The following is a 47,672-nucleotide window of genomic DNA, read 5'->3' as shown; positions in this document are numbered from 1 at the left end:
AGTCGAGCCATGCTCGACTGCGGCGTGAAGGCAGTCGAGCATGGCTCGACTCTACAATGGGCCATGCATTCCAAGAGCCCGCCCATGCGCATCGTCCACCACCTGGAAAACTCCCGTTCGCTGCGCGTGCTGTGGATGCTTGAAGAGCTGGGGCTGGACTACGAACTGCGCCGCTATCCGCGCGATCCGAAGACGCTGCTGGCGCCGCAGGCGTTGCGCCAGGTACATCCGCTCGGCAAGTCGCCGGTGTTGCAGGACGGAGAGCTGGTGCTGGCCGAGTCCGGCGCCATCCTCGATTACCTTGCTGACCGCTACGACACCCAGCGCCAGCTGTCGCCGTCACCGATTCCGTCCGACGGCGCTGAACGCATTGCCTACCGCTATTGGCTGCACTACGCCGAAGGTTCGGCGATGCCGCCGCTGCTGCTGACGCTGGTGATGGGCCGCATCCGCAACGCGCCGATGCCGTTCTTCGCGCGCCCGATCGCACGCAGCATCGCCGACAAGGCCGAGCGCGGATTCATCGGCCCGCAGCGACGCCTGCATCTGGACTGGATGGAGCGTCGCCTGGCCGAAAGCCCGTGGTTCGCGGGTGAGCGGTTCAGCGCCGCCGACATCCAGATGAGCTTCCCGATCCAGGCCGCGGCCGCACGCGGAGGCGGGCTGGATGACAGGCCGGCGCTGCGCGGTTTCCTCGCGCGCATCGGTGAACGCCCGGCCTACCAGCGCGCCGAGGCCCACGGCGGCCATCTGCAGGCGCTCAGCGGCAATTGAGGCGGGCGGCGGTCGCCCCCATCTTCAAGACCATGGATACCGACACGCCCCGCTTTGACAACCGCCTGCTGCATACCCTGCCGGGCGACACCGAATCCGGCCCGCGCCGCCGCGAAGTGCGCGGTGCAGCCTGGTCGATGGTGATGCCGACGCCGGTCGCGTCCCCCAGCCTGCTGGCCTGGTCGCCGGAGGTAGCCGCCATGCTGGGTTTCGACACCGCCGAAGTGGAGGACGAAGGCTTCGCGCAGGTGTTTGCTGGCAATGCGCTGTATGCCGGCATGCAGCCGTGGGCGGCCAACTATGGCGGCCATCAGTTCGGCCATTGGGCCGGGCAGCTGGGCGACGGCCGGGCGATCTCGCTGGGTGAACTGGTCGCACCGGATGGTCGCCACTGGGAGCTGCAGTTGAAGGGTGCGGGACCGACGCCGTACTCGCGCGGCGCCGATGGTCGCGCGGTACTGCGCTCGTCGATCCGCGAGTTCCTGTGCAGTGAAGCGATGCACCACCTTGGCGTTCCGACTACGCGTGCGCTGTCGCTGGTCGGCACCGGCGAAGACGTCGTGCGCGACATGTTCTATGACGGCCATCCGCGTGCAGAGCCCGGTGCCATCGTGTGCCGCGTATCGCCGTCGTTCCTGCGTTTCGGTTCGTTCGAACTGCCGGCGTCGCGCGGTGAAACCGCGCTGCTGCAGCAGCTGGTCGACGCCTGCATCGCCCGTGACTTTCCCGAACTGGAAGGGCAGGGCGAGCTGCTGTATGGCGACTGGTACGCGCAGATCGCGGTGCGCACCGCCGAGATGATCGCGCACTGGATGCGCGTGGGCTTTGTGCACGGCGTGATGAACACCGACAACCTGTCCGTGCTCGGCCTTACGCTCGATTACGGCCCCTACGGCTGGGTCGAGGATTTCGATCCGGACTGGACACCGAACACCACCGACGCGCAGGGCCGCCGCTATCGTTTCGGCACCCAGCCGCAGGTCGCCTATTGGAACCTGAGCCGGCTGGCGCAGGCGCTGTCGCCGTTGTTCGCCGATGTAGCACCGCTGCAGGCGGGGCTGGCGGCGTATCAGTCCACGTTTGCCGCGTGCACCCGTCGCGATGCAGCGGCCAAGCTCGGCCTGGCTGCGGCCGATGATGAGGACCTGCAGCTTTATCTGCGCTGGCAGCAGCTGATGCAGGACGGCGCGATGGACATGACCTTGGCCTGGCGCGCACTGATGCGCATCGATCCGGCGGCGCCGGACGCAACGGTGCTGGAGGCGGTGTACTACGACGAGGCGCGAGAACAGGCGGTGCAGGCACCGTTGCAGCACTGGCTGCAGGATTACGCGGTGCGTTTGCAGGCCGATCCGTTGTCGGCCAGCGAACGCATGGCGAAAATGGGTGCGGCCAATCCGCTGTACGTTCTGCGCAACTGGCTGGCACAGGAGGCCATCGACCGCGCCGAGCAGGGCGACCTGGGTGGCGTGCACGCGCTGCAGGAGGTGCTGCGCGATCCGTATACGCAGCGGCCGGGGTTGGAACACTACGCGGGCAAGCGCCCGGCCTGGGCCGAGCACCGCGCGGGCTGCTCGATGCTGTCCTGCAGTTCGTAGGGGGGGTGTTTTGCAGGGCTTGCAGCCCTGCACCTGCTTCGAGCCACGGCAACGTCAACTTCAAAACCCGGCATTCCGTGGGTTGGCGGGGTGGGTCCGGTTGAGGGGGACGCCGTAAACCCATCCATGGGGGCTTGGTCGCGGCATCCATGCCGCTCACCCCCCACAACCGGACCCACCCCGCCTTCGACAGACTTCCGCGATCTTTCGGAACGGTACGGGGTCGGATCCCGTTGCTACGCAACGGGCTCTGACCCCAGATGGATTTCGATATCTGATGGAAAAATCGTGTCGACCAAGGTCGACGCCTACCAATAGCCGCACGTCCCAGTAGATCCACGCCATGCGTGGATGAATTCATTCGATCTCTGACAGATGTGCCGACCAACGGTCGGCACCCACCAACAGCGCACGGAATCTGTCAGAGGTGGAGCGGTGTGGGTGGGCAGGACCGTTGGCGCCATGGATGGCGCCATCGAGCCCCCACGGATGGGTTTACGGCGTGTCCTGCCCACCCACACCTCCCCGCCCAACCAGCAGAGTCCCAGAGCCGCTCTGGCCTTTGACGTTGCCGTAGCCGTTGCCGTTGCCGTTGCACTGAGCAGGTGCAGGGCGGCAGCCCTGCCGACACCCCCATACAACGATGGTATTACCCATTCAGTGCGGTATTCGCACGCTTAGTCGATTACCGCACTTGAATGGTGCAGTGCGATAAATCTAATTTCACTTCCGCAGTTTCATAGCAGTCCAAGCGATCCACCCCTGGCGGGGCGAGGGCAGCAGCCGGTGCGGTGCTGAAGCCAGGTGCAGGGGAAGACCGCCGGATTTCCCATCTTCTGTGCGGAGTGATCGCATGCGCCGTCGTCTGTCCGTTGTTTCCCTGTCCCTGCTTGCCTTGCTGCCGTCGCTGGCGCTGGCCTACCAGGCCGAACCTCCGCGCGACGCGCTGCAGGTGCTGCGTGTTGATCGCTACGCCGACGACAGCAACGCCGGCTCGCTGCGCTGGGCCATCAACACCGCCAACACGCAGCCGGGCCGCTACCGCATTGAAATCGCTGCGGTGGGCGACGCGCCGTATGTGATCAAGCCCGCTTCGCCGCTGCCGGACATCAAGGGCCCGGTGCAGATCATCGGCACGTCGTGGGCACGCGATGGCCAGTACGTCGCCATCGACGGCTCGGCCTATGTCACCGGCACCGGCACCGATGCCTGCCCGGGCGCAGAGCCGGGACAGTCCGGCACCAACGTGCGCACCACCACGCTGCCGGGCCTGGTCCTGCGCGATACGCAGGGTGTGGAGCTGGCCGGCCTGGAGATCCGCAACTTCTGCATCGGCGTGCTGGTCAACCGTTCCAGCCGCAACGAGATCCATGACAACCGCATCGTCGCCAACAAGGGCGGTGCCGGCATCATGCTCACCGGCGACGACGGCAAGGGCCAGTCCACCGCTACCACCACCGTGCACAACCGCATCGTGCGCAACGTGTTCCTGGACAACGGCGATGGCCTGGAGCTGACCCGCGGCGCGGCCTGGAACCTGGTGGCCGACAACCTGTTCCAGTCCACCCGCGCCAATCCGGAACCCTCGCAGGGCATCGAGATCCTGTGGGGCAACGACAACAGCGTGGTCCGCAACCGCTTCGTCGATTATTCCGATGGCCTGCAGATCAACTGGGGCAACCGCAACTACATCGCTGCCAACACCTTCACCGGCAATTCGATCGGGCTCAGCATCACCGGCAGCGGCAACGTGGTCGATGGCAACACCATCACCGGCAATGGCATCGGCATCGGCGTGCGCCCGCAGCCGGTCAGTGCGCCGAACCGCTTCACCGCCAACCGGATCTTCGGCAACGGCCTGCCGATCGAGCGCTGCGAAGCTGGCGGCGCGTGCGTGAAGGGCCAGCCGCGCGGCGCCATCGTATTCGGCGTGCCGGGCCTGGAACACGCCAGCTTCGTCGGCTCGCGGGGCCGCGGCGTCGACAACGATCCGTCCAAGCGTGCACGCATCTGCACCACTGCCGGCCAGGCCGACTGTCAGCCGCCGCCGAACCTGGGCCAGGCAGCGCCGCAGCTGACCGCCGTGCAGGGAAAGGGCGCGCAGCGCCAGCTGACCGGCCGTTTCCAGGGCGTGCCCGACAGCCGCTACCAGGTGGAAGTGTTCGGCAACCGCGCAGCCAGTGGCAGCGAGGCCGAGCGGGTGCTGGGCAGCGTCGAGGCCCGCACCGATGCGCAGGGGCAGGGCAGCTTCACCTTCGCGCTCGGTGCCGGGGCAGATGCTGCCGCTGCCGGCAGCCTGACCGCCACGGTCACCTCGGCGCAGGGCGCTACCTCCCCGCTGAGCGCGCCGCTGTCGCTGCGCTGATCACCTCCACGAGACCGCGACCATGAATCCTGCGAAATCCCCATCACCGGGCCTGTCCCTGGGCATCCTCGTTACTGCGCTGCTGCCGGTCCTGGCCAGCGCGCAGTCCAGCAACCGCTATGAAGGCAAGACGCTCACCGGCGACTGGGGCGGCACCCGCACCGACCTGTACGAGCGCGGCATCGCCTTCCGCGGCGATTACGTGGGCGAGGCCATGGGCGTGGTCGAGGGTGGCTACGGCGAGACCGGCGCGCGCTATGCACAGCAGGTCCGCGTGGGCATGGACCTGGACATGGGCAAGCTGGCCGGCTGGGACGGCGGTGCGTTCCACTTCACCCTCAACGACCGTCGCGGCCGCAGCACCTCGGTGGACTTCGTCGGCAACCGCTTCCCGATCCAGGAAGCGTACGGCGGCCAGTACACGCGCCTGACCGAGCTGAGCTACGACCAGACCTTCAACGCAGGCCAGTCGTACTACAAGCTGGGCTACTACGCGATGGGCAACCAGTTCGGCCTGCACAGCCTGCTGACCCATTTCGTCAACGCCGCCTTCTGCGCGCACCCGCTGGCGATGTCCGGCAACAGCGGCTGGTACAACTACCCGATGGCGCGCTGGGGCGGCGAGTTCGCGCAGCAGATCAGCCCGGCGGTGAATGTGCGCACCGGCTGGTTCCAGGTCAACCCGAACCTGGGCGGCAACATCGAGCGCAACGCGTTCCGTCCGTTCGTCTCGGGCACCACCGGTTCGCTGTTCCCGGTGGAAGTGACCTGGACCCCGGCCAAGGGCAGCCGTTACGCCGGCGTCTACAAGTTCGGCGGTTACTACGACACCTCGCGCGTGGACAAGCGCGGCCTGGATACCTCGCCGACCACCGGCCGCCACGGCGCCTACGTGCTGGCCGAGCAGCGCCTGACCCAGGAGTCGGCCGACCCGAGCCGCGGCCTGACTGCGTTCGCGCAGTACATGGTGTCCGACAGCGATACCGCGCAGATCAAGCGCTGGTATGCGCTGGGTGGTGTCTACGAAGGCATCGGCTCGCGCCCGCAGGACAGCATCGCGCTGGGCTACGTCGGCGCCGACATCAACAACCGCCTGGTCAATGCGCGCCGGGCCACGCTGATGGCCGGGGGCGTGCCCACCGATTCGCCGCTGTACAACCTCAGCCAGGCCGAGGAACTGTTCGAACTGTCCTACAGCGTCCAGGTGAACCCGTGGCTGATGATCCGCCCGGACGTGCAGTACATCGTCAACCCGGGCACGTTCAATTACAGCGGTACCGACAACGCCTGGGCCGTCGGTGTCCAGGCCAAGGTGATCTTCTGATGGCCGCGCGCTCCATCTACGCTCTGGTGAATGCCATGAAGTTCCCGTTCGCTTCCGTTGTCCTCGCCGGTGCGCTCAGTGCCTCCCCCCTGCCGGCCCTGGCCGCACCGCCGCCGGCGGTGCTGCAGGTCGGCCAGCTGCGCATCGGCGAGGGCAGCCCCCGCACCATCGTGCCGATCACGGGCGCCACCGCTGAGGTCGCCCTGCGGCAGGCTGCTGCGATTGCCGACAGCAAGTCCACCGACATCGCCGAGTGGCGCATCGACTACCTGGATATCGCCACCGATGGCAAGGCCCTGGTTGCGTTGGGCAAGCGCATCCAGGGCACGCTGGGCGGCAAGCCCGTCATCGTCACTTTCCGCACCAAGGCCGAAGGCGGTGCCAAGCCGATCAGCGATGCCGACTACGGCGCGCTGTACGCCACCCTGCTGCGCGGTGGCGTTGCCCAGTTGATCGACGTGGAGATGTTCCGCGACCCAAAGGTGGTGCAGTCGCTGGTGGCACAGGCGCACAAAGCCGGCGTCAAGGTGGTGATGTCCAACCATGACTTCCATGCCACGCCGCCGCGCGAGGAAATCGTCGCGCGCCTGCTGAAGCAGCAGTCACTGGGCGCGGACGTGCTGAAGATCGCGGTGACGCCGCGGGATGCCGGTGATGTGCTGGCACTGCTCGATGCCACCTGGCAGGTGCGCCAGCAGAGCGACAAGCCGCTGCTGACGATGTCGATGGGCGGCACCGGCGTGGTATCCCGGCTCGCGGGCGAAACCTTCGGCCAGGCCTTGACCTTCGGCATGATCGGCACCCCATCGGCGCCGGGTCAGGTCGAGGTCGATCGCCTGCAGGACGTCCTGCAGGTCATCCATGCATCCAGCCAGGCCGGTCGCTGAGACCTTCCCCGCCGGACGTTCCATCGCACCACGCTGTTGCAGGAAACCGCCCCATGAGCCACGCCTCCGCCGCTGCACCGCCGCTCGTCGTTGAACGGATGAGCCCCTTCCAGTGGACCGCCATCGCCATCTGCGTGCTGTTGAACATGCTCGATGGCTTCGATGTGATGGTCATGGCCTTCACTGCGCCGCATGTGTCGGCGGACTGGGAACTGTCGGGCAAGGTGCTGGGGCTGATGCTCAGTGCCGGGCTGGTCGGCATGGCGCTGGGTTCGTTCCTGCTGGCGCCGTTGGCGGATCGCTGGGGCCGGCGGCCGATGATCGTCTGCTGCCTGCTGATCCTCACCAGCGGCATGGCGCTGTCGGCGCTGGCCGCCAACGCCTGGCAGCTGGGCGCGCTGCGCGCCTACACCGGCATCGGCATCGGCGGCATGCTCGCCGGTGTCGGCGTGATCACCGCCGAGTACGCCAACGCCAAGTGGCGCAGCACAGCGGTCGCGCTGCAGGCCACCGGCTATCCGATCGGTGCCACCGCCGGCGGCGTGCTGGCGGCGTGGATGCTGCAGCACTCGTCCTGGCACAGCGTGTTCCTGATCGGTGCGGCGGCCTCGCTGCTGTGCATTCCGCTGGTGCTGAAGTGCTTGCCGGAATCGCTGGATTTCCTGGTCGCGCGGCGCCCGGCCGATGCGCTGCCGCGACTCAATGCGCTGCTGTCGCGCATGCGCATGCCGGAACGGCAGGCACTGCCGCCGGCACCGGTACGCAATGGCCAGCGCCAGGGCTATGCGGCGCTGTTCGTGGGTGACCTGCGCCGCGTCGCGCTACTGATTGCGCTGGCTTTCTTCCTGCACATGTTCGCCTTCTATTTCGTGCTGAGCTGGACGCCGAAGCTGCTGGTGTCGGCCGGCGTGTCGGCGCAGCAGGGCATCACCGGCGGCGTGCTGCTCAACCTGGGCGGCATCGTCGGCGGCAGCCTGTTCGGCTGGCTGGCCTCGCGCTGGTCGCTGTCGAAGCTGACCGCGGGTGCGCTGCTGCTGGCGATGGTGTCGATGCTGGGCTTTGCGGCCTTCAACACGCAGCTGGGCGTGGCCTTCCCGTTGGCCTTCGTGATCGGCGCGGCCCTGTTCGCTGCGATGGCCGGACTGTATGCAGCGGCCCCGGTGGTGTTCGCCGCCGAGGTACGTGCCACCGGCCTCGGCTGGGCCATCGGCATCGGCCGCATCGGCGCGATTCTCTCGCCGCTCACTGTGGGCGTGCTGGTCGATGGCCACTGGCAGCCGCCGGCGTTGTACGTGCTGTGCGCCCTGCCGCTGCTGCTGGCGGCGTGGGCGTGCCTGGGCCTGCGCGTGGGCGTCGGCCAGAACCGGCCTTGAACCGATGGCCGGCGCAGTTCACTCAATGTGCGATTATCGAATAAAAGGGCCGAATATCGCATTGACCGGGCGGGGCGCCGTGACGACCATGTCCGGGTCGTGTTTTCCCTTCGCAGTGGCCCTGCAGCGTGGCGGCGATGACCGCCGGCAGACGGGGCAAGGAGCAATGCAGTGATCGACAAGACCGTGGCCAGCGTGGAAGCAGCGGTGGCCGATATCCATGATGGCGCCACCGTGATGATCGGTGGCTTTGGTACCGCCGGCATGCCCGATGAGCTGATCGATGCGCTGATCGCGCAGGGCGCGCGCGAACTGGCGATCATCAACAACAATGCCGGCAACGGCGATACCGGCCTGGCTGCGCTGATCAAGCACAAGCGCGTGCGCCGCATCGTCTGCTCGTTCCCGCGCCAGGCCGATTCGCAGCACTTCGATGCCGCCTACCGCGCTGGCCAGATCGAACTGGAGCTGGTGCCGCAGGGCAATCTGGCCGCGCGCATCCACGCCGCTGGCTCCGGCCTGGGCGCCATCTTCACTCCTACCGGCTACGGCACCGAGCTGGCGCAGGGCAAGGAAACGCGCGAGATCGATGGCCGCCACTACGTGCTCGAATACCCGCTGCATGCCGACTTCGCACTGATCAAGGCCGACCGCGGCGACCGTTGGGGCAATCTGGTCTACCGCAAGACCGCGCGCAACTTCGGCCCGCTGATGGCGATGGCCGCACGCTGCGCCATCGTGCAGGTGCGTGAGGTGGTGGCGCTGGGCGAACTGGACCCGGAGGCCGTGGTGACCCCGGGCATCTTCGTGCAGCGCGTGGTGCCGGTGGCCGCAGAAGGAGTGCAGGCATGAACAAGCTCAGCCGCGAACAGATGGCTGCGCGCGTGGCGCGCGACATTCCCGAAGGGGCCTACGTCAACCTGGGCATCGGCCTGCCGACCACGGTGGCGAACTTCCTGCCGGCCGACAAGGAGATCTTCCTGCAGTCGGAGAACGGCCTGCTCGGCATGGGCCCGGCGCCAGCCCCCGGCCAAGAGGACCTGGACCTGATCAATGCCGGCAAGCAGCCGGTCACCCTGCTCACCGGCGGCTGCTACTTCCACCATGCCGATTCGTTCGCGATGATGCGTGGCGGCCACCTCGACATCTGCGTGCTGGGCGCGTTCCAGGTGTCGGAACACGGCGATCTGGCCAACTGGAGCACCGGTTCGGCCGACGTGATTCCCGCCGTGGGCGGCGCGATGGACCTGGCCATCGGTGCCAAGCAGGTCTTCGTGATGATGGACCTGTTCACCAAGAAGGGTGAGAGCAAGCTGGTGGCCGAATGCAGCTACCCGCTGACCGGCCTGCGCTGCGTGTCGCGGGTGTATACCGATGTGGCGGTGTTCGACCTCGGCGCCGACGGCGCGACCGTGCTGGAAATGGTCGAGGGCATGGAGATCGAACAACTGCGTGAACTGACCGGCCTGCCGCTGGCACTGGCCAAGGGAGCCTGAGATGAGCCTGCACGAGACCTACATCGTCGATGGCGTCCGTACCCCGATCGGCCGTTACGGCGGCGCGCTGTCCGGCGTGCGCGCCGACGACCTCGGCGCGATCCCGCTGAAGGCGCTGCTGGCGCGCCATCCGCAGCTGGACCCGGCGCTGGTGGACGATGTCTACCTGGGCTGCGCCAACCAGGCCGGCGAAGACAACCGCAACGTCGCCCGCATGAGCCTGCTGCTGGCCGGCCTGCCGGTGACGGTGCCGGGCAGCACGATCAACCGCCTGTGTGGGTCGGGCCTGGATGCGATCGGCACCGTGGCCCGTGGCATCGCCGCCGGCGAGCTCGGCCTGGCCATCGCCGGTGGCGTTGAATCGATGTCGCGCGCGCCGTTCGTGATGGGCAAGGCGACTTCGCCATTCGCCCGCGACCAGCAGATGGAAGACACCACCATGGGCTGGCGCTTCATCAACCCGCGCCTGCGTGAGCTGCACGGCGTGGAGACCATGGGGCAGACCGCCGAGAACGTGGCCGAGCGCTACCGCATCAACCGCGAGGACCAGGATGCGTTCGCCCTGCGCAGCCAGCAGCGCACCGCCGCTGCGCAGGCGCGTGGCTTCTTCGACGGCGAGATCGTGGCGGTGGACGTACCGGGCCGCAAGCGCGGCGAGACCATCACCGTCGACCGCGATGAACACCCGCGCGGCGACACCACCGCCGAGGCGCTGGCCAAGCTGAAGCCGCTGTTCCGCCAGCCGGGCACGGTCACCGCCGGCAACGCTTCGGGCATCAACGATGGTGCCGCCGCGCTGCTGCTCGCTTCGGGCGCGCAAGTGAAGGCGCTGGGGCTGACCCCGCGCGCGCGCATCCTCGGCTTCGCCAGCGCGGGCGTCGAGCCGGCCATCATGGGGATGGGCCCGGTGCCGGCCAGCCAGAAACTGATGGCGCGGCTGGGCCTGTCGATCAGCGATTTCGATGCCATCGAACTGAATGAAGCGTTCGCCTCGCAGGGCCTGGCCTGCATGCGCCAGCTCGGCCTGGCCGACGATGCCGCGCACGTAAACCCCAATGGTGGTGCCATCGCCCTGGGCCATCCGTTGGGCATGAGCGGTGCGCGGCTGGCGTTGACCCTGCTGCGCCAGCTGGAAGCCAGCGGTGGCCGCCGTGGCCTGGCGACGATGTGCATCGGCGTGGGGCAGGGCGTGGCGCTGGCGATCGAACGCGTGTGAGCCTTCCCCCGTATCCATGATCTGCAAGACAGCCGCGGCCCCCGGGCCGCTCGCCAAAAGGAGTACGCCATGAGCGATCCCACCGAACTGCGCGGCTACCGCAAGCCGTACCCCGGCAGCCAGCCGCCGCGCATCCACCTGCCGTATGCCTCCACCGCGCTGCGTGGCCCGGGTACCGACCCGATCGCCATCCCGGTGACGCTCTCGGAAGTGACCGGCCCGAGCATCAACCGCATCACCCTGGGCGAGCATGCCGCCGACCTGACTGCCGGTTTTCCCGGCCAGCCGCAGGGCGAGCGCATCATCGTCAGCGGCCGCGTGCTCGACGAGAACGGCCGCCCGGTGCGCAACACCGTGGTCGAGGTGTGGCAGTGCAACGCCGCCGGCCGCTACCTGCACAAGGGCGACCAGCACGATGCGCCGCTGGACCCGAACTTCAAGGGCACCGGCCAGGTGCTGACCGACAGCGAAGGCCGCTACCGGTTCACCACCATCAAGCCGGGTGCGTACCCGTGGCGCAACCATTACAACGCCTGGCGCCCGGCGCACATCCATTTCTCGCTGCATGGTGATGGCATCGGCCAGCGCCTGGTCACGCAGATGTATTTCCCGAATGATCCGCTGCTGGCGTTCGATCCGATCTACAACTGCGTGGACGATGCCAAGGCGCGCGAGCGCATGGTGTCCTCGTTCGACTGGGAGAACACCGCCAACGAATTCGCACTCGGCTACCGTTTCGACATCGTGCTGCGCGGTCGCAAGATGACCGTCTGGGAGTAAGACCATGAGTTTCCAATCCACTCCGTGGCAGACCGTGGGCCCGTACTACCGCTTGGGCCTGGAGCCGCTGTACCGCACCGAAATCGCCCCGGCCACCGCGCAGGGCGAGCGCATCGAAGTGCAGGGCCAGGTGCTCGATGGCAACGGCGTACCGGTATCCGATGCCGTGCTGGAAATCTGGCAGGCCGACGCGCAGGGCATCTACGCCCATGGCGAGGATCCGCGCCGTGATGACCACGATCCGGCCTTCGATGGCTGGGGCCGCGTGCCCACCGACGACCAGGGCCGCTTCGCCTTCAGCACCGTCAAGCCAGGCCGCGTGCCGGGCCTGCGTGGCGAGCCGCAGGCACCGCACCTGGTGGTGCTGGTGTTCATGCGCGGCCTGCTGCAGGCCACCCGTGGCCGCATCTATTTCAGTGATGAAGCCAGCAACGGCGGGGACGGCATCCTCGCGCTGGTGCCCGCCGAGCGCCGCCACACCCTGGTCGCACAGGCGCAGGGCAAAGGCCTGTACCACTGGGACGTGCGCATGCAGGGCCCCGATGAGACGGTGTTCTTCGCCTATTGATCGCGGCGCGGCCAACGCGCCTTCCGGCCACTCCACGCCTGCGTGCAGCGGGCGCGGGTAAGCTGTGGCCACCCAGGATGGACTGCACTGATGAGCCACTCCCCAACGCTGCTGGGCGGTCTGTTCGGCGACCCTGTCGTCGATTCCGTGTTCAGTGATGAAGCACGCCTGCAGGCGATGCTGGATGTCGAACGCGCCCTGGCGCGCGCGCAGGTGCAGTGCGGGGTGGTCCCCGCCGCTGCGCTGGCCCCGATCGAAGCGGCGTGCAGCGCCGATCTGTACGCGATCCCCGCGTTGTCGGCGGCCACCGCGCTGGCCGGCAATCCAGCCATTCCGCTGGTCAAGGCCCTTACCGCGCGGGTCAAGGCGAGCGATACCGAGGCCGCGCGCTGGGTGCACTGGGGCGCCACCAGCCAGGACATCATCGACAGCGGCGCGGTGCTGCAGTTGCGCGCGGCGGTCAGCCACGTGCGGGCGCGCCTGCAGCTGCTGTGTACCGCCCTGGCGCGGCTGGCCGAGGCCGAGCGCGGCACCGGCCTGCCCGGGCGCACGCTACTGCAGCAGGCCGTGCCGGTCACCTTCGGGTTGAAGGCGGCCGGTTGGCTGGATGCCCTGCAGCGCAGCCAGCGGCGTCTGGATGCGCTGGCCGACGACATCCTGGTCCTGCAGTTCGGTGGCGCCGCTGGCACCCTGGCTTCGCTGCAGACACGTGGGCTGGATGTGGCCGAAGCGCTGGCCGCCGAGCTGCAGCTGCCGTTGCCGGCGCTGCCCTGGCATACCGCGCGTGACCGCATCGCCGAGTTCGGCAGCGTGTTCGCACTGCTGACCGGCAGCCTGGGCAAGATCGCCACCGACATCGTGCTGCTGATGCAGTCCGAGGTAGCTGAAGCCTTCGAGCCGGCGGGCGAGGGCAAGGGTGGTTCCTCGGCGATGCCGCACAAGCGCAACCCGGTCGGCTGCGTGGCCGCCATTGCTGCCGCAACGCGGGTGCCGGGCCTGCTGTCGACGCTGTTCAGCGCGATGCCGCAGCCGCACGAGCGCGCAGCCGGGCAGTGGCATGCCGAGTGGGATACGGTGCCGGAGATCGTGCGCCTGTGCGCCGGCAGCCTGGCCCAGGTGACCGTGGTGGTGCAGGGCCTGCAGCTGGACCGCGAGCGCATGCGCCAGCACCTGGACAGCCATGGCGGCCTGCTCTACGCCGAAGCCGTGGCGATCACCCTGGGTGAGCGCATCGGCAAGCCGGCCGCGCATGCGCTGGTGGAACAGGCGGCCAAGCAGGCGCTGGCGCAGTCGCTGCACCTGCGCGAGGTGCTGGCGCAGACGCCGGAGGTCACCGCGCAGCTGTCGGCTGCACAACTGGATGCCCTGTTCGCCGCCGACAGCTGGCGCGGCATGGCCGATACCTGGATCGACCGCGTGCTCGCGCGCGTCTGATCCCCACGTTCATCGCTGGAGCACGCATGCCCTTCCTCGACCTTCCGCAGCATCGCCTGCATTACCAGACCGAGGGCTGCGCCGATGCTCCGTGGCTGACCTTCTGCAATTCGCTGGGCACCGACCTGGGCATGTGGCAGCCGCAGGTGGATGCACTGGCCTCGCAATACCGCATCCTGCGCTATGACCGTCGTGGTCATGGCCAGTCCAGCGCGCCGCCGGGGCTGTACACGGTGGCCGAGCTGGGCGCCGATGTACTGGCCCTGTGGGATCACCTGGGCGTCGAGCGCAGCCACTTCTGCGGCTTGTCCATCGGGGGCCTGACCGGTCAGTGGCTGGGCGTGCATGCCGGCAACCGCCTGCGCACGCTCACCGTGGCCGCCACCGCCGCGAAGATCGGCACGCTGGATGGCTGGCAGGCGCGCATCGCCCAGGTCCAGCACGATGGCCTGCTGCCGTTGGTGGATGGCACCCGCGAGCGCTGGTTCACCGCCGGATTCGCACAGGCCCATGCCAGCCAGGTGGAAGACATCCTGCAGCGTTTCCTCGCCACCAGCGTCGAAGGCTACGCTGGCTGCTGCAATGCCGTGGGCACGGCCGACTTCCGGGATGTGCTGGGACGCATCGGCGTGCCGCTGCTGGCCATTGCCGGTGATGACGATCCGGTCTGCGTGCCGGCCGAGCTGCAGGCGATCGCCGATGGCGTGGCGCAGGGGCGCTATGCCGCCGTTGCGGGCCGCCACATCTGCAACCTGGAATCCCCGCAGGCGTTCACTGCCGCACTGGCCGCGCACCTTTCCGCGCAGCACTGAATCACTCAACAGGGTTAAGACGATGGACGAACAGGAACGCTACGAAGCCGGGCTGGCGGTGCGCCGTGAGGTGCTGGGCGACGCGCATGTGGAACGTTCGCTGCAGGCACGCACCGAATTCACCACCGAATTCCAGGAGTTCATCACCCGCACCGCATGGGGCACGGTGTGGACACGCGACGGACTGCCGCGGCATACACGCTCGCTGCTGACCATCGTGATGATGGTGGCGCTGGGCCATGACGAGGAGTTCAAGCTGCACATCCGCGCGGCCCGCAACAACGGGGTGACGCCGGAGGAGATCAAGGAAGTGCTGCTGCAGGCGGCCATCTACTGCGGCGTACCGGCGGCCAACCACGCGTTCGCCCTGGCCAAACCGATCCTGGAAGAGCAGGCGTCCGAGCGCTGATATGGAATCCGCCGGGCCATGCCCGGCGGCGTTGCCTCAATTCAACAACGTGCCCAACCGCTGCGCGGCATCGCGCAGGCGCGGCAGCAGCTGGGTCTGCATCACCCCCAGGCCGATGCGGCCTGCCTGGGTGCCGATGTTCAACGCGCCGACCACATCGCCGCTGCGCGAGCGCACCGGCACGGCGATCGAACGCAGGCCGATTTCCAGTTCCTGGTCGACCAGCGAGACGCCTTCGCGTCGCACCTTCTCCAGCAGGTCGAGGAAGTCCTCCATGCGCGTGACCGTGCGTTCGGTGCGCGGCCGCAAGGGATTGCGTTCCAGATAGCCTTCGAGCGTGTCGCGCGGCAGTGCGGCCAGCAGCACCCGGCCCATCGAGGTGCAATACGCGGGCAGGCGGCTGCCCGCACGCAGGCCGATGGACATGATGCGCACCGTTTCCGCGCGGGCAACATACAGGATGTCATCGCCATCGAGCACGCCCAGCGAGCACGATTCGTGCACGTCATCGCGCAGGGCATCCAGCACCGGCTGCGCGGCCGCCGTCATCGACGACGAGGCGACATAGGCGCCGCCCATACCCAGCACGCGCGGCAGCAGCACGAAGCCACGGCCCTGTTCGCCGACGTAACCGAGCTTTTCCAGCGTATACAGCACGCGCCGTACCGCTGCGCGCGAGATGCCGGTGTCACTGCTGATCTGCGACATGGTTACTTCGCGCGGATGCTGCGAAAACACGCTCAGCACGGCCAGGCCGCGGCCGAGCGAGGTCATGAAATCCGGATCCCCCTGATTATCCTGGATCTGCTGCATCAGCTCATGGGCCAGGCCGCGGTCCTGCGGTGGCGCAGGCGGGCGCTTGGGACGACGGCTGGGAGGAACGGCAGGCATGGCAGCAGCTTTCATCAGGTTCGACCTTGCATGGTAAGCGCTGGAACCGGTAACCGGTACCCACGCGGCGCAGCCTGGCAGGCTGCACCGCGTGGCATGGGTCACTTGCGCTCGGGCAGCGCGTAGGCGATCACGTAGTCGCCACGGTCTGGCGACTGGCGTGCGCCACCGGCGGAAATCACCACGTACTGGCGGCCGGTTTTCGGCGAGATGTAGGTCATCGGCGTGCCCTGGCTGCCGACCGGCATGCGGGCCTTCCACACTTCCTCACCGGTGCGGCTGTCGTAAGCGCGCAGGTAGTAATCCTGCGTACCGGCGAAGAACAGCAGGCCGGACTGCGTGGCCAGCGAACCGCCCAGGGTCGGCATGCCGATCGGAATCGGCAGGCCCATCTTGATGCCCATCGGCCCGGTATCCTTCACCGTACCCACCGGCACCTGCCAGACCAGCTGGCGGGTAGCCAGGTTGATCGCCGACATCGTTCCGAACGGCGGCTTCTGGCAGGGGATGCCCAGCTTGGACAGGAAGCGGTCGCGCAGCGAGCCGTACGGTGTACCAGTCTGCGACGCCGCACCCATTTCCACGCCACCGGCGCCGCTGGTCATCTGCGCACGCGGGATCAGCTTGGTCCACAGGCCCAGGCGCATGTCATTGACGAACAGGTAGCCGGTGGTCGGGTCGACCGAGGCGCTGCCCCAGTTCATGCCGCCCAGCGAACCCGGCCACTGCAGCGCGAGATCTTCGCCCGGCGGGGTGTACATGCCGTCGTAGCGGAACTGCTTGAACTGGATGCGGCACAGCATCTGGTCGATCGGGGTCGCACCCCACATGTCCGACTCGGTCAGCGTCTGCGCGCCGATCTGCGGCAGGCCCACCGACAGCGGCTGGGTCGCGGCATAACGTTCGCCTTCGGCATTGCCCTGCGGTGCCGGGATATTGCGCACTTCGCTGATCGGCACGCCGGTCTCGCGGTTGAGCATGAAGATCTGCCCGGCCTTGGTGATCTGCAGCAGGGCGGGCAGGGTGCCGCCCTTGCCGTCTGGCACGTCGGTCAGGGTCGGCTGCGCCGGCAGATCGTAATCCCACAGATCGTGATGCACGGTCTGGTAGACCCAGCGCTCCTTGCCTGTGGCGACGTCCAGCGCGACCACGGCCGAGCTGTACTTGTCATCCTGCGGGGTGCGCTCGCCGGCCCACTGGTCCGGCGTGGTGTTGCCGGTGGGCAGGTAGACCAGGCCCAGCTGCGGGTCGTAGGCCATCGAGGTCCACACGTTCGGGGTGGCACGGGTGTAATGGATCGACGGATCCAGCGGCACGTCCGGGGTTTCCTTGGACAGATCCCAGACCCAGGCCAGCGCGCCAGTACGCACGTTGTAGGCACGCACCACGCCGGACGGTTCACCCACTTCGATGTTGTCGGCCACGCGGCCGCCCACCACGATCAGCTCGCCCGCCACCAGCGGCGCGGCGGTGAGGGTGTAGAAGCCGGGCTTGATCTCGCCCATGCCGGTCTTCAGGTCGACCACGCCGTTGCTGCCGAAGTCCGGGCACAGCGCGCCGGTCTTGGCATCCAGCGCGAACAGGCGCGCATCGATGGAGGTCATCAGGATGCGCTTTTCGCACAGGGCCGGGCCGGCGCTGGCGGTCTCGGTGGCCGGCTGCGGCGCGGGTGCCGGCGCAGCCGTCGTTGCGGCTTCCGATGCCGTGGTCGCATCGAAGTAGCCCAAGCCACGGCAACGCTGCCAGTTCGGTGCGGTGGCCTTGGGATCGAAGGCCCAGCGCTGCTTGCCGGAGTCGGCGTCGATGGCGATCACCTGGTTGTGCGGGGTGCACAGGTACAGGGTGTCGCCGATCTGCAGCGGGGTGTTCTGGTCCTCGGCACCGAAGCCGTTGCTTTCCGGCACGTCGCCGGTGCGCGCGGTCCAAGCGACCTGCAGTTCCTTCACGTTGGCCGGGGTGATCTGGTCCAGCGCGGCGAAGCGGGTGCCGGCGGTGGTGTTGCCCCAGTGCATCCAGTCGCGCTGTTCAGCGCCCTTGGCCACCGGCACCACCGGCGGCGTCGTGCCCTGTGCGGTCTGCACCGGGCGCGGTTGGAAGGCGGAGAAGGCCGTGCCCAGCAGGCCGACCAGCAGCACCGTGGCCACGCCGTAGGCGCCACGGCCGGCGACCTGGCCACGGCTGCGGCGCAATACCGGCCAGGCCAGCGCGACCAGCAGGGCCAGCACAGCCGGCATCACCAAGCGCGAGACCAGCGGCCAGAACTCCCAGCCTGCATCTGCCTGCGCCCACACCAGCGTGGCCACGAAGGCCATGCCGTACAGCAGCGCACCGGTCGGCCGGCGCATCATCAGCAGTACGCCGGCGACGGCCGACACCGCACCCATCAGCAGGAAATACCAACTGCCCCCCAGCTGTACCAGGCGAACACCACCGACCAGCAGAGCCAGGCCGAACAGGGTCACCAGGATGCCGAGCAGGACCACCAGCACACGGCACAGGGCCGGAACTTTCGTCGTCTCGTCCACGTTGCATGAACCTCATTGCGAAAAACCCGCGCGGAGGCGGGAAAGCCCCGCGCGCGCCAGGCGTGGCGGGGGCCGTCGGCATCCCGGGCGGCTGCGGCGGGCAGGCGTCTGCCTGCTTATGACGCAGGCGGGGTGAATGACCGGTTAGGGCGATTATCGCACGGGTGTGCGATTTTGGTGTGATGCTGCGAGGCCATGGGTGGAACGCAGCGGCGCGGTGGTGCCGGGAACGGGCAGGGCCGGGGCGAACCGGTTACCCTATGCCGCCATACAAGCTGGTAGCTGCAATGACCGACGCCACCGTGGCCGTCCCCGCCTGGGCCTCGCGCCTGCGCGATATCGCCGATTTCCCGAAGCCCGGCATCCTGTTCAAGGACATCATGCCGCTGCTCGCCCACGGTGAAGACTTCCGCGGCGCGATCACGGCCATGGCCGACCGCTGGCGCGGGCAGCAGCTGGACGCCATCGTCGGCATCGAATCGCGTGGTTTCATCCTGGGCGCCGCCATGGCGCTGGAACTGGGCGTGGGCTTCGTGCCGGTGCGCAAGCCGGGCAAGCTGCCGGGCAAGGTGCTGCGCGAGGAATACACGCTGGAGTACCGCAGCGACTGCATCGAGGTGCATGCCGATGCACTGTCGGCCGGCGCGCGCGTGGCGATCATCGATGACGTGCTGGCCACCGGCGGTACGCTGGTCGCGGCGCTGTCGCTGGTGCGCCGCCTCGGCGTTGACGTGGTCGGCGCCGGTGTACTGGTCGAGCTGGACGGCCTCGGTGGCCGTGCGCGCTGGGAAGCGGACCTGCCGCTGCACACCGAACTGGTGTTCTGAGTCTGTCGCCGGGCGTGGCCCGGCGCTACACACGGCATGCAGGTAGCGCCGGGCCAAGGCCCGGCGCCCACCTTGCCGATCACATCATCCGCACGCGGAAACGACGGCCCTTGATCTTGCCGGCTTCCAGCTTGGCCACGGCCTTGTTGGCCTGCTCACGGGCGATCGCCACGTAGGAGCGGGTCGGGAAGATCGCAATCTTGCCGATGAACTTGCTCGACAGGCCGGCGTCGCCGGTCAGTGCACCGAGGATGTCACCTGGGCGCAGCTTGTCGGTCTTGCCACCATCGATGCGCAGCGTACGCATCGCCGCCTGCGGCAGCTCGGCCGGGCGCGCGGTCGCCAGCGGCGTCTTCTGCCAATCCAGCGGTTGCCCCATCTGTGCTTCGATCGCTTCGGCGCGGGTCTTCTCGCGGCCGGCCACCAGGCTGATCGCCAGGCCACTGGCACCGGCACGACCGGTGCGGCCCACGCGGTGCTGGTAGCTCTCCACGTCGGTCGGCAGTTCGTAGTTGATCACCGCTGCCAGTTCTTCCACGTCCAGGCCACGCGCGGCTACGTCGCTGGCGACCAGCACGTTGCAGCTGCGGTTGGCCAGCAACAGCAGCACTTCCTCGCGGTCGCGCTGCTCCATGTCGCCATGCAGGGCCAGCGCCGAGAAACCGAACTGCTGCAGCGAATTCGCAACCTCGTCCACGTCCTTGCGGGTGTTGCAGAACACCACCGCCGATTCGGGCGTGTATTTCAGCAGCAGGCCGGCCAGCGCCTTCTGCCGGTGCGCCGGTTCCACCTCGCAGAACATATGGCGGATGGCCGGTGCCTGGTCGGCGCCTTCCACGGTCACTTCCACCGCGTCGCGCAGCAGGTCGCGTGCCATGGCACGGATGCTGTCGGGGAAGGTGGCCGAGAACAGCAGGCTCTGTCGATCCTTGTGGGTACGGCCGGCGATCTCGCGGATCGGTTCCTCGAAGCCCATGTCGAGCATGCGGTCGGCTTCGTCCAGCACCAGCGTGCGCACCGCGCCAAGATTCAGCGCGCGCTTGCGCGCCAGCTCCTGCACGCGGCCGGGCGTGCCGACCACCACGTGCGGGTCGTGGCCTTCCAGCGACGCCAGCTGCGGGCCCAGCGGCACGCCGCCCACCAGCAGCAACAGCTTCAGGTTGGGGATGCCGGTGGCCAGCTTGCGGATCTGCTTGCCGACCTGGTCGGCCAGTTCGCGGGTCGGGCACAGCACCAGCGCCTGCACACGGATCAGGCTGGGATCGATGGACTGCAGCAGGCCCAGGCCGAAGGCGGCGGTCTTGCCGCTGCCGGTCGGCGCCTGTGCGATCACATCGCGGCCATCGAGGATGGCCGGCAGGCTCTGCGCCTGCACAGGGGTGAGAGTGGTGTAGCCGAGAGCATCCAGGCCGGGCTGCAGGGCCGGGCTCAGTGGCAGGGTCGAAAAGTCGGTCATGGCGCATTGTACCTGCACGCGCGGCCGGTCCCGCCTAATGGAGGTGGGGTCGGATCCCTCCTCCACGCATGGCGGGGGTCCATGGGGGACCGACCTTGGTCGGCTCGCTCTTGCTCAGCCCAGCACCGCCAGCACGCCCTGATGAATCGCCAGGCCACCAAACAGCAGCCAGGCAAACAGGATCAAGGCCAGCAGCAGCGGCTTCAGGCCTGCCTGGCGCAGCGCCGAGACGTGGGTGGTCAGGCCCAGCGCGGCCATTGCCATCGCCAGCAGCACGGTATCCAGCTGCACCAGTCCGGCCTGAAGTCCGGCCGGTACCAGGTGCAGCGAGTTGAAGCCGGCCACTGCCACGAAACCGAACGCGAACCACGGCACGACGATGCGCGCCTTGCTGCCGTCGGTGCTGGCCTTGCCGCCACGCGCCAGCCATAGCGACAGCGCGACCAGGAACGGCGCCAGCAGCATCACCCGCACCATCTTGGTGATCACCGCGGTATCAGCCGCCGCTTCATTGACCGCCCTGCCAGCGGCCACCACCTGCGCGACTTCATGCACCGTCGCGCCGGTGAACAGCCCGTACTGGCGCGCGTCCATCGCCAGCCATCCGTGTGACTGCACCAGCGTGTACAGCACCGGGTACAGGAACATCGCCAGCGTTCCGAACACGACCACCGTAGAGACTGCGACGGTGACCTGCGCTGTGCGCCCGCGTACCACCGGTTCGGCGGCCATCACCGCTGCCGCGCCGCAGATCGCGCTGCCGGCGCCGATCAGCATCGCCGCCTCGCGTTCCATCTTGAACACGCGCATGCCCAGCCAGCAGGCCAAGCCGAAGGTGCTGGCGACCACCAGCACGTCCATCAGCACACCGGCGACGCCGACATGTCCGATGTCCTGGAACGTCAGGCGCAGGCCATACAGCACGATGCCGGCGCGCAGCAACCAGTGCTTGGAGAACCCGACGCCGGCCGCGCTGTTCGGCGCCAGGCGCGGATAGAAGGTGTTGCCGACCATGATGCCGGCCACGATCGCCACGGTCAGCGCGCTCAGGCCATGTGCCTGCAGCCAGGGCAGCTCGGCCAGGTACAGCGACGCGGCCGAGATCAGGCCGACCAGCAGCAGGCCGGGCAGGCGCGGCTGCCAGCGCTGGCGCAGGGCGGACAGGGACCAGGAGGAAAGGGCGAGGGCATTCATGGCGACGGCAGGGCTGAAGTGACAATACGAGCGTGCGCCTGCGCGATCGACCTGTAAAACAAATAATATGGGTGAAACCTACCTATCAAGCGGGTAATCGCCATGCGTCTGACCTTGCGCCAGCTGCAGGTGTTCGTCGCCATCGCCGACCACGGCAGCACCACCGCCGCGGGCCAGGCCATCGCGCTCTCGCAGTCGGCCAGCAGCGCCGCCCTGCAGGAACTGGAGGCACACTTCGGCACCCCACTGTTCGACCGCATCGGCCGCCGCCTGGCCCTGAACGGCCACGGCCGGGCGTTGCTGGAGCCGGCGCGCACGCTGCTGGTCAACGCCGCTGACCTGGAGCGGCACCTGGCCGCGGGCGGCGACCCGGCGCAGGGCGCTCCGCTGAGGCTGGTGCTGGCGGCCAGTACCACCATCGGCAACTATCTGCTGCCGCGGCGCATCGCCGAGCTGCTGCGCCAGGCACCGCAGGCCGAGGTCGACCTGCGCATCGACAACAGCGCAGGCGTGGTGGCCGCCGTGCAACGCCTGGACGTCGACGCCGGCCTGATCGAAGGCCCGTGCCACGAACGCGGCCTGCAGGTCACGGCCTGGCAGCGGGACCCGCTGGTGATCGTGGCCGCCGCCGATGCCCCAGCATGCTGGTCGCTGGATGAACTGCGCCGCGCCCGCTGGCTGCTGCGTGAACCCGGCTCTGGCACCCGTGAAGCGGTTGAACACGCGCTGCTGCCACACCTGCGCGGCTTCGCGCAGACCCTGCAGCTGGGCAACACCGAAGCGATCAAGCAGGCCGCGATCGCCGGCCTCGGCGTGGCCTGCCTGTCCCGTCATGCGCTGGAGGAGCCGCTGGCGCTGGGCCGCCTGCGCGTACTCGAGACCCCACTGCCGCCCCTGCAGCGCACCCTCTGGCTGGTACGCCACCCGGGCAAGCAATGGCTGCCGGGGCTGCAGGCGTTGCTGGGGGAGGTGGGGTAATTCATCAGATTCCCATGTGTTGACCAAGGTCGACACCCACCAGAGCAGAATGCCGTCACGGCAGATCGCAGGGAATGGTCGAAGGCGGGGTGGGTCCGGTTGCGGGGGCGTGAGCCGCATGGATGCGGCGACCGAGCTTTGGCTGCGGCCGTTGCCTCTGCGGGTGCCGGGTGCAACCCGGCCGACGCCCCCAACCCGTACAATATCCGGATGCCTCTGATTACTCTGCAGAACGTCGACTTCAGCGTCGGCGGCCCGTTGTTGCTGGAAAAGGCCGAACTGTCGATCGAGCCGGGCGAACGCATCGCCCTGATCGGCCGCAACGGCGCCGGCAAATCCACCCTGCTCAAGCTGCTGTCCGGCGACCACAAGCCCGACGACGGCGAAGTCCGCGTGCAGCAGGGCGTGCGCGTCACACGCCTGGAGCAGGAGGTGCCGCACGGCGCCGCCGGCTCGGTGTTCGACGTTGTCGCCGATGGCCTGGGCGAACTGGGCCAGTGGCTGGCCGAATTCCACCACCTCAGCCACGCCGAGGTCTTCGACGGTGAAGCCCTGGGCAACGTGCAGGCCAAGATCGACGCCGCCAATGGCTGGGGCTTGGACCAGCGCGTCAGCGAAACCCTGACCAAGCTCGACCTCGACGGCGAGGCCGAGTTCGGCCGCCTGTCCGGCGGCATGAAGCGCCGCGTGCTGCTGGCCCGTGCACTGGTGTCCAGCCCCGACGTGCTGCTGCTGGACGAACCGACCAACCACCTCGACATCGAAGCCATCGACTGGCTCGAAGCGTTCCTGAAGGGCTGGAGCGGCAGCGTGGTGTTCGTCACCCATGACCGCCGCTTCCTGCGTGCGCTGGCCACCCGCATCGTCGAGATCGATCGCGGCCAGGTCACCAGCTGGCCAGGCGACTGGGCCAATTACGAGCGCCGCCGCGAGGAACGCCTCAACGCGCAGGCGCAGGAGAACGCCCGCTTCGACAAGCTGCTGGCGCAGGAAGAAGTGTGGATCCGCCAGGGCATCAAGGCGCGTCGCACCCGCGATGAAGGCCGCGTACGCCGCTTGAAGGCGATGCGCGTGGAGCGTTCGCAGCGCCGCGACCTCAGCGGCAACGTCAAGATGGAAGCCGCGCAGGGCGTCAGCTCCGGCAAGAAGGTCATCGACGTCAAGGACATTTCGTTCGCCTTCGGCGAGCGCACCATGGTCCGCGACTTCACCACCACCATCATGCGCGGCGACCGCATCGGCCTGATCGGCCCCAACGGCAGCGGCAAGACCACGCTGCTGAAGCTGCTGCTGGGCGAACTGCAGCCGGCCAAGGGCGAAGTCAACGCCGGCACCAATCTGCAGATCGCGTACTTCGACCAGTACCGCGCGGTGCTGCGCGAAGACTGGAGCGCGATCGAGAACGTGGCCGAAGGCCGTGATTTCCTCGAGTTCAACGGCAAGCGCAAGCACGTGCATGCGTACCTGCAGGACTTCATGTTCACCCCGGAGCGCGCGCGCGCGCCGATCACCCGCCTGTCCGGTGGCGAGCGCAACCGCCTGCTGCTGGCCAAGCTGTTCGCGCAGCCGTCCAACCTGCTGGTGATGGACGAACCGACCAATGACCTGGACGTGGAAACCCTGGAGCTGCTGGAAGAGCTGCTGGGCGAGTACACCGGCACGCTGCTGCTGGTCAGCCACGATCGTGACTTCATCGACAACGTGGTGACCTCCACGCTGGTGATGGAAGGCGATGGCGTGATCGGTGAGTACGTGGGCGGCTACAGCGACTGGCAGCGCTATGCGGCCAGCGTGGCGCCAGCGCCGGCCGTCGTGGCGGCCGCCAAGCCGGCTGCCGCACCTGCGGCCGCCGCTGCGACGCCTGCAGCGCCCAGGCGCAAGCTGGCTTACAAGGAAGCGCGCGAACTGGAGCAGCTGCCGAAGACCATCGAGAAGCTGGAAGGCGATGTCGAAGGACTGACCTCGGCGATGAACGACCCGTCGTTCTACACCCGCAGCAGCGCCGAAGTGACCGCGCACACCCAGCAGCTGGCCAAGGTGCAGGCGGAGCTGGATGCCGCTTACGCGCGCTGGGAAGAGCTGGAAGGCTGAGCGTTGCTCGGCGCCAGCGGTTGCGCCGATTGATGTAGAGCCGAGCCCACGCTCGGCTCGGTAGATCCACGCCATGCGTGGATATCCGGAATCTGTGCGGAACAACGGTCCGCACCTACCCACCGACGGTCCGCACCTACCGGGGGCCGGCCGTCATTTGACCCCGTGCAGATCCCGCAGCTGGCTCGGCCGGCTGCCGAAATACGCGGCCAGATCGGCGATGTCCTGGTCACTCAGGTCCTTCGCCTGCGGCGTCATCAGCATGTGCTGGCGGTCGCCGGCGCGGTAGGCCTGCAGGGCATGCGCCAGATAGTCGCCATATTGCCCACCCAGCTTGGGATAGGTCGGGTCGATCGGCGCGTTGCCGTCAGCCCCGTGGCAGTCGATGCAGCTCTGGTTGGTGGCCTTGCCCTTCACCTTGGCGCGGGCTTCGCCGGCGGCCTCGCGGCCTGCAGGCAGGCCGGCCGACGACGACGAACCGTGTTCGCCGCTGGCATGGCCCGGGTCGGCGGCGGATTTCTCGCTGTTTTCCACCTGCGACTGCGAACAGGCGGCCAGCAGCAGGGCAACGGACAGGGCGATGGCATGACGCATCGGATGCGCGGCTTTCGACATGGGCGGGCCTTACTTGACGGTGGACAGGTAAACAGAGAGATCGGCGATCTCCTGTTCGCTGAAGCTCATCGACTGCGCCTGCATCGTCGGATGCCGGCGCTTGCCCTGGCGGTACTCGGTCAGGGCCTGGGCCAGGTACTGCTGGGTCTGGCCGCCGATCTTCGGCACCCGGTAGCTGGGGTAGGCGTTCTTGTAGCCGGTGATGCCGTGGCACCCCTGGCAGGTGTAGGCCAGCACGCGGCCATTGTCGAAGTTGCCGGTGGGCGCGGCAGGCGCCGGCGCGGCGGCGGCAGCCGGGGCCGGAGCGGGTGTGGCAGTAGCAGGAGCGGGCTGTGCGGCGGCCCCAAAGGGCAGGAGGACGGCCAGAGCGAGACAAGCGGCGAGCGGCTGCGGGCGCATGGTGTCGTTTCCGGGGTTTCGGGTCTGGTCGTTCCGGCGTGGGGTACGGAACGACCCGAGTATAGCCTCAGGTTTCATCTAGCTGAAATGGGGGGGAGGCCGACCAGCGGCGTGAAGGCACCATGACCTTTGGGATATGGTGTGGCCGTGAAGTGGTGCATTACTTTGCTACCACACCTGTCCACGCATCCTCCAGGGACCTGACGATGTCGCACCCAATCTTCCTGTCTGGCCGTCGCAGCGGAATCTGCGCTGCCGCACTGCTGATCTCCACCTCACTGCTGCTGGGCGGTTGCGCCGCAGGGCCCAATTCCGAAGCCAAGGCGGCCGAGACCAAGGAGGAGAAGAAGGTCGACGCGGTTCCGGTCGAGGTGGCAGTGGCCAGCCACCGCGCGGTCGCGGCCAGCTACACCGGCACCGCCGCACTGGAGCCGCGCGCCGAATCGCAGGTGGTCGCCAAGACCTCCGGTGTGGCACTGGCGGTGCTGGTCGAGGAAGGCCAGCGGGTCACCGCTGGGCAGCCACTGGTGCGGCTGGATCCGGACCGCGCACGCCTGGCCGTTGCACAGAGCGAAGCGCAGATGCGCAAGCTGGAAAACAACTACCAGCGCGCCCAGAAGCTGGTCGGCCAGCAGATGGTCAGCGCCGCCGATGTCGACCAGCTGCGCTACGACCTCGAAAACGTCCGCGCGCAGTACCGCCTGGCTACGCTGGAGCTGTCCTACACCACGGTGGTCGCACCGATCTCCGGGGTGATCGCCTCGCGCTCGATCAAGACCGGCAACTTCGTGCAGATCAATACGCCGATCTTCCGCATCGTCGACAACTCGCGGCTGGAAGCCACCCTGAACGTGCCCGAGCGCGAACTGGCCACGCTGCGTGCCGGCCAGCCGGTGACGCTGGCCGCCGATGCGCTGCAGGGGCAGAGCTTCACCGGCACCGTTGACCGCATCGCGCCGGTGGTGGATTCGGGCAGCGGCACGTTTCGCGTGGTCAGCGCCTTCGATGGCGCTGCCCACGCGCTGCAGCCCGGCATGTTCGGCCGCATCCGCATCGATTACGACCAGCGTGCCGATGCGCTCGTGGTGCCGCGCCTGGCGCTGCTCGACGACGGTGAGCCGGCGGTGTTCCGGGTGCGCGAAGGCAAGGTCGCACGCGTACCGGTCAAGCTGGGTTATGCCGAGGGCCCGTGGGTGGAGATCCGTGATGGCCTGGCGGCCGGTGATCAGGTGGTCACCGCCGGCAAGGTCGCGCTGCGCGATGGCACCGCAGTGCAGGTGATCGCCGATCCGAAGGCGAAGACGGTAGCCGCAGCCGGCAAGGCGGCAGACAAGGCCGGGAGCAAGCAATGACCGCCCCGGGCCACGACGACGGTGCCTCGCCGGCAAGCGACGGCGCCGCCGCCGGCATGCGCGGCGGCCTGGTGGAATTCGCCACGCGCCGCCGCGTGACCATCGCCATGTGCACGGTCACCTTGCTGCTGTTCGGGCTGATCGCGCTGGGCAACCTCAAGGTCAACCTGCTGCCCGACCTGAGCTACCCGACGTTGACCGTGCGCACCGAATACACCGGTGCGGCGCCGACCGAAATCGAAACCCTGATCACCCAGCCGGTCGAAGAAGCGGTGGGCGTGGTCAAGAACCTGCGCAAGCTGAAGTCTGTCTCGCGCACCGGCCAGAGCGATGTGGTGCTGGAGTTCGCCTGGGGCACCAACATGGACCAGGCCAGCCTGGAGGTGCGCGACAAGATGGAAGCGCTGAACCTGCCACTGGAGGCCAAGGCCCCGGTGCTGCTGCGCTTCAATCCGTCCACTGAGCCGATCATGCGCCTGGTGCTGTCGAGCAAGACTGCGCCGGCCACCGATGCCGACGCGATCCGCGAGCTGACCGGCCTGCGCCGCTATGCTGATGAAGACCTGAAGAAGAAGCTCGAGCCGGTCACCGGCGTGGCTGCGGTCAAGGTCGGCGGCGGCCTGGAAGACGAGATCCAGGTCGACATCGACCAGCAGAAGCTGGCGCAGCTGAACCTGCCGATCGACACCGTCATCAAGCGCCTGAAGGACGAGAACATCAACATCTCCGGCGGCCGCCTGGAGGAAGGCTCGCAACGCTTCCTGGTGCGTACCGTCAACCAGTTCGCCGACCTGGAGGAAATCCGCAACCTGCTGGTCACCACCCAGGCGTCCAACGGCAGCGCGGCAGACTCGGCGCTGCAGCAGATGTTCAACATCGCCGCATCGACCGGTTCGGCGGCGGCCATCGCGGCGGCGTCGGCGGCACAGAGCGCATCGACCGGCGGCGGTTCCAGCGTAGTCGCCAACGGCGTGCCGGTGCGGCTGAAGGACGTGGCGACCGTGCGCCAGGGCTACAAGGAGCGCGAAGCGGTGATCCGCCTGGGCGGCAAGGAATCGGTCGAACTGGCGATCTACAAGGAAGGTGATGCCAACACCGTGTCCACCGCCGAAGCGCTGCGCAAGCGCCTGGAGCAGATCAAGGACACGTTCCCGGCCGATGTCGAGATGACCACGATCGAGGACCAGTCGCGCTTCATCGAGCACGCCATCGCCGACGTCAAGAAGGACGCGGTGATTGGCGGCCTGCTGGCGATCCTGATCATCTTCCTGTTCCTGCGCGATGGCTGGAGCACGTTCGTGATCAGCCTGTCGCTGCCGGTCTCGATCGTCGCCACGTTCTTCTTCATGGGCCAGCTCGGCCTGAGCTTGAACGTGATGTCGCTGGGCGGCCTGGCCTTGGCCACCGGCCTGGTGGTGGACGATTCGATCGTGGTGCTGGAGAGCATCGCCAAGGCGCGCGAGCGTGGCCTGGGCATCCTGCAGGCAGCGATTGCCGGTACCCGCGAAGTGAGCATGGCGGTGGTCGCCTCGACCCTGACCACCATCGCCGTGTTCCTGCCGCTGGTGTTCGTCGAAGGCATCGCTGGCCAGCTGTTCCGCGACCAGGCACTGACCGTGGCGATCGCCATCGCGATCTCGCTGCTGGTGTCGATGACCCTGATCCCGATGCTCAGCTCGTTGAAGGGACGGCCGCCGCTGGCGTTCCCGGAGGAAGCGCCGAACGCACCGTGGCAGCCACAGAACCGCTGGCAGAAGCCGGTTGCGCTGGGCCGTCGCGGCGCGGTGGCGACCGTGCGCTGGGGCTTCTATGCGCTGGCCTGGCTGGTGGTGCGCCTGTGGCGCGGCGTGGTGGCGGTGGTCGGGCCGGTGATGCGCAAGGCCAGCGACCTGGCGATGAAGCCTTACGCCGGCGCCGAGCGCGGTTACCTGCGCCTGCTGCCGAGCGCGCTGGCCCATCCCGGCAAGGTGCTGGCCGTGGCAAGCCTTATCTTCATGGCGACCATGGCACTGGTGCCGATGCTCGGTGCCGACCTGATCCCGCAGCTGGCGCAGGACCGCTTCGAAATGACGGTGAAGCTGCCGGCAGGCACGCCGCTGAAGCAGACCGATGCGCTGGTGCGTGAGCTGCAGCTGGCGCACGGCAAGGGCGAAGGCGTGGCCTCGCTGTACGGCGTCAGTGGCAGCGGCACCCGCCTGGATGCCAGCCCGACCGAGAGCGGCGAAAACATCGGCAAGCTGACCGTGGTGATGGAAGGCGGCGGCAATCCGCGCACCGAAGCGGCGATCACCGAACGTCTGCGCGACACCATGACCCAGCATCCGGGTGCGCAGGTCGACTTCGCGCGACCGGCACTGTTCAGCTTCTCCACCCCGCTGGAAATCGAGCTGCGCGGGCAGGACATGGCGACGCTGGAAGTGGCCGGCCAACGCCTGGCGGCGATGCTGCGTGGCAACGCGCACTACGCCGACGTCAAGTCGACGGTGGAAGAAGGTTTCCCGGAAATCCAGATCCGTTTCGATCAGGAACGCGCCGGCGCGCTGGGCCTGACCACCCGCCAGATCGCCGATGTGGTGGTGAAGAAGGTGCGTGGCGACGTCGCCACCCGCTACAGCTTCCGTGACCGCAAGATCGACGTGCTGGTGCGTGCGCAGGAAGGCGACCGTGCCAGCGTGGAAAGCATCCGCCGGCTGATCGTCAATCCAGGCAGCACCCGTCCGGTGACCCTGGACGCGGTGGCCGACGTGGTCGCCACCACCGGCCCGAGCGAGATCCATCGCGCCGACCAGACCCGCGTGGCGGTGGTCTCGGCCAACCTGCGCGACATCGACCTGGGCGCGGCCATGCGCGAAGTGCAGCAGATGGTGGCCGAGCAACCGCTGGGCGCCGGCGTGGGCCTGCACATCGGCGGCCAGGGCGAGGAACTGGCGCAGGCCGCCAAGTCGCTGATCTTTGCCTTCGGCCTGGCGATCTTCCTGGTTTATCTGGTGATGGCTTCGCAGTTCGAATCGCTGCTGCACCCGTTTGTGATCCTGTTCACCATCCCGCTGGCGCTGGTCGGTGCGATCCTGGCGCTGATGCTGACCGGCAAGCCGATTTCGGTGGTCGTGTTCATCGGCCTGATCCTGCTGGTCGGCCTGGTCACCAAGAACGCGATCATCCTGATCGACAAGGTCAACCAGCTGCGCGAGGCCGGCGTGGCCAAGCATGAAGCGCTGGTGGAAGGTGCGCGCTCGCGCCTGCGGCCGATCATCATGACCACCCTGTGCACGCTGTTCGGCTTCCTGCCGCTGGCGGTGGCGATGGGCGAGGGTGCCGAGGTGCGTGCGCCGATGGCGATCACCGTGATCGGCGGCCTGCTGGTCTCGACCCTGCTGACCCTGCTGGTGATCCCGGTGGTGTACGACCTGATGGACCGCCGAGGCGACGCCTATTACCGCGAGCGTGGCCGCAAGCATGCCGGCGGGGTCGAGCCGGGTGATGCAGGCAGTGCGGCGGGCGCGGAGGAACCGGCATGAGCGTTGCCGAGTTCTCCATACGCCGCCCGGTCACCACCATCATGTGTTTCGTGTCGCTGGTGGTGATCGGCCTGATTGCTTCATTCCGGCTGCCGCTGGAGGCGCTGCCGGACATCTCCGCGCCGTTCCTGTTCGTGCAGATTCCGTACACCGGTTCGACCCCGGAGGAAGTGGAGCGCACCATCATCCGGCCCGTCGAGGAGTCACTGGCGACGATGACCGGGATCAAGCGCATGCGCTCGTCGGCCACGTCCGAAGCTGCGTCGATCTTCATCGAGTTCAGCGACTGGGACAGGGACATCGCCATCGCCGCCTCCGACGCGCGCGAGCGCATCGATGCGATCCGCAGTGACCTGCCCGACGATCTGCAGCGCTACAACGTGTTCAAGTGGTCCAGCAGCGATCAGCCGGTGCTGAAGGTGCGCCTGGCCAGCACCGCCGACCTGACCACGGCCTATGACATGCTCGACCGCGAGTTCAAGCGGCGCATCGAGCGGATACCGGGCGTGGCGCGGGTCGACATCACCGGCGCGCCGCCGAACGAGGTTGAGATCGCCATCGATCCGAACCGGCTCAACGCGCACGGCCTGAGCATCAACGAGCTGAGTGAGCGCCTGCGCACGCTGAACTTCTCGATCTCGGCCGGGCAGATCGACGACAACGGCCAGCGCGTTCGCGTGCAGCCGGTCGGCGAGATCACCGACCTGCAGGAAATGCGCGACCTGGTGATCAACGCCAAGGGCTTGCGCCTGGGCGACATCGCCGACGTGCGCCTCAAGCCGGCGCGGATGAGTTACGGCCGCCGCTTGGATGGCAATCCCGCGGTCGGCCTGGACATCTTCAAGGAGCGCAGCGCCAACCTGGTCGAAGTCTCGCGTGCAGCGCTGGCCGAAGTCGAGTCGATCCGCGCCGAGCCGTCCATGCGCGACGTGCAGATCAAGGTGATCGACAACCAGGGCAAGGCGGTGACGTCCTCGCTGCTGGAGCTGGCCGAGGCCGGTGCGGTCGGCCTGATCCTGTCGATCACGGTGCTGTTCTTCTTCCTGCGCCATTGGCCATCCACGCTGATGGTGACCCTGGCCATTCCGATCTGCTTCACCATCACCCTGGGCTTCATGTACTTCGTCGGGGTGACGCTGAACATCCTGACAATGATGGGCCTGCTGCTGGCCGTGGGCATGCTGGTGGACAACGCCGTGGTGGTGGTCGAGAGCATCTACCAGGAGCGCGAACGCATGCCCGGACAGCCGCGGCTGGCCTCGATCATCGGCACCCGCAACGTTGCCATCGCGCTCAGCGCCGGCACCCTGTGCCACTGCATCGTGTTCGTGCCGAACCTGTTCGGTGAGACCAACAACATCAGCATCTTCATGGCGCAGATCGCGATCACCATCTCGGTCTCGTTGCTGGCCTCGTGGCTGGTGGCGGTCAGCCTGATCCCGATGCTGTCCGCGCGCATGGCCACGCCCAAGCTGGTGTATTCGCAGACTGGCCTGATTGCCCGGCTGCAGCGCCGCTACGCGCAGCTGCTGGACTGGTCGTTGCGCCATCGCGGCTGGAGCCTGCTCGGCATCCTGCTGGTGGTGCTGGTCAGCCTGGTGCCGATGAAGCTGACCAAGGTCGACATGTTCGGCGGCGAAGGTGGCAAGGACATCTTCATCGGCTACATGTGGAAGGGCGCCTACACCTACCGGCAGATGTCCGAAGAAGTGGCGCGGGTGGAGAACTGGATCGACCAGAACCGCGAGCGCCTGCACGTGAAGCAGGTCTACTCCTGGTACAGCGAGCAGGAAGGCAGCTCGACCGTGGTCACCCTGGACGAAAAGTACGCCAAGGACATCAAGGCGCTGCAGGAGGAGATCCGCAAGGGCCTGCCGAAGTCGGCCCGTACCGATTACTTCGTCGGCAACCAGGGCGGCGATGGTGGCGGTGGCGGCAACCAGGGCGTGCAGGTGCAGCTGGTCGGCGACTCCAGCAGCATGCTGCAGGAGATTGGCCAGGAAGTGCTGCCCCTGCTGTCCCAGCGTGCCGAATTGCGCGACGTGCGCATCGACAACGGCGAGAAGGGCGGCGAGCTGAAGGTGCGCGTCGACCGCGAGCGTGCGGCGGCGTTCGGCTTCAACGCCGAGCAGGTGGCCAGCTTCGTTGGCCTGGCGCTGCGGGGTGCGCCGATGCGCGAGTTCCGCCGTGGCGACAACGAAGTACCGGTATGGGTGCGCTTCGCCGGCGCCGAGCAGAGCAGTCCCGAGGACCTGGCCGGTTTCAGTGTGCGTACCGGCGATGGCCGCAGCGTGCCGCTGCTGAGCCTGGTCAGCGTTGATGTCGGCTCCTCGGCCACCCAGATCGGCCGCACCAACCGCCAGACCACACTGACCATCAAGGCCAACCTCGCCGAGAAAATCACCGCGCCGGATGGCCGCAAGGCGATCGAAGCCGTGCTCAAGCCAATGAGCTTCCCGGCCGGCTATGGCTACACCTTCGATGGCGGCGACTACGGCAACGACAACGAGGCGATGCAGCAGATGGTGTTCAACCTGCTCATCGCGCTGGTGATGATCTATGTGGTGATGGCCGCGGTGTTCGAGTCGCTGCTGTTCCCGGCAGCGATCATGAGCGGCGTGCTGTTCTCGATCTTTGGTGTGTTCTGGCTGTTCTGGATCACCGGTACCTCGTTCGGGATCATGTCCTTCATCGGCATCCTGGTGCTGATGGGCGTGGTGGTGAACAACGGCATCGTGATGATCGAGCACATCAACAACCTGCGGCGCGGCGGCATGGGCCGCACCCAGGCATTGGTGGAAGGCTCGCGCGAGCGCCTGCGCCCGATCATGATGACGATGGGCACGGCGATCCTGGCGATGATCCCGATCTCGCTGACCGATACGCAGATGTTCGGCAATGGCCCGGAGTACTCGCCGATGGCGCGCGCGATTGCCGGCGGCCTGGCGTTCTCGACCGTGGTCAGCCTGCTGTTCCTGCCGACCATCTATGCGGTTCTGGACGACCTGCGCACGGCCGTGACGCGGCTGATCCGTCGTGCGCGCGGTCTGGAGATGGTAGAGCCGGGCGCTGCCCGGCTGTAGGTCGCGGCAACGTGTTGTGGTGTGGGGGAGGCCGGTCGTAGTGGGGCGGCCTCCCCCTTTTTTTCGTTCGCAGCGTCTGTTCGACTCTGTAGAGCCGAGCATGGGCTCGGCCGCTACAGATACTGTGGCCGGTTGAAGGGCTTACCCCGCGACCTTGCCCCACACCTTGAACGTGGTCAGCCACAGGCCCAGTATGCTGCCCAGGTTGGTCAGCATGAAGGTCAGCACCACGCGGGTGACGCGGTTCCGGTACCAGCCCTTCAGGCTCTGCGCATCGTCGCGCAGCTTGAGGAAGTCTTCGTACGCCGGCTTGCGCAGACGTGCTTCCACCAGCGCCGAGAACGCACCGGTGGGAATGCTCAGACGGAACGGCTTGAATGGCGCCACCGCGATCGAGGTGAGAATGCTCAGCGGATGACCGCCGGCCAGCAGGCAGCCGAGGCCGGCAAGGCCGCCGGTGTACATCGCCCACGTCGCCAGCAGTTCAGTGCCAACGCCCAGGCCGCCGCGGTAGAAGCCGACGCCGATACCGGTGGCCACGATCGCCAGGATGCCCAGCGTGAACCATGGGATGTTGCGCTTCTTCGGCACCGCTTCCAGTTCGGCACGCAGCGGTGCCGGCGCTTCGGTGTCGGCTTCCAGGTGGCGCGCCAGCCCGGCCAGATGGCCGGCACCGACCACCGCCAGCACTTCGCGCTGCTGCGGGGTGCGCTCCTCGCGCAGGCGCGTGGCCATGTAGCGGTCGCGTTCGCCGATGATGGTCTCGTAGAGCGCTGGGCTCTCGCTGGCGAACTCGCCGAAGCTCGATTCCAGCATGTCGCCCTGCTTGAGCTTCTCGATCTCGTTCTCGCCCACTTCCTCCGACGAGAACAGGCCGGCACCGAGGCCGGCAACCAGCTTCAGCTTGCCGAAGAAGCCCAGCCGCTGCGAGGCGCGGCGGAAGGTCAGGCCGACCTCGCGGTCGATCAGGTGCACCGGCAGGTCGCGTTCGCGGGCCAGTTCCACGGCGCGCTTGAGTTCGGCGCCCGGCTCGATGTCCAGCTGCTCGGCCAGGCGTCGCTGGTAGGCGGACAGGGCCAGGTTGGCGGCGAACAGGGCCACGCGGCCCTTGCGGATCACTTCCACCAGGTCGAGCTTGGCCAGCGAGTCCGGGTCGCTCAGGGCCTGCAGGCGCTGCGGGTCCAGCTCGACCGCCACCGCATCGAAGCGGCCGCTGTCGATGGCCTTCTCCACGGCTTCAACGCTGGCGCGGGAAACGTGGGCGGTGCCCAGCAGGGTGTAGCGCACGCCGTCGCGTTCGACGACGCGCACTGGCTGGCCGGCGAACAGGTCGTCGCCGGTCTCGGGAAGGGTTTCGGTCATGGGTTCATTCATTGAAGGGTGCAGTGCCGGCGCCATCGCCGAGCGCGCGCTGCATCTGCACGGTATCCAGCCAGCGGCCGTGCTTGCGGCCGAGGCCACGGAACACGCCGACCCGCTCGAAGCCGAAGCGTTCGTGCAGCTTGATCGACGCGGTGTTGGTCGGCTCACCGATCACCGCCACCATCTGCCGGTAGCCACGCGCCACGCAGGCGTCGATCAGGGCGTGCAGCAGGCCGGTGCCGACGCCCTTGCCCTGGAAGCGGGCATCGACGTAGACCGAGTTTTCCACGGTCCACTGGTAGGCGATGCGGGTGCGGTAGGTGTTGGCGTAGGCATAGCCGGCCACCTGGCCGTCGATCTCGGCGACCAGGTAGGGGAAGCCGCGATCGATGATGTCGCGCATGCGGCGCAGCATCTCGGTCGCGTCCGGGATGTCGTACTCGTAGGTGTTGACGAAGTCGGTCACTTCCACCGCGTAGATCGCGGTGATCGCATCGATGTCGGCAGGGCCGGCATCACGGATGAGGACGGCCATGCGCGGGCTCCGGCTCAGTCGATGTAGCGCTTGAGCAGGTCGCCGTACGCATCGATGCGGCGATCACGCAGGAACGGCCAGATCCGGCGCACATGCTCGCTGCGCTGCAGGTCGACGTCGCACAGCAGCACGGTGGCATCGGTGCCGGCTTCAGCCAGGAACTCGCCCTGCGGCCCCAGCACGTGGCTGTTGCCCCAGAACTGGATGCCCGACGCGCCCAGCGGCGAGGCCTCGTGGCCGACACGGTTGCAGCTCAGCACCGGCAGGCCGTTGGCCACGGCATGGCCGCGGTGGCTCAGCACCCAGGCGTCGCGCTGGCGGGTCTTCTCGTCCTGCACGTCGTCCGGGTCCCAGCCGATCGCGGTCGGGTACAGCAGCAGCTCGGCGCCGGCCAGCGCCATCAGGCGCGCCGCTTCCGGGTACCACTGGTCCCAGCAGACCAGGACGCCAAGGCGGCCCACCGAGGTGTCGATCGGCGTGAAGCCGATGTCGCCCGGGGTGAAGTAGAACTTCTCGTAGAAGCCCGGATCATCCGGGATGTGCATCTTGCGGTACTTGCCGAGCAGCGTGCCGTCCTTTTCGAACACCACGGCGGTGTTGTGGTACAGGCCGGCGGCGCGGCGTTCGAACAGCGAGCCGACCAGCACCACGCCATGCTTCTTCGCCAGCGCGCCCAGGCGCTCGGTGCTCGGGCCCGGGATCGGCTCGGCCAGATCGAACTCATCGACCGACTCGTGCTGGCAGAAGTACGGGCCGTTGTGCAGTTCCTGCAGCAGCACCAGCTTGGCACCCTTGGCAGCCGCCTCGGCCACGCGTGCTTCGATCACCGCCAGATTGGCGGCGGCATCACCGTGGTTGCGCTCCTGGACCAGGGCGACGGTAAGGGGGCTGCGCGAGTTCATGCGGGGCGTTCCTGCGGGGGAAAACCTGCATGTTAGCGCGGATGGGCGGCGACGGCGTGTCGTGCGCTGAATGGGCCGCCGTTCGCAGCGTCGAGCCACGCTCGACTGCTCTCCGGTCAGATCGCGCGGAAAGGCAGTCGAGCATGGCCCGACGCTACACAAGCGGTGCCGGGCGGGGGCCCGGCGTCATACGTCAGGCCTTCAACAGCCCTTCCGGCAACTGCATGGTGATGCAGTGCAGGCTGCCGTTCTGCCAGATCAGCGAGCGGCAGGGCACCTGCACGATCTCGCGGCCGGGGTGCGCCTGCGCGAGCACGTCGCGGGCCAGGTCATCCGCCGGATCGCCATAGGCCGGCATCAGCACCGCACCATTGACGATCAGGTAGTTGGCGTACGACGCGGCCAGGCGGCGGCCTTCGTCGATCACCGGCTGTGCCCACGGCAGCGGGAACAGGCGGTACGGCTGCCCGTCCTTGGTCCGCAGCGCGGCCAGTTCGTTGCCCATCGCCTGCAGTTCGGCGTAGTGCGAGTCGCTCTCGTCGTCGCAGGCCTGGTAGACGATGCTGTCAGGCGAAGCAAAGCGGGCGAGGGTGTCAATGTGAGCGTCGGTGTCGTCGCCTTCCAGGTAGCCGTGGTCCAGCCACAGCACGCGGTCCTGCTGCAGCCAGCCGGCCAGGTCGGCGCTCAGGCTGGCGCGGTCGCGGTCCGGGTGGCGCTCGTGCAGGCACTTCCAGGTGGTCAGCAGGGTGCCTTCACCATCGGTCTCGATGCCGCCGCCTTCCAGCGCGAACGGGATGCTGCGCACCGGCGCGTCGTTGAACACCCCGGCCTGGTCGAGCACGCCCACCAGCTGGTCATCCAGGGTGGCGTCGAACTTGCCGCCCCAGCCGGTGAAGCGGAAATCCAGCAGCTGGAAACCGCCATCGGCGCGGCGCAGGGTGATCGGGCCGGAGTCGCGCAGCCAGGTGTCGTCGTAGGCCGCCGTGGTGAAGTGGACCTTGTCCATGTCGATGCGGTTGGAGCGCAGCCGCATTTCGGCATAGGTCTCCACATCGTCGTCGGCCACGCAGATCAGCACCGGCTGGAAGCGGGTGATGGCCGCGACCAGGGCAATGTAGGTCTCTTCCACTTGGCCCAGGCGGTCAGCCCAGTCGGTGTCGGCGGTGGGCCAGGCAATCAGGACGCCGCTCTGGGCTTCCCATTCGGCAGGAAAACGAAGGGTCTGGTTCATGGTCTCGCTACACAGCCCCGCCCGCGGCGGGTAAAGGGATCAACGGATCGGCGGTTTCGGGCCGATTTCGTTCGGGTCCGCCTGGTTGGCCACCACGTCGATCACCTTCTGCTTTTCGAAGTAGACGGTGAACTGCGGGTACACCCAGCGGTTGATGGTCGGCCATTGCCGTTTCTGCCCGCCACGCGGCTGCAGCTGCTCGTTCGGGGCGCCGAACTGCGCCTGCACCTGCTGCATGCTCTGGCCGCGCACGGGCAGGGCACCGGCCGGCTTCTCGCGGGCGCGGTCGACAAGCAGGGTATCGGCCAGCGCCGGCGTGGCGGCGACCAGCGTGGCCATCACGGCCAGGACAGACAGGTAACGCTTCATCTCGATCTACTCCCCAGTGGTCAAGAAAGGCGATTACAGCAAAAACGGCAGGAAAAAGCGCATAAACAAAAAACCGCCCGAAGGCGGTTTCTTGCATCGGGTCGGCCCCGCGTAGGGCCAGCCTCAGCCGCGAGGGCTGGTGAGGCTTAGCGCTGACGCGCCTTGAAACGCGGGTTCGACTTGCAGATGACGAAGATCTTGCCACGACGACGCACGACCTTGCAGTCACGGTGACGGGCCTTCGCCGACTTCAGGGAGGACAGGACTTTCATGGCATACCTCGGCGTAAACAGTAGTTGTTCGGGTGGAGCGTGGCCGCGATATGCGAAAGACAATCGGCAGTGGACGCTCGTTCAAGCCCGCCATTCTACCGGGCTTTTCCTCGTGGTTTCAAGTGGTTGCACAAAAGATCCCGCTGGGGGCGTCTGGCAGGGGCTAGAATGGCCTCTTCACACGCTCTGGGACCCCCATGAATCCACTCGCTCCCGTCCTGACCATCGACGGCCCATCCGGGGCCGGCAAGGGTACCATCAGCCGCATCATCGCGCGCCGGATGGGCTGGCATTACCTGGATTCGGGCGCGCTGTACCGGGCGGTGGGCGTGGCCGCCAGCTGGGCCGACATCGATACCTCCGACGCCTCGGCGCTGGTCCGCTGCACCTTCGACACCCATGTTCAGTTTGTTGAACGGGGCGAGTCGATGCGTGTCATGGTCAACGGCACCGATGCCACCGACGAGCTGCGCCTGGAGACCACCGGTGCACTGGCCTCGGCCATTGCCGCGATTCCCGAGGTGCGGGCCGCCCTGAAGGAGCGCCAGCGCGCATTCAGGGAGCTGCCGGGCCTGGTCGCCGACGGCCGCGACATGGGCACGGTGATCTTCAAGGACGCCCCCTACAAGGTGTTCCTGACCGCCAGTGCCGAGGAGCGCGCCGAGCGCCGGCATAAGCAGTTGAAAGACAAGGGGGTTTCTGTTAACTTTGATGACCTCCTGCGCGAGATCATGGCCCGCGACGCCCGTGATGCCCAGCGTACCGTGGCGCCCCTGAAGCCGGCAGACGATGCTGTCCTCATCGACACCACAGGCATCGGCATCGATGATGTCGTTGCCCGAGTGATGGATCTGCTTCCGGTTCCGGCTGCCTGATCCGTTCGCGCGGGAGTACTGCCAGCAGCATCGGCGGTGGTCGCGCAATGCAGTGCTGTACAAGCTCCGCCGCGCAATGATGCGTGGCGGTTTTCCTACTACACACGACCTGCGTTTCCGGGGTCGACCAACAGGCGGGCGGTCGCCATTCCCCTGAAGGGGACGCCACCGACCCATGTGTCCAACAGAGTAAATCTAATGACCGAATCATTTGCCGAACTGTTTGAAGCCAGCCAGGCCAACCTGGCCAAGCTGAAGCCGGGCGCCATCGTCAGCGGTACCGTTGTTGAAGTCCGCGGCGATGTCGTGGTGATCAACGCGGGCCTGAAGTCCGAAGGCATCGTGCCGATCGAACAGTTCCGTAACGACGCTGGCGAAATCGACGTCGCCGAAGGCGACATCGTCAAGGTCGCCCTCGACTCGATCGAGAACGGCTTCGGCGAAACCGTCCTGTCGCGCGAGAAGGCCAAGCGCGCGATGGTGTGGGACGAGCTGGAAGAAGCGTTGGAAAAGAACGAAACCATCACCGGCCGCATCAGCGGCAAGGTCAAGGGTGGTTTCACCGTGGACATCAAGGATGTCCGCGCCTTCCTGCCGGGTTCCCTGGTCGATGTGCGCCCGGTGCGCGATCCGGCCTACCTGGAAGGCAAGGAACTCGAGTTCAAGCTCATCAAGCTGGACCGCAAGCGTAACAACGTCGTGGTCTCGCGCCGCGCTGTCGTCGAAAGCGAGCACTCGGAAGAGCGCGAGCAGCTGATGGACAAGCTGCAGGAAGGCGCGATCCTGAAGGGTGTCGTCAAGAACCTGACCGATTACGGCGCGTTCGTGGATCTGGGCGGTATCGACGGCCTGCTGCACATCACCGACATGGCGTGGAAGCGCGTGCGTCACCCGTCGGAAGTCGTGAACGTCGGCGACGAGCTGGACGTCCGCGTGCTGAAGTTCGACCGCGAGCGCAACCGCGTTTCGCTGGGCCTGAAGCAGCTGGGCGAGGATCCGTGGGACAACATCGGCCGTCGTTACCCGGCCAACAGCCGCGTCTTCGGCAAGGTCTCCAACGTCACCGATTACGGTGCGTTCGTTGAGATCGAGCCGGGCGTCGAAGGCCTGGTGCACGTCTCCGAGATGGATTGGACCAACAAGAACGTCAACCCGTCCAAGGTTGTCCAGGTGGGTGATGAAGTCGAAGTGATGGTGCTGGACGTCGATGAAGAGCGTCGCCGCATCTCGCTGGGCATGAAGCAGGTTGCCGCCAATCCGTGGGAAACCTTCGCTGCCACCCACAAGAAGGGTGACAAGGTGTCGGGCCAGATCAAGTCGATCACCGACTTCGGCATCTTCATCGGCCTGGACGGCGGCATCGACGGCCTGGTGCACCTGTCCGACATCAGCTGGGCCACCACCGGCGAAGACATCGTTCGCAACTTCAAGAAGGGCGACACCCTGGACGCAGTGGTCCTGGCGGTCGATCCGGAGCGCGAGCGCATCTCCCTGGGCGTGAAGCAGCTGGAGCAGGATCCGTTCGGCCAGTACATGGCTGCCAATCCGAAGGGCTCCAAGGTCGAGGGCGTGGTGAAGGAAGTCGACGCCAAGGGCGCGATCATCGAGCTGGCTGACGGCATCGAGGGTTACGTTTCGGCTCGCGACATCGCCAACGAGCGCGTTGACGACGCCACCCAGCACCTGAAGGTCGGCGACAAGGTCGAAGCCAAGTTCGTGGGCATGGACCGCAAGGGCCGTACCCTGCAGCTGTCGATCAAGGCCAAGGATGACGCGGAAATGCGCGAAGTGCTGGAGGAATACCAGTCTTCTTCGGCTTCCAGCGGCACCACCCAGCTGGGCGCGCTGCTGCGTGCGCAGCTGAACGGCAACAAGTCCGAGTAATCGGCCTTACGCTGTTCGTTGTTTCCTGGACGGCCCGGGCAATGCCCGGGCCGTTTCAGGCTGAGATGCCCCTGATGTGAGCCGGTAATGACCAAATCCGAACTGATCGAAATCCTTGCGCGCCGCCAGGCGCACCTGAAGGCCGATGATGTCGATCTGGCGGTGAAGTCGTTGCTGGAAATGATGGGCGGCTCGCTGTCCGCTGGGGATCGCATCGAAATCCGTGGTTTCGGCAGCTTCTCGCTGCACTACCGTCCGCCGCGCCTGGGTCGCAACCCGAAGACCGGCGAGTCGGTCGCCCTGCCGGGCAAGCATGTCCCCCATTTCAAGCCGGGCAAGGAACTGCGCGAGCGGGTCAGCAGTGTGCTGCCGCTGGACGCCGATCCAGCCTGAGCCTGCCGTCGCGCCACCGCGTGCGAATCCAGCCGCGAGTCGGATAAGCTACGGACTCCTGCCACTGGAGCTGTCGCATGAAGGTTTTTCGTCTGCTGGTCCTGCTGGCGGTTCTGATCCTCGGGCTGATCATTGGTGCGGTCAACATGACCGCGATGTCGATCAACCTGCTGTTTACCCAATTGAATACCTCCGTCGGTGTGGCGCTGATTGCGGCCCTGCTGATCGGTGTCATCGTCGGTGCCGGCCTGGTGCTCGTGAGCGTGGTCATTCCGCTCTACAGCCAGCTGCGCCGTGCCAACAAGTCCGCTGCCGCCACGCCGGCGGCGGGTGTTTCCTCCCAATCTTTTGATGGACGTTGATCGAAGATGGATTTCGTCACCGAGTGGCTGTGGTTTTTCCTGTTCGTACCGCTGGCCGCGTTGGCCGGGTGGGTGATCGGCCGGCGTGGCGGGCAGCGCCACGGTGACAACCAGGTCAGCCGCCTGTCCAGCACCTATTTCCGCGGCCTGAACTACCTGCTCAACGAGCAGCCGGACAAGGCCATCGAGCTGTTCCTGCATATCGCCGAGCTGGACAAGGAAACCTTCGAGACCCAGGTTGCCCTGGGCCACCTGTTCCGCCGTCGCGGTGAAGTCGACCGCGCCATCCGCCTGCATCAGGGCCTGGTCAACCGCAATGACCTGAGTGACGCGCAGCGCGTGCAGGCCCTGCTGGCCCTGGGCGAGGACTACATGAAGTCCGGCCTGCTGGATCGCGCCGAGACGGTGTTCACCGAACTGGCGCAGCTGGACCAGCGCGCCCCGCAGGCGCTCAAGCACCTGATCGGCATCTACCAGGCCGAGCGTGACTGGGAAAAGGCGATTGACAACGCCACCCGCTTCGAGGACGTCACCGGCGAGCCGATGGGCAAGCTGATTGGGCAGTTCGAATGCGAACTGGCCGAGCGCTTCCGTGGCGCCGGCAAGCTGGAAGAGGCGAGGGCGGCCATTGCCCGCGCCTACCAGGCCGATGCGATGTCGGTGCGTGCGGGCATCATCGAGGGGCGCCTGGAAACCGATGCCGGCAATGCCGAAGCCGCCGTGCGCGCCTTCGAGCGTGCTGCGCGCAATGATCCGGAATACCTGCCCGAACTGCTGCCGGCGCTGATGGCGAACTACCGCAAGGTCGGGGACCTCGGCGGCGCGCGGGCCTTTCTGTCGGAAATGACCGAGCACTACCGTGGCATCGCGCCGGTACTGGCCCTGACCCGCCTGATGGAGGAGCAGGAGGGCGTGGCCCCGGCCCGTGCCTACCTCGGCCGCCAGCTCAAGGATCGCCCGTCGGTGCGTGGCGAGTCCGCGCTGATCGACCTGACCTTGGCCGAAGGTGCTGATTCGACCGCGACCCTGCACGACCTCAAGCACATCACCGACCAGTTGCTGGTGCGCAACCCGGCCTATCGCTGCACCCGCTGCGGCTTTGGCGCACGCACCCATCACTGGCAATGCCCGAGCTGCAAGGAATGGGGCACGGTCAAGCCGTTGCTGAACTACGCGGTGCTCTGATCGATGCCGTGGCTTGTGATGGGGGCGCTGCTGGGGTTGGCCCTGCTGAGTGCGGGGCTCACCTGGGCGGCTCGCGGCTATGCCCTGCGCCGGCAACTGATGGACCAGCCGGGCGAGCGCCGCAGCCATAGCGTGGCCACGCCGCGAGGCGGTGGCATCGCCATCGTCATGAGCCTGCTGGCCAGCGCGGGCGTGGCGATGTGGGCCTGGCCCGAAGCCGCGCTCAGCCTGATGGTCGCCAGCCTCGGCCTGGTGCTGGTGGCCGGCATCGGCTGGTGGGACGACCATCGCCCGCTGCCGGCGCTGCGCCGCCTGCTGGTGCACTTCATCGCCGCCGCATTGCTGGCTGCGCTGGTCAAGCTGAATGGCGGGAGCTGGTGGCTGGCGGCGCTGGTGCTGATCTTCACCGCCTCCTTGATCAACATCTGGAACTTCATGGATGGCATCAACGGCATCGCCGCCAGCCAGGCGATTGTGGTCGCGTTGGGGTTGGCGCCGGTACTGCCTTGGCCCTACTCGCTGGCGGCGGTGGTGCTGGGCCTGGCCTGCCTGGGGTTCCTGCCATTCAACTTCCCGCGGGCGCGGATCTTCATGGGTGATGTCGGAAGTGGCGCGCTCGGCTATGCAGTCGCCGTCGTCCTCGCCATCGCTGCGGTGCGTACCGATATCAACTGGATCCTGCTGCTCGTGCCGGCGTCGGCATTCCTCGTGGACGCGGGCTTCACACTGGCGGCGCGCATCATTTCCGGACAACGCTGGATGGAACCCCACACCCAGCACGTCTACCAGCGGGCGGTGCAGGCAGGAGCCAGCCACGCGCTGGTGACAGGGATGTACTTCGCTTTGGGCCTGTTCAGCATTACAGTGCTTAATGTCTGCACCAATTTGCAGCCGAGGTGGGAGGCTGCCGTGGCGATCGCGTGGTTTGTAGCGCTGAGCGTCCTTTGGCTCCTCCTGCGCAATGGATTGCGTCACCGACAAGGAACTACCTGACTTATGGCTTCACCCTGGCGGGACAGAATTCTCGGCCTGATGCCGCGTTCGGCCATCGTCTGCCACGACCTGTTCATGGTCTGGGCATGCTGGCAGCTGCTTCATGCGGGGCGGTACTCGATCCTGCCCAATGCGCCCGCGTTGCCGCTGTGGAACGTCGACACCACCCTGGTGCTGCTGCTGCAGGGCCTGGTGTTCTGGCGCGTCGGCCTGTATCGCGGGCTGTGGCGTTTCGCCAGCGTCAGCGACCTGCTGAACATCTTCAAGGCCAGCTTCATCGGCCTGGTCGGCATCGTGCTGGTACTGATGTGGAAGCGCTTCGATGGCGTGCCTATGTCGGTGCTGGTGATCTACCCGTTCGCGCTGTCGGCCCTGCTGGGCGCGCCGCGCCTGCTGTACCGCTCGTGGAAGGATTACCAGGCCCTGCAGTCGGATTCGAGTGCGCGCCGGGTGCTGATCCTCGGCGCCGGGCAGGCCGCCGAGACCCTGGTCCGCGACCTGCGCCGCTCCGGCAATTTCGAGCCGGTCGGCCTGCTCGATGATGCGCCGCACCTGCGCGGGGCCAAGCTGCAGGGCCTGCCGATCCTGGGCAGCCTGGACGATGCCCCGGCGGTGGTTCGCGAGACCGCGGCCAAGCTGCTGGTCATCGCGATGCCGTCGCTGGACGCGGCAGGCATGCAGCGGGTGGTTGCCATCTGCGAAAGCACCGGCATCCCGTTCCGCACCGTGCCCAAGCTCAGCGACATCCTGCAGGGCCAGTCGCTGCCGGGACAGTTGAAGGAAGTCGCGATCGAGGATCTGCTCGGCCGCAAGCCGATCACCCCGGACTGGAACCTGATTCGCGGTTGGCTGGGCGGGCGTACGGTGATGGTTACAGGTGCCGGCGGTTCGATCGGTTCAGAGCTGTGCCGCCAGTGCGCGCGTCATGGCGCCGGTCGCATCATCCTGCTGGAAATCAGCGAGCTGCTGCTGCTGACCATCGAGGGCGAACTGCGCCGCAGCTTCCCGGATGTCGAGATCGAAGCGGTGCTGGGCGATTGTGGTGACCCGGCGGTGATCCGCCACGCGCTGGCGCTGCACCCGGTCGACACCACCTTCCATGCTGCAGCCTACAAGCACGTGCCGGTGCTGGAGCGGCAGCTGCGCGAGGCGGTGCGCAACAATATCCTGGCCACCGAGAACGTGGCCCGTGCCTGCCTCGAGGCGCGCGTCGAGCATTTCGTGTTCATCTCCACCGACAAGGCGGTCGACCCGGTCAATGCGCTGGGCGCGAGCAAGCGCTACGCCGAAATGATCTGCCAGAGCCTGGACCAGAAGTCCACGCACACCCGTTTCGTCACCGTGCGCTTCGGCAACGTGCTGGCCTCGGCCGGCAGCGTGGTGCCGCTGTTCCGCGAGCAGATCCTGCGCGGCGGTCCGGTGACGGTGACCGATCCGGAAGTCAGCCGCTACTTCATGACCATCCCCGAGGCCTGCCAGCTGATCCTGCAGGCGGCTGCCTCGGCGTCGCATGGCGCGATCTACACGCTGGACATGGGCGAGCCGGTGCCGATCCGCCTGCTGGCCGAGCAGATGATCCGCCTCGCCGGCAAGCAACCGTACAAGGACATCCCGATCATCTATACCGGCCTGCGTCCCGGTGAGAAGTTGCATGAGACGCTGTTCTACTCGGACGAGGACTACCGCTCCACCGCGCACCCGAAGATCCTCGAGGCCGGTGTGCGCATGTTCTCGCGCGACCTGGTGCTGGCCAACGTGCCGCGCCTGCGCGATGCGGTCTGCAGCTACGACACCGACACCATCAAGGAAGTCCTGTTCGCGACGATGCCGGAGTTCTCTCCAATCGAACAGGATGCTTACATTTCATCCGCTAAAGTCGTGCCCTTTCCTGCACGCGAGGCCAACAGGCACCAATGAGCAAGCGAATTCGCAAAGCGGTTTTCCCGGTAGCTGGCCTGGGAACACGATTTCTGCCAGCCACCAAGACCGTGCCGAAGGAGATGTTGCCGATCATCGATCGGCCGCTGATCCAGTACGCCGTGGATGAAGCGATCGAGGCGGGCTGCGACACGCTGGTGTTCATCACCAATCGCTACAAGCATGCAGTCGCCGACTATTTCGACAAGGCCTACGAGCTGGAGCAGAAGCTCGAGCGCGCCGGCAAGCAGGAGCAGCTGGAACTCATCCGTCACGTGCTGCCCAACGGGGTGCGTGCGATCTTCGTTACCCAGGCCGAAGCGCTGGGCCTGGGTCATGCGGTGCTGTGCGCCAAGGCCGTGATCGGCGATGAGCCGTTCGCAGTGCTGCTGCCGGACGACCTGATCTGGAACCGCGGCGACGGCGCGTTGAAGCAGATGGCCGATCTGAACGAAGCCAGCGGCGGCAGCGTCATTGCCGTTGAAGACGTGCCTCACGACAAGACTGCCAGCTACGGCATCGTGGCCACCGAGGCGTTTGATGGCCGCAAGGGCCGCATCTCGCAGATCGTGGAGAAGCCGAAGCCGGAGGACGCACCGAGCGACCTGGCGGTAGTCGGCCGCTACGTGCTGAGTCCGAAGATCTTCGAGCTGCTGGAGCAGACCGGCAGCGGTGCCGGTGGCGAGATCCAGCTCACCGATGCGATCGCCGAGCTGCTGAAGATCGAAGAGGTGGACGCCTATCGCTTCGAGGGCACCCGTTTCGACTGCGGCACGCACCTGGGCCTGGTGGAAGCGACGATCCGTTTCGCGCTGGACAACCCGAAGCTGGCAGGGCCGGCGCGGGAGAAGCTGGCGGCGATGTTGGCGGAATAAGGGGTTTATCAAGCGCTCCGTCAGTGCTTTGATTGATACGTGATGGGCGGGACGGGTGGGCCGTTGCAGGACACGCCGTAAACCCGTCCATGGGGGCTCGATGGCGCCTTGCTCGTGTGCGCCGTCCTGCGCACACGGCAAGACCGGGGTTGGGCGTCCTGCCCAACCCGCCCGAGGCATGCCTCGGGCCCATGGCGCCAACGGTCCTGCAACGGCCCACCCGTCCCGCCTGTCAGGTTTCCTGCGGGCGCGGACGGGAAGGGCGGAATCAAAGGCAAAGGCAAAAGCAAAAAGGCAGCCAATGGCTGCCTTTTTTCGTGGGTCGGGGTCAGAGCCCTTTGCGTAGCAAAGGGCTCTGACCCCAGCTCTTGCCCTGCCTTTGCTCACCCCTCCGCCGCGCGGAATGCTGGATGGCGCGGGTGGGTGAGGCTGCCCGGGACCGTTGGCGCCATGGGCCCGAGGCATGCCTCGGGCGGGTTGGGCAGGACGCCCAACCCCGGTCTTGCCGTGTGCGCAGGACGGCGCACACGAGCAAGGCGCCATCGAGCCCCC

At 67.2% G+C, this 47,672-nt stretch carries 39 protein-coding genes and 1 pseudogene; 28 read left to right on the top strand and 12 right to left on the bottom strand.

Going from position 1 to position 47,672, the window contains the following annotated elements:
• The first annotated feature begins 84 nt into the window (after positions 1–84).
• The 14 genes from QZ853_RS20000 to pcaC all read left to right on the top strand — a co-directional run bounded on the left by QZ853_RS20000 (position 85) and on the right by pcaC (position 15,036).
• The gene (locus QZ853_RS20000; protein ID WP_295579215.1) at positions 85–774 is read left to right on the top strand and encodes a glutathione S-transferase; all 690 of its coding nucleotides are present in this window, start codon (positions 85–87) and stop codon (positions 772–774) included.
• 32 nt (positions 775–806) lie between these two features.
• Positions 807–2,372, top strand: coding sequence for a YdiU family protein (locus tag QZ853_RS19995; RefSeq protein ID WP_295579213.1), 1,566 nt, complete (start codon positions 807–809; stop codon positions 2,370–2,372).
• A gap of 853 nt (positions 2,373–3,225) precedes the next feature.
• Positions 3,226–4,737, top strand: coding sequence for a right-handed parallel beta-helix repeat-containing protein (locus QZ853_RS19990; protein ID WP_295579210.1), 1,512 nt, complete (start codon positions 3,226–3,228; stop codon positions 4,735–4,737).
• A 22-nt stretch (positions 4,738–4,759) separates the two neighbouring features.
• Complete coding sequence (locus QZ853_RS19985) at positions 4,760–6,061, top strand: carbohydrate porin (RefSeq protein ID WP_295579207.1); 1,302 nt, start codon at positions 4,760–4,762, stop codon at positions 6,059–6,061.
• Positions 6,061–6,948 carry a type I 3-dehydroquinate dehydratase gene (gene aroD / locus QZ853_RS19980; RefSeq protein WP_295579204.1) on the top strand — a complete coding sequence of 296 codons (888 nt, stop codon included), beginning with the start codon at positions 6,061–6,063 and terminating at the stop codon, positions 6,946–6,948. Before QZ853_RS19985 ends, aroD begins: the two co-directional genes overlap by 1 nt.
• A gap of 53 nt (positions 6,949–7,001) precedes the next feature.
• Positions 7,002–8,321: an MFS transporter gene (locus tag QZ853_RS19975; protein ID WP_295579201.1), complete on the top strand. Its 1,320-nt coding sequence runs from the start codon at positions 7,002–7,004 to the stop codon at positions 8,319–8,321.
• 171 nt (positions 8,322–8,492) lie between these two features.
• Positions 8,493–9,173 (top strand): 3-oxoacid CoA-transferase subunit A, encoded by a 681-nt coding sequence (locus tag QZ853_RS19970; protein WP_295579197.1) that lies wholly within the window; start codon positions 8,493–8,495, stop codon positions 9,171–9,173.
• The gene (locus QZ853_RS19965; protein ID WP_295579194.1) at positions 9,170–9,817 is read left to right on the top strand and encodes a 3-oxoacid CoA-transferase subunit B; all 648 of its coding nucleotides are present in this window, start codon (positions 9,170–9,172) and stop codon (positions 9,815–9,817) included. The genes QZ853_RS19970 and QZ853_RS19965 overlap by 4 nt, the downstream gene beginning before the upstream one ends.
• Before the next feature lie 7 nt (positions 9,818–9,824).
• Positions 9,825–11,033, top strand: a complete 1,209-nt coding sequence (gene pcaF / locus QZ853_RS19960) for a 3-oxoadipyl-CoA thiolase (protein WP_295579251.1) — start codon at positions 9,825–9,827, stop codon at positions 11,031–11,033.
• Positions 11,034–11,102: 69 nt separating this feature from the next.
• The gene (pcaH, locus tag QZ853_RS19955) at positions 11,103–11,813 is read left to right on the top strand and encodes a protocatechuate 3,4-dioxygenase subunit beta (RefSeq protein WP_079221590.1); all 711 of its coding nucleotides are present in this window, start codon (positions 11,103–11,105) and stop codon (positions 11,811–11,813) included.
• Between the two features lie 4 nt (positions 11,814–11,817).
• A complete protein-coding gene (pcaG, locus tag QZ853_RS19950; protein WP_295579191.1) occupies positions 11,818–12,381 on the top strand; it encodes a protocatechuate 3,4-dioxygenase subunit alpha in 564 nt (187 codons plus the stop codon).
• Between the two features lie 90 nt (positions 12,382–12,471).
• Positions 12,472–13,815 carry a 3-carboxy-cis,cis-muconate cycloisomerase gene (locus tag QZ853_RS19945; protein ID WP_295579188.1) on the top strand — a complete coding sequence of 448 codons (1,344 nt, stop codon included), beginning with the start codon at positions 12,472–12,474 and terminating at the stop codon, positions 13,813–13,815.
• 26 nt (positions 13,816–13,841) lie between these two features.
• Entirely contained in the window at positions 13,842–14,627 is a 786-nt protein-coding gene (gene pcaD / locus QZ853_RS19940) for a 3-oxoadipate enol-lactonase (protein ID WP_295579186.1), read from the top strand.
• Between the two features lie 22 nt (positions 14,628–14,649).
• The gene (gene pcaC, locus QZ853_RS19935) at positions 14,650–15,036 is read left to right on the top strand and encodes a 4-carboxymuconolactone decarboxylase (protein ID WP_295579183.1); all 387 of its coding nucleotides are present in this window, start codon (positions 14,650–14,652) and stop codon (positions 15,034–15,036) included.
• Between the two features lie 36 nt (positions 15,037–15,072).
• Here the strand turns inward: pcaC and QZ853_RS19930 are convergent, their stop codons facing one another.
• The gene (locus QZ853_RS19930; protein WP_295579180.1) at positions 15,073–15,927 is read right to left on the bottom strand and encodes an IclR family transcriptional regulator C-terminal domain-containing protein; all 855 of its coding nucleotides are present in this window, start codon (positions 15,925–15,927) and stop codon (positions 15,073–15,075) included.
• Positions 15,928–16,028: 101 nt separating this feature from the next.
• Entirely contained in the window at positions 16,029–18,452 is a 2,424-nt protein-coding gene (locus QZ853_RS19925) for a membrane-bound PQQ-dependent dehydrogenase, glucose/quinate/shikimate family (RefSeq protein ID WP_295579176.1), read from the bottom strand.
• Positions 18,453–18,739: 287 nt separating this feature from the next.
• Here QZ853_RS19925 and QZ853_RS19920 point away from each other — a divergent pair, with 287 nt between their 5' ends.
• Entirely contained in the window at positions 18,740–19,279 is a 540-nt protein-coding gene (locus QZ853_RS19920; protein WP_295579173.1) for an adenine phosphoribosyltransferase, read from the top strand.
• Between the two features lie 79 nt (positions 19,280–19,358).
• On the opposite strand, the gene dbpA is transcribed toward QZ853_RS19920, so the two are convergent.
• The gene (gene dbpA, locus QZ853_RS19915; RefSeq protein ID WP_106551413.1) at positions 19,359–20,735 is read right to left on the bottom strand and encodes an ATP-dependent RNA helicase DbpA; all 1,377 of its coding nucleotides are present in this window, start codon (positions 20,733–20,735) and stop codon (positions 19,359–19,361) included.
• A 114-nt stretch (positions 20,736–20,849) separates the two neighbouring features.
• Positions 20,850–21,929: a YeiH family protein gene (locus tag QZ853_RS19910; RefSeq protein ID WP_295579168.1), complete on the bottom strand. Its 1,080-nt coding sequence runs from the start codon at positions 21,927–21,929 to the stop codon at positions 20,850–20,852.
• 102 nt (positions 21,930–22,031) lie between these two features.
• Between QZ853_RS19910 and QZ853_RS19905 the strand changes: the two genes are divergently transcribed.
• A complete protein-coding gene (locus QZ853_RS19905) occupies positions 22,032–22,907 on the top strand; it encodes a LysR family transcriptional regulator (RefSeq protein ID WP_295579157.1) in 876 nt (291 codons plus the stop codon).
• A gap of 210 nt (positions 22,908–23,117) precedes the next feature.
• Positions 23,118–24,998: an ATP-binding cassette domain-containing protein gene (locus QZ853_RS19900; protein ID WP_295579144.1), complete on the top strand. Its 1,881-nt coding sequence runs from the start codon at positions 23,118–23,120 to the stop codon at positions 24,996–24,998.
• Positions 24,999–25,151: 153 nt separating this feature from the next.
• Here the strand turns inward: QZ853_RS19900 and QZ853_RS19895 are convergent, their stop codons facing one another.
• Both QZ853_RS19895 and QZ853_RS19890 read right to left on the bottom strand, forming a co-directional pair.
• On the bottom strand, positions 25,152–25,613 hold the full coding sequence (locus QZ853_RS19895; RefSeq protein ID WP_019661289.1) for a cytochrome c: 462 nt from the start codon (positions 25,611–25,613) through the stop codon (positions 25,152–25,154).
• A 9-nt stretch (positions 25,614–25,622) separates the two neighbouring features.
• Positions 25,623–26,012: a c-type cytochrome gene (locus tag QZ853_RS19890; RefSeq protein WP_295579132.1), complete on the bottom strand. Its 390-nt coding sequence runs from the start codon at positions 26,010–26,012 to the stop codon at positions 25,623–25,625.
• Positions 26,013–26,218: 206 nt separating this feature from the next.
• Between QZ853_RS19890 and QZ853_RS19885 the strand changes: the two genes are divergently transcribed.
• From QZ853_RS19885 to QZ853_RS19875, 3 genes and pseudogenes are all read left to right on the top strand, one after another.
• On the top strand, positions 26,219–27,364 hold the full coding sequence (locus QZ853_RS19885) for an efflux RND transporter periplasmic adaptor subunit (RefSeq protein ID WP_295579121.1): 1,146 nt from the start codon (positions 26,219–26,221) through the stop codon (positions 27,362–27,364).
• A 62-nt stretch (positions 27,365–27,426) separates the two neighbouring features.
• Positions 27,427–30,882: pseudogene (locus QZ853_RS19880) on the top strand (efflux RND transporter permease subunit); the annotation flags it as partial.
• Positions 30,879–33,965, top strand: coding sequence for an efflux RND transporter permease subunit (locus QZ853_RS19875; RefSeq protein WP_295579118.1), 3,087 nt, complete (start codon positions 30,879–30,881; stop codon positions 33,963–33,965). The pseudogene QZ853_RS19880 and the gene QZ853_RS19875, both read left to right, overlap by 4 nt.
• Before the next feature lie 141 nt (positions 33,966–34,106).
• Here the strand turns inward: QZ853_RS19875 and QZ853_RS19870 are convergent, their stop codons facing one another.
• The 6 genes from QZ853_RS19870 to ykgO form a co-directional block, all read right to left on the bottom strand.
• A complete protein-coding gene (locus QZ853_RS19870; RefSeq protein WP_295579115.1) occupies positions 34,107–35,339 on the bottom strand; it encodes a TraB/GumN family protein in 1,233 nt (410 codons plus the stop codon).
• Positions 35,332–35,862: a GNAT family N-acetyltransferase gene (locus tag QZ853_RS19865; RefSeq protein ID WP_295579112.1), complete on the bottom strand. Its 531-nt coding sequence runs from the start codon at positions 35,860–35,862 to the stop codon at positions 35,332–35,334. The genes QZ853_RS19870 and QZ853_RS19865 overlap by 8 nt, the downstream gene beginning before the upstream one ends.
• Positions 35,863–35,876: 14 nt before the next feature.
• A complete protein-coding gene (locus QZ853_RS19860; protein ID WP_295579108.1) occupies positions 35,877–36,764 on the bottom strand; it encodes a carbon-nitrogen hydrolase in 888 nt (295 codons plus the stop codon).
• 193 nt (positions 36,765–36,957) lie between these two features.
• Entirely contained in the window at positions 36,958–37,995 is a 1,038-nt protein-coding gene (locus QZ853_RS19855) for an agmatine deiminase family protein (RefSeq protein ID WP_295579105.1), read from the bottom strand.
• A gap of 39 nt (positions 37,996–38,034) precedes the next feature.
• Positions 38,035–38,334: a hypothetical protein gene (locus QZ853_RS19850; protein ID WP_295579227.1), complete on the bottom strand. Its 300-nt coding sequence runs from the start codon at positions 38,332–38,334 to the stop codon at positions 38,035–38,037.
• Positions 38,335–38,510: 176 nt separating this feature from the next.
• Complete coding sequence (ykgO, locus tag QZ853_RS19845) at positions 38,511–38,636, bottom strand: type B 50S ribosomal protein L36 (RefSeq protein ID WP_005409283.1); 126 nt, start codon at positions 38,634–38,636, stop codon at positions 38,511–38,513.
• Between the two features lie 197 nt (positions 38,637–38,833).
• On the opposite strand from ykgO, the gene cmk reads away from it, so the two are divergent.
• The 8 genes from cmk (at position 38,834) to galU (ending at position 47,120) form a co-directional block, all read left to right on the top strand.
• Positions 38,834–39,511, top strand: coding sequence for a (d)CMP kinase (cmk, locus tag QZ853_RS19840; protein WP_049454773.1), 678 nt, complete (start codon positions 38,834–38,836; stop codon positions 39,509–39,511).
• A 198-nt stretch (positions 39,512–39,709) separates the two neighbouring features.
• Positions 39,710–41,395, top strand: a complete 1,686-nt coding sequence (gene rpsA / locus QZ853_RS19835) for a 30S ribosomal protein S1 (protein WP_108764888.1) — start codon at positions 39,710–39,712, stop codon at positions 41,393–41,395.
• Between the two features lie 87 nt (positions 41,396–41,482).
• Complete coding sequence (locus QZ853_RS19830) at positions 41,483–41,788, top strand: integration host factor subunit beta (protein ID WP_005409286.1); 306 nt, start codon at positions 41,483–41,485, stop codon at positions 41,786–41,788.
• Positions 41,789–41,865: 77 nt separating this feature from the next.
• Positions 41,866–42,150, top strand: coding sequence for a LapA family protein (locus QZ853_RS19825; protein WP_197582098.1), 285 nt, complete (start codon positions 41,866–41,868; stop codon positions 42,148–42,150).
• A gap of 6 nt (positions 42,151–42,156) precedes the next feature.
• A complete protein-coding gene (gene lapB, locus QZ853_RS19820) occupies positions 42,157–43,335 on the top strand; it encodes a lipopolysaccharide assembly protein LapB (protein WP_197582099.1) in 1,179 nt (392 codons plus the stop codon).
• A gap of 3 nt (positions 43,336–43,338) precedes the next feature.
• A complete protein-coding gene (locus QZ853_RS19815) occupies positions 43,339–44,328 on the top strand; it encodes a glycosyltransferase family 4 protein (RefSeq protein ID WP_295579077.1) in 990 nt (329 codons plus the stop codon).
• Positions 44,329–44,331: 3 nt separating this feature from the next.
• Positions 44,332–46,245: a nucleoside-diphosphate sugar epimerase/dehydratase gene (locus QZ853_RS19810; RefSeq protein ID WP_295579066.1), complete on the top strand. Its 1,914-nt coding sequence runs from the start codon at positions 44,332–44,334 to the stop codon at positions 46,243–46,245.
• Complete coding sequence (galU, locus tag QZ853_RS19805; protein WP_295579055.1) at positions 46,242–47,120, top strand: UTP--glucose-1-phosphate uridylyltransferase GalU; 879 nt, start codon at positions 46,242–46,244, stop codon at positions 47,118–47,120. Before QZ853_RS19810 ends, galU begins: the two co-directional genes overlap by 4 nt.
• Positions 47,121–47,672 lie beyond the last annotated feature (552 nt).

This window comes from uncultured Stenotrophomonas sp., from assembly GCF_913778665.1.
Lineage (GTDB): Bacteria > Pseudomonadota > Gammaproteobacteria > Xanthomonadales > Xanthomonadaceae > Stenotrophomonas.
The sequence above is the reverse complement of the archived record's forward strand: the minus strand, read 5'-3'. Positions and strand labels throughout refer to the sequence as shown.

Excerpts from the sequence above, each read along its gene's own strand:
- QZ853_RS20000 (WP_295579215.1), top strand. The coding sequence starts at position 85 with ATGCGCATCGTCCACCACCTGGAAAACTCCCGTTCGCTGCGCGTGCTG.
- QZ853_RS19995 (WP_295579213.1), top strand. The coding sequence starts at position 807 with ATGGATACCGACACGCCCCGCTTTGACAACCGCCTGCTGCATACCCTG.
- QZ853_RS19990 (WP_295579210.1), top strand. The coding sequence starts at position 3,226 with ATGCGCCGTCGTCTGTCCGTTGTTTCCCTGTCCCTGCTTGCCTTGCTG.
- QZ853_RS19985 (WP_295579207.1), top strand. The coding sequence starts at position 4,760 with ATGAATCCTGCGAAATCCCCATCACCGGGCCTGTCCCTGGGCATCCTC.
- aroD (WP_295579204.1), top strand. The coding sequence starts at position 6,061 with ATGGCCGCGCGCTCCATCTACGCTCTGGTGAATGCCATGAAGTTCCCG.
- QZ853_RS19975 (WP_295579201.1), top strand. The coding sequence starts at position 7,002 with ATGAGCCACGCCTCCGCCGCTGCACCGCCGCTCGTCGTTGAACGGATG.
- QZ853_RS19965 (WP_295579194.1), top strand. The coding sequence starts at position 9,170 with ATGAACAAGCTCAGCCGCGAACAGATGGCTGCGCGCGTGGCGCGCGAC.
- pcaH (WP_079221590.1), top strand. The coding sequence starts at position 11,103 with ATGAGCGATCCCACCGAACTGCGCGGCTACCGCAAGCCGTACCCCGGC.
- pcaG (WP_295579191.1), top strand. The coding sequence starts at position 11,818 with ATGAGTTTCCAATCCACTCCGTGGCAGACCGTGGGCCCGTACTACCGC.
- QZ853_RS19945 (WP_295579188.1), top strand. The coding sequence starts at position 12,472 with ATGAGCCACTCCCCAACGCTGCTGGGCGGTCTGTTCGGCGACCCTGTC.
- pcaD (WP_295579186.1), top strand. The coding sequence starts at position 13,842 with ATGCCCTTCCTCGACCTTCCGCAGCATCGCCTGCATTACCAGACCGAG.
- pcaC (WP_295579183.1), top strand. The coding sequence starts at position 14,650 with ATGGACGAACAGGAACGCTACGAAGCCGGGCTGGCGGTGCGCCGTGAG.
- QZ853_RS19930 (WP_295579180.1), bottom strand. The coding sequence starts at position 15,927 with ATGCCTGCCGTTCCTCCCAGCCGTCGTCCCAAGCGCCCGCCTGCGCCA.
- QZ853_RS19920 (WP_295579173.1), top strand. The coding sequence starts at position 18,740 with ATGACCGACGCCACCGTGGCCGTCCCCGCCTGGGCCTCGCGCCTGCGC.
- dbpA (WP_106551413.1), bottom strand. The coding sequence starts at position 20,735 with ATGACCGACTTTTCGACCCTGCCACTGAGCCCGGCCCTGCAGCCCGGC.
- QZ853_RS19910 (WP_295579168.1), bottom strand. The coding sequence starts at position 21,929 with ATGAATGCCCTCGCCCTTTCCTCCTGGTCCCTGTCCGCCCTGCGCCAG.
- QZ853_RS19905 (WP_295579157.1), top strand. The coding sequence starts at position 22,032 with ATGCGTCTGACCTTGCGCCAGCTGCAGGTGTTCGTCGCCATCGCCGAC.
- QZ853_RS19900 (WP_295579144.1), top strand. The coding sequence starts at position 23,118 with ATGCCTCTGATTACTCTGCAGAACGTCGACTTCAGCGTCGGCGGCCCG.
- QZ853_RS19895 (WP_019661289.1), bottom strand. The coding sequence starts at position 25,613 with ATGTCGAAAGCCGCGCATCCGATGCGTCATGCCATCGCCCTGTCCGTT.
- QZ853_RS19890 (WP_295579132.1), bottom strand. The coding sequence starts at position 26,012 with ATGCGCCCGCAGCCGCTCGCCGCTTGTCTCGCTCTGGCCGTCCTCCTG.
- QZ853_RS19885 (WP_295579121.1), top strand. The coding sequence starts at position 26,219 with ATGTCGCACCCAATCTTCCTGTCTGGCCGTCGCAGCGGAATCTGCGCT.
- QZ853_RS19875 (WP_295579118.1), top strand. The coding sequence starts at position 30,879 with ATGAGCGTTGCCGAGTTCTCCATACGCCGCCCGGTCACCACCATCATG.
- QZ853_RS19870 (WP_295579115.1), bottom strand. The coding sequence starts at position 35,339 with ATGAATGAACCCATGACCGAAACCCTTCCCGAGACCGGCGACGACCTG.
- QZ853_RS19865 (WP_295579112.1), bottom strand. The coding sequence starts at position 35,862 with ATGGCCGTCCTCATCCGTGATGCCGGCCCTGCCGACATCGATGCGATC.
- QZ853_RS19860 (WP_295579108.1), bottom strand. The coding sequence starts at position 36,764 with ATGAACTCGCGCAGCCCCCTTACCGTCGCCCTGGTCCAGGAGCGCAAC.
- QZ853_RS19855 (WP_295579105.1), bottom strand. The coding sequence starts at position 37,995 with ATGAACCAGACCCTTCGTTTTCCTGCCGAATGGGAAGCCCAGAGCGGC.
- QZ853_RS19850 (WP_295579227.1), bottom strand. The coding sequence starts at position 38,334 with ATGGCCACGCTGGTCGCCGCCACGCCGGCGCTGGCCGATACCCTGCTT.
- ykgO (WP_005409283.1), bottom strand. The coding sequence starts at position 38,636 with ATGAAAGTCCTGTCCTCCCTGAAGTCGGCGAAGGCCCGTCACCGTGAC.
- cmk (WP_049454773.1), top strand. The coding sequence starts at position 38,834 with ATGAATCCACTCGCTCCCGTCCTGACCATCGACGGCCCATCCGGGGCC.
- rpsA (WP_108764888.1), top strand. The coding sequence starts at position 39,710 with ATGACCGAATCATTTGCCGAACTGTTTGAAGCCAGCCAGGCCAACCTG.
- QZ853_RS19830 (WP_005409286.1), top strand. The coding sequence starts at position 41,483 with ATGACCAAATCCGAACTGATCGAAATCCTTGCGCGCCGCCAGGCGCAC.
- QZ853_RS19825 (WP_197582098.1), top strand. The coding sequence starts at position 41,866 with ATGAAGGTTTTTCGTCTGCTGGTCCTGCTGGCGGTTCTGATCCTCGGG.
- lapB (WP_197582099.1), top strand. The coding sequence starts at position 42,157 with ATGGATTTCGTCACCGAGTGGCTGTGGTTTTTCCTGTTCGTACCGCTG.
- QZ853_RS19815 (WP_295579077.1), top strand. The coding sequence starts at position 43,339 with ATGCCGTGGCTTGTGATGGGGGCGCTGCTGGGGTTGGCCCTGCTGAGT.
- QZ853_RS19810 (WP_295579066.1), top strand. The coding sequence starts at position 44,332 with ATGGCTTCACCCTGGCGGGACAGAATTCTCGGCCTGATGCCGCGTTCG.
- galU (WP_295579055.1), top strand. The coding sequence starts at position 46,242 with ATGAGCAAGCGAATTCGCAAAGCGGTTTTCCCGGTAGCTGGCCTGGGA.